At 45.8% G+C, this 41591-nt stretch carries 39 protein-coding genes (1 of these 39 only partly in view); 8 read left to right on the forward strand and 31 right to left on the reverse strand.

Going from position 1 to position 41591, the window contains the following annotated elements; all coding sequences use genetic code 11:
* The 5 genes from G588_RS23335 to G588_RS0105160 all read right to left on the reverse strand — a co-directional run.
* Positions 1–862, reverse strand: the 5' portion of a protein-coding gene (locus G588_RS23335; RefSeq protein ID WP_330361404.1) for an NTP transferase domain-containing protein. 59 nt of this gene lie to the left of the window's left edge; only the first 862 of its 921 coding nucleotides appear in the window; it begins with the start codon at positions 860–862; its stop codon lies beyond the left edge, outside the window.
* A gap of 36 nt (positions 863–898) precedes the next feature.
* Complete coding sequence (locus G588_RS19260) at positions 899–2023, reverse strand: glycosyltransferase (protein ID WP_022777687.1); 1125 nt, start codon at positions 2021–2023, stop codon at positions 899–901.
* Between the two features lie 25 nt (positions 2024–2048).
* Positions 2049–2786, reverse strand: a complete 738-nt coding sequence (locus tag G588_RS21300) for a glycosyltransferase family 2 protein (protein ID WP_022777688.1) — start codon at positions 2784–2786, stop codon at positions 2049–2051.
* A 36-nt stretch (positions 2787–2822) separates the two neighbouring features.
* The gene (locus tag G588_RS19270) at positions 2823–4208 is read right to left on the reverse strand and encodes a sugar transferase (RefSeq protein WP_022777689.1); all 1386 of its coding nucleotides are present in this window, start codon (positions 4206–4208) and stop codon (positions 2823–2825) included.
* Between the two features lie 68 nt (positions 4209–4276).
* Positions 4277–5734 (reverse strand): hypothetical protein, encoded by a 1458-nt coding sequence (locus tag G588_RS0105160; RefSeq protein WP_022777690.1) that lies wholly within the window; start codon positions 5732–5734, stop codon positions 4277–4279.
* A gap of 107 nt (positions 5735–5841) precedes the next feature.
* Between G588_RS0105160 and G588_RS0105165 the strand changes: the two genes are divergently transcribed.
* Entirely contained in the window at positions 5842–7020 is a 1179-nt protein-coding gene (locus G588_RS0105165) for a hypothetical protein (protein ID WP_022777691.1), read from the forward strand.
* A gap of 78 nt (positions 7021–7098) precedes the next feature.
* Here G588_RS0105165 and G588_RS0105170 read toward each other — a convergent pair whose 3' ends face one another.
* The 5 genes from G588_RS0105170 to G588_RS0105190 all read right to left on the reverse strand — a co-directional run bounded on the left by G588_RS0105170 (position 7099) and on the right by G588_RS0105190 (position 12243).
* Entirely contained in the window at positions 7099–7257 is a 159-nt protein-coding gene (locus G588_RS0105170) for a rubredoxin (protein ID WP_022777692.1), read from the reverse strand.
* A gap of 199 nt (positions 7258–7456) precedes the next feature.
* On the reverse strand, positions 7457–8467 hold the full coding sequence (pseB, locus tag G588_RS0105175; protein WP_022777693.1) for a UDP-N-acetylglucosamine 4,6-dehydratase (inverting): 1011 nt from the start codon (positions 8465–8467) through the stop codon (positions 7457–7459).
* Positions 8468–8471: 4 nt separating this feature from the next.
* On the reverse strand, positions 8472–9677 hold the full coding sequence (pseC, locus tag G588_RS0105180; RefSeq protein ID WP_026668586.1) for a UDP-4-amino-4,6-dideoxy-N-acetyl-beta-L-altrosamine transaminase: 1206 nt from the start codon (positions 9675–9677) through the stop codon (positions 8472–8474).
* 10 nt (positions 9678–9687) lie between these two features.
* Positions 9688–10815, reverse strand: a complete 1128-nt coding sequence (locus G588_RS0105185; RefSeq protein ID WP_026668587.1) for a glycosyltransferase family 4 protein — start codon at positions 10813–10815, stop codon at positions 9688–9690.
* A gap of 129 nt (positions 10816–10944) precedes the next feature.
* Positions 10945–12243, reverse strand: coding sequence for a hypothetical protein (locus tag G588_RS0105190; protein ID WP_022777696.1), 1299 nt, complete (start codon positions 12241–12243; stop codon positions 10945–10947).
* A 136-nt stretch (positions 12244–12379) separates the two neighbouring features.
* Here G588_RS0105190 and G588_RS0105195 point away from each other — a divergent pair, with 136 nt between their 5' ends.
* A complete protein-coding gene (locus tag G588_RS0105195) occupies positions 12380–13393 on the forward strand; it encodes a glycosyltransferase 61 family protein (RefSeq protein ID WP_022777697.1) in 1014 nt (337 codons plus the stop codon).
* Positions 13394–13470: 77 nt separating this feature from the next.
* Here G588_RS0105195 and G588_RS19275 read toward each other — a convergent pair whose 3' ends face one another.
* Positions 13471–13668 carry a DUF6465 family protein gene (locus G588_RS19275; protein ID WP_022777698.1) on the reverse strand — a complete coding sequence of 66 codons (198 nt, stop codon included), beginning with the start codon at positions 13666–13668 and terminating at the stop codon, positions 13471–13473.
* 243 nt (positions 13669–13911) lie between these two features.
* Between G588_RS19275 and G588_RS22400 the strand changes: the two genes are divergently transcribed.
* Positions 13912–14082, forward strand: a complete 171-nt coding sequence (locus G588_RS22400) for a hypothetical protein (RefSeq protein WP_022777699.1) — start codon at positions 13912–13914, stop codon at positions 14080–14082.
* Positions 14083–14085: 3 nt separating this feature from the next.
* On the opposite strand, the gene G588_RS0105210 is transcribed toward G588_RS22400, so the two are convergent.
* Together G588_RS0105210 and G588_RS0105215 are read right to left on the reverse strand one after the other, a co-directional pair.
* Positions 14086–14265: a hypothetical protein gene (locus G588_RS0105210; RefSeq protein ID WP_022777700.1), complete on the reverse strand. Its 180-nt coding sequence runs from the start codon at positions 14263–14265 to the stop codon at positions 14086–14088.
* Between the two features lie 127 nt (positions 14266–14392).
* Positions 14393–17578 carry a glycosyl hydrolase 53 family protein gene (locus G588_RS0105215; protein WP_022777701.1) on the reverse strand — a complete coding sequence of 1062 codons (3186 nt, stop codon included), beginning with the start codon at positions 17576–17578 and terminating at the stop codon, positions 14393–14395.
* A gap of 266 nt (positions 17579–17844) precedes the next feature.
* Here G588_RS0105215 and G588_RS0105220 point away from each other — a divergent pair, with 266 nt between their 5' ends.
* Positions 17845–19104: a sensor histidine kinase gene (locus G588_RS0105220; protein WP_022777702.1), complete on the forward strand. Its 1260-nt coding sequence runs from the start codon at positions 17845–17847 to the stop codon at positions 19102–19104.
* A 32-nt stretch (positions 19105–19136) separates the two neighbouring features.
* On the opposite strand, the gene G588_RS0105225 is transcribed toward G588_RS0105220, so the two are convergent.
* The 10 genes from G588_RS0105225 to G588_RS0105275 all read right to left on the reverse strand — a co-directional run bounded on the left by G588_RS0105225 (position 19137) and on the right by G588_RS0105275 (position 29363).
* Positions 19137–19841: a lysophospholipid acyltransferase family protein gene (locus G588_RS0105225; protein ID WP_242830340.1), complete on the reverse strand. Its 705-nt coding sequence runs from the start codon at positions 19839–19841 to the stop codon at positions 19137–19139.
* Positions 19842–19939: 98 nt separating this feature from the next.
* The gene (locus G588_RS19280; protein WP_022777704.1) at positions 19940–20974 is read right to left on the reverse strand and encodes a 5'-3' exonuclease; all 1035 of its coding nucleotides are present in this window, start codon (positions 20972–20974) and stop codon (positions 19940–19942) included.
* Positions 20975–21266: 292 nt separating this feature from the next.
* On the reverse strand, positions 21267–21989 hold the full coding sequence (locus G588_RS0105235) for a hypothetical protein (protein WP_022777705.1): 723 nt from the start codon (positions 21987–21989) through the stop codon (positions 21267–21269).
* Between the two features lie 19 nt (positions 21990–22008).
* A complete protein-coding gene (locus G588_RS0105240) occupies positions 22009–23298 on the reverse strand; it encodes a DUF4474 domain-containing protein (RefSeq protein WP_022777706.1) in 1290 nt (429 codons plus the stop codon).
* A 574-nt stretch (positions 23299–23872) separates the two neighbouring features.
* Entirely contained in the window at positions 23873–24511 is a 639-nt protein-coding gene (locus tag G588_RS0105250; protein WP_022777708.1) for a cytidylate kinase-like family protein, read from the reverse strand.
* A 21-nt stretch (positions 24512–24532) separates the two neighbouring features.
* Positions 24533–25246, reverse strand: coding sequence for an ABC transporter ATP-binding protein (locus G588_RS0105255; RefSeq protein ID WP_022777709.1), 714 nt, complete (start codon positions 25244–25246; stop codon positions 24533–24535).
* 36 nt (positions 25247–25282) lie between these two features.
* Complete coding sequence (locus tag G588_RS0105260) at positions 25283–26041, reverse strand: ABC transporter ATP-binding protein (RefSeq protein ID WP_022777710.1); 759 nt, start codon at positions 26039–26041, stop codon at positions 25283–25285.
* Positions 26041–27096, reverse strand: a complete 1056-nt coding sequence (locus tag G588_RS0105265) for a branched-chain amino acid ABC transporter permease (RefSeq protein WP_022777711.1) — start codon at positions 27094–27096, stop codon at positions 26041–26043. Before G588_RS0105265 ends, G588_RS0105260 begins: the two co-directional genes overlap by 1 nt.
* 42 nt (positions 27097–27138) lie before the next feature.
* Complete coding sequence (locus tag G588_RS0105270; RefSeq protein ID WP_022777712.1) at positions 27139–28023, reverse strand: branched-chain amino acid ABC transporter permease; 885 nt, start codon at positions 28021–28023, stop codon at positions 27139–27141.
* 155 nt (positions 28024–28178) lie between these two features.
* Positions 28179–29363 carry an ABC transporter substrate-binding protein gene (locus tag G588_RS0105275; RefSeq protein WP_035787905.1) on the reverse strand — a complete coding sequence of 395 codons (1185 nt, stop codon included), beginning with the start codon at positions 29361–29363 and terminating at the stop codon, positions 28179–28181.
* A 176-nt stretch (positions 29364–29539) separates the two neighbouring features.
* Here G588_RS0105275 and G588_RS0105280 point away from each other — a divergent pair, with 176 nt between their 5' ends.
* Entirely contained in the window at positions 29540–30043 is a 504-nt protein-coding gene (locus G588_RS0105280) for a hypothetical protein (RefSeq protein WP_022777714.1), read from the forward strand.
* Between the two features lie 130 nt (positions 30044–30173).
* Here G588_RS0105280 and G588_RS0105285 read toward each other — a convergent pair whose 3' ends face one another.
* Positions 30174–30530 carry a hypothetical protein gene (locus G588_RS0105285; protein ID WP_022777715.1) on the reverse strand — a complete coding sequence of 119 codons (357 nt, stop codon included), beginning with the start codon at positions 30528–30530 and terminating at the stop codon, positions 30174–30176.
* 200 nt (positions 30531–30730) lie between these two features.
* On the opposite strand from G588_RS0105285, the gene G588_RS0105290 reads away from it, so the two are divergent.
* Complete coding sequence (locus G588_RS0105290; RefSeq protein ID WP_022777716.1) at positions 30731–30997, forward strand: hypothetical protein; 267 nt, start codon at positions 30731–30733, stop codon at positions 30995–30997.
* A 106-nt stretch (positions 30998–31103) separates the two neighbouring features.
* Here the strand turns inward: G588_RS0105290 and G588_RS0105295 are convergent, their stop codons facing one another.
* The 7 genes from G588_RS0105295 to G588_RS0105325 all read right to left on the reverse strand — a co-directional run bounded on the left by G588_RS0105295 (position 31104) and on the right by G588_RS0105325 (position 39683).
* Positions 31104–32393, reverse strand: coding sequence for a chloride channel protein (locus G588_RS0105295; protein ID WP_081644267.1), 1290 nt, complete (start codon positions 32391–32393; stop codon positions 31104–31106).
* Between the two features lie 28 nt (positions 32394–32421).
* On the reverse strand, positions 32422–33432 hold the full coding sequence (locus tag G588_RS0105300; RefSeq protein ID WP_022777718.1) for a substrate-binding domain-containing protein: 1011 nt from the start codon (positions 33430–33432) through the stop codon (positions 32422–32424).
* A 13-nt stretch (positions 33433–33445) separates the two neighbouring features.
* Positions 33446–35443: a methyl-accepting chemotaxis protein gene (locus tag G588_RS0105305; protein WP_022777719.1), complete on the reverse strand. Its 1998-nt coding sequence runs from the start codon at positions 35441–35443 to the stop codon at positions 33446–33448.
* A 164-nt stretch (positions 35444–35607) separates the two neighbouring features.
* Positions 35608–37257: a spermidine synthase gene (locus G588_RS0105310; RefSeq protein ID WP_022777720.1), complete on the reverse strand. Its 1650-nt coding sequence runs from the start codon at positions 37255–37257 to the stop codon at positions 35608–35610.
* Positions 37258–37288: 31 nt separating this feature from the next.
* Positions 37289–38482: an FAD:protein FMN transferase gene (locus G588_RS0105315; protein ID WP_022777721.1), complete on the reverse strand. Its 1194-nt coding sequence runs from the start codon at positions 38480–38482 to the stop codon at positions 37289–37291.
* 43 nt (positions 38483–38525) lie between these two features.
* Entirely contained in the window at positions 38526–38702 is a 177-nt protein-coding gene (locus tag G588_RS21995) for an FMN-binding protein (RefSeq protein WP_022777722.1), read from the reverse strand.
* A 51-nt stretch (positions 38703–38753) separates the two neighbouring features.
* Positions 38754–39683 carry a MetQ/NlpA family ABC transporter substrate-binding protein gene (locus tag G588_RS0105325; RefSeq protein WP_022777723.1) on the reverse strand — a complete coding sequence of 310 codons (930 nt, stop codon included), beginning with the start codon at positions 39681–39683 and terminating at the stop codon, positions 38754–38756.
* A gap of 157 nt (positions 39684–39840) precedes the next feature.
* Between G588_RS0105325 and G588_RS0105330 the strand changes: the two genes are divergently transcribed.
* Both G588_RS0105330 and G588_RS0105335 read left to right on the forward strand, forming a co-directional pair.
* Positions 39841–40809, forward strand: coding sequence for a methionine ABC transporter ATP-binding protein (locus G588_RS0105330; protein ID WP_022777724.1), 969 nt, complete (start codon positions 39841–39843; stop codon positions 40807–40809).
* Position 40810: 1 nt separating this feature from the next.
* Positions 40811–41473 carry a methionine ABC transporter permease gene (locus G588_RS0105335; protein WP_022777725.1) on the forward strand — a complete coding sequence of 221 codons (663 nt, stop codon included), beginning with the start codon at positions 40811–40813 and terminating at the stop codon, positions 41471–41473.
* Positions 41474–41591: the final 118 nt, after the last annotated feature.

The following is a 41591-nucleotide window of genomic DNA, read 5'->3' on the forward strand; positions in this document are numbered from 1 at the left end:
AAGGAACAAGAGGCATTCTCTTGTAGGAGGCTACAGCTTCATCGGACAGAACACCTATAATAAGCTTACCGAGCTTCTGAGCCTTTTTGATAATTGCTATATGTCCGCCGTGGATAATATCAGTAGAGAAGCACATATATACCACTCTTGACTCAATTTCCTTAAGCTTGGAACTTACAACAGCGAGATCTTCAGGATTATCGATCTCAGCGCAAAGCATATTCTTCATATCGGCGGGCTTAATAACGCATTTATCTGTCACTTCGTTAAGAGCATTCTCCGCATAGACATTAGTATTGCCGCTCTCACAGAATTCGCAGATCTTATCAAGCCAGATCTTCCAGTCTTCCTTCTTGAGCTTATAGAGAGCCTGCGCTTCCATAGCTTCATTAAAGAATTCTATTCCAACCTTCTCTACCTTGCCGTTTCTAACTACAGCCTTAAAATCCTTCTCAGGAAGCTCAAGAGTAGAGGATACTGCCATGGAACTGTCCTTTGCAGCGATTATTCTGTCCAGAACCTCGTTTTCAAAAACAAGGTCACCGTGCATAAGGATGATGTCATCATCAAGATGCTCCCTTGCACAGTAGATACTGTAAATATAATTGGTACTGTCATATTTGGGATTCTTCACAAAAGTAAAATGAATCGGAAGATCAAGACTCTGACAGTAGTTGACTAAAACCGCATCGAAAAGACCTGTAGTCATTACTACCTCTTCAATGCCTGCTGCGCAGAGCTGTGTCAGCTGTCTTGACAATATTGTCTCTTTTGAGGAAATCTCGGTCATACACTTAGGATGCTCTGAAGTCAGAACGCCCATACGTGATCCCATTCCTGAATTAAGAATTAATGCTTTCATATAAATATAAAACCTTTCTTTCCAAAACTACGCTTTTTAGTATATCACATCTGTTATTATCTTGCTCACAGCCTGTATATCCTGCGGTACTACAACGCTGTCCTGTCTGTGAATCGTCTCGGCGCAGCCGCCTGTATCATAAGTTATTACCGGTGTTCCGCAGGCCTCCGCCTCAAGATTGACGGTTGGCAGATTGTCCTCATGGGTAAGATTGACAAATGCATCTGCGGCGGAATATATTTCTGCCAGCTTAGTGGCACTGCTTGTTCTGGGAAGTGCCAGTATGTTGATGCCTCGCTTATGAAGGTCATCTATCTGTGCTTCATTAAGTCCCACAAGAACTATCTTGTATCTGCCCGGTGCCTTGGCATCAAGGATTCTTGACAGCTCTATATAATCATCAAGACCTTTCCTTCTCTCCCAGATGCTGGCAACTCCAAGAAGCATCTTTTTGTCCGCAAGATCATGGTCCTTTCTGAAGGAACTGTCTGTAGGCTTGAACACCTCAGTATTTATCCTGTTGTAGATTACTTCGACCGGGTACTCTGCCAAAAAACTCTTTTCAACTTCAGCTTTAAGCCATGCTGAAGGTGTGATTATCTGCAGGTTCTTAACACCTGTAAATGCAGCCTTTTTCCTAAGATAATTATCCTTGCTGTTGTCGCGATTACTCTTTGGGTACTGCGCTAGTGAAGGACATTCACTGCAGCAGGTCATCCATTTATCGCATTTTTCGTAGGTGTAATAGGCGCAGTGCCCTGTAAATGCCCAGCAGTCATGGAGGGTCCACTTGACCTTCATATCAGGTCTGGACTTGATCCATGCAAAGAGCATTTCATAGTTTATATAATAACCGTGAATATTGTGGAGCCACAAAATATCGGGATCGTATTCCTCGGCCCATTTCAGGAACTTAGCCGTTGCATGTCTCGATCCCAGTCCGTGTTTGTCCGTAAGGCGGGTGTAGATACCGTGCATGTAAGTATCAGCCTTACTGCCGATAAGCACTGCGTATTTTTCAGTTCCCGCCGGAATCTCCGGTTTTCTTCCGTATGCTATTTTAACCTCAAAGCCCTTCTCGTCGTACTCCCTGGCAATATCAAGGACGATTTTGCCCGTAGAGCCATACCCCAGAACGGCATTAATCAACAAAACTTTCATTACTTAACTGACCTGTGTTCTAATCTCATTTGAGTAATAAATACTTGGCGATCTCCTGACCGAAGCATTCAAAATAATAGAGTCTGCTATAGCCATTCTCCTTGTAAACCTGATACTTGGTCTTAATTCGCTCAAGTGTGTTCTTAAAAGATTTCTTGGAACTCCAGCCGCCGATGTAGAAATCAGCAAGAACCTGCGGGATTATCGTGACCTTCTTGCCCATCTTAAGAGCCTTCAAGTACCATCCGTAGTCTGAGTGAACATTCTCTATGCCATAGAGTCCCACATCCTTGTAGCAGCTGCGGGATGCATACATAGCGGGGTGATTGAAATGGCGGGAGGTCTGATACCGACCATCCTTAGCATGTTTCTCAATTATCTGTGATTCGCCGTTATGAATGCGGATGGCGCCCATATAAATATCAGCGCTGCCGTCTGCTACAGCCTTCTCTACAATCTCAAGGGCATTGTTATCATAGGCATCGTCGCTGTTAAGAATACCGATGTAGTCTCCCGTAGCAATGGATACACCTTTGTTCATGCCATCATAGGGGCCTCTGTCCTTCTCTGAGATAACCTTAAGAACATAACCCTTAGCTTCATACTGTTGCCTGTAGGATTCCACAATCTCAAGAGTCTTGTCGGAGGATTTGCCATCAACGATGATATGCTCCAGGACACCGACACTCTGTCTTAGTACTGATTCAATTGTCCGACTTACAGTCTTTTCACTGTTGTAAGTCACTGTAACTATAGATATCATTACCGGATCATCAATTCCTTTACTATAATGAGATGCTCACGCATCGTGCATCTCTTCCTGTTTTTCCTCTGAGAATCCCTCTGTGCTGTCCTTCTGAACAAGAATCTTGACTGTCTCAAATAATATCTGAAGATCCAACAGAATTGAATAATTGGTTATGTAATACAGATCCATCTTAAGCTTATTCAAGGGGCTGGTATTGTATTTACCAAAAACCTGTGCAGGGCCCGTAAGACCGCCCTTTACCTTAAGGCGAAGCTCAAACTCAGGAACATCCTCGGTGTACTTCTTCACATGCTCGATACGCTCGGGTCTTGGTCCAACGATGGACATATCACCACGGATAATATTGATAAGCTGTGGAAGCTCGTCTATTCTGGTTGGTCTGATAATATGGCCCACCTTGGTGATACGATCATCCTTCTCTCCTGCAGGGTGTGGTCTTCCATCCTTCTCCGCATCAACGATCATGGAGCGGAATTTCAGAATGCTGAATTCCTTGCCGCCAATGGTAGTCCTCTCCTGTCTGAAGAAAACAGGGCCGCCATCCTCCAGTTTAATGGCAAGCGCGGTTATCAGAAGGATCGGGCTGGTCAGAATTATTCCAATGAGAGATAACAGCACATCAAAAAATCTCTTAATTGCCAGCTGCCAGGGTGAAATACCGCTGTTTCTGCACAAATAAAGAGGTGTATCGAAGAGGTTGATCTCCTCTGAATGTTTTTCGATAATATCGGAAATCTTCGGGGTAAAGTAGACTCGCTTATCCCTGCTGAAGCACTCTTTTAATATGTCGTTCTTAACTTCTGATGGAATATCATTGATAAGGACCGCATCGTAACCTGACATCTTGTCATATATAGGCTGCAGATTCCCGCCCAATTTATCTATATTGATAGACTCGCCGATGCTGTACTTATCCGGTCTTCCATCCATGAAATGGAGCTTGCCTCCGGTGCGGTCACAGAATACTTCAAGAATCCTGTGGGGAGGGAAAATTTTCCTGTAAATATCAACCAATAATAAAGTAGCAAAACAAAGAACCACCGACTGAATCAAAAATATCAGTGCATATCGCCACAAAAAAGCCGGAAAAAATCTGAACTGGCCGGTTATAGCGCAGGATACAAGGGTTTCAAGTGCATTGGTACAAAAAAGAGTCAACACCTGCGAAGCAAGCAGGTTAGCCTTTCTGTCCACACCAATCCTGAACGCCTTAAGAGCCTTACCCAGTATAAGGTACAAGATGAAATATATTCCTGCTGACATTAAAAGGTTGGCATAACCCAAAAGATGTCCCGTCTGGTTATTCTCTTTGGCAAATTCATACCACCACATCATAAATACGCCTGTTGCAAAAATAGCAAAGACCAATGTGCATGCTGCCCTGTATATATATTTCCCCTTCTTCTGTGAACTCATCTACCGGTTCTCCATTCCGCATTAAAATCTCAAAGGTCATTTTAACACATGCATCCCCTTATGGAAAGTTAAGGGGTAAGAAGCTCAGAATTCAGCTTCTCATCTATAATCTCTGTGACTGAAACCTCTCTGTCAATCACTCCTTGTACATAAAGGGTATGACTTATGGTATTCCCGATTCCTTCCTGGTAAGTAAAATCATCCGGATTAACCACCTTTGGAATCGGTAATGTTATCGCATATTCCCCATTTCTGTCGGCTTCTATGATATGTCCCGTCAAATACGAGGATCCCTTATAGCAACTGTCATAATCTGCGTTCCTGTCACTGCTTATTCTGTATTTTCCATCAGGCAAAATACATGCCACCACCATGATCACAAGTATAGACACGGGCGCAGCTTTCTCCCAAACCTGTCCCGAACCTTTTACTCCGGCTATCATCTGCCCAAGGGACATACTGCAGATAAGGATCAGGAAGAACCAAGTCCCCCAGGATGCCTCTATTCGGCTGAAATAATGGATAAGTGCCGTCAACAAAAGGAGATACACCGTAATGAGCACAAGAGATACAGCAGATACAATGATTTCACTGCTCATCTTCTTTCTTTTGACCACAGCAATCGCAAGATAAACTATCGAAACAGTGATCACGATCAAGTATGGAACAGATATTGCCTTTATCATGGCGATGAGCTGGCTGATGGAAACAGTTATATCAAAGGGCTCTCCAAAGGAGCCTGCTCTGCCACCGCTTTTCTCAAAAAGCAGTACCAGCAGCCATAAAAGAATTATAGCGATATACAAAAAGTTCTTTTTAATAATAGAAAGAATACTTTCTTTACCGACACTCTGTAGCATGCTATATAGCATCATGGCCCCGCAATATACTACAGTTATTGCCGAATGAAATAAGTTGGAAAAAACGGCGAAGTACAATGCTGCCAGAAATACAATTTTGACAGGAGGAGAAAGCTCTTTGAAAGCTTTGGCAAAATCCTCAAATCTCATCATGTACAGAACGATGCAGCCGTTTAATATTCCCGACATCACATAGAAATAAACGCAGCACAGATCCGCTGCATGAAACATAAAACTGCTGGAGGGTCTGTTTCTGAAGACCAGAAAGAATGAAGCAAGAAAAACTCCCTCCGAAATCAGTCCCCTCCAAAATGGCATTGATATCCTTTTTAATACCATCTGAAGGAACAGATAGCACATCACAGTAATGAATGCTGATAATATTAGAGCAGATGAGAGAGTTACTGCCCTTACATAATCACCGGTCACGGGATACAGCAGTGCCCCCAGCCGGCCTCCGAGGGGCATGATATTCGTGCAAAAAATCCTGGTAGGATTCCAGCTCTTCCATTTGGGCAAAAGATTACCGAAGTCTCCCAAGAACACCCAATCATCCACATCATATGCTATTAGCGGTGATACCCTTGTAAAAAAAACTACAAGAAAGCCATATATCAATATATGAAGAACAATTCCCAACAATTCTCTTTTCTTAATATTTTCCACATTTCCTCCTCTATCGTTTCCATCCCCGGTCACTTAATATAGCTTCATTGTACACCAATTATGGTGTATACTGAAATTTATTGAAATTAGTTTTGGGGAGAATAACCATGCAAACAATTGATAAAAAACTCTATGACTTTTGCTGCAAGCACGCTTTTCATATAGTAATGCTGCTTCTCTTGGCAGTATCCGTGATGATAAGATGGACCTTGGCGCCCAACACCTTTTTGTCCGGTGACTACAACACCTTCTATAAGCCCTGGATCGAACAGTATAGAACTGATGGAATTGTCTCCTGTCTGAGGCAGGGAATAGGTGATTACTACGTACCCTTCAACCTGTTGTACGCTCTGTTTTCACTTCTGCCGGTTGAACCCTGGGTACCCCTTAGCATATTCTTCTGTGCAATGGAATATATCAGCGTGTACTATATCTATAAGCTGCTGCGTCTGATAGGCGCCAAAATAGGTATGGATCAATCCGAGAATTATGGTAAGTTCGCACTGTTTGTAGCTATAGCAACTTTGTATCTCCCCCATGTGATACTTAATTCATCCCTTTGGAAACAGTGTGATTCAATCTATACAATGTTTACATTTGCAAGCCTGTATTATCTTCTGAAGGAAAAGCATACGCTTGCCTTTGTACTTTTGTCTGTGGGCTTTTGCTTCAAGCTTCAGATGATATTTGTGCTTCCGTTCTTTATTATAACCTATGTGTGCTTCCACAAGTTCACATTTTTCCAGTTCTTCCAAATTCCGGCCTGGTACATTGCCTTCGGCGTTCCCGCCATTGCCTGCGGAAGACGCTGGCAGGACGTCTATAAGACCTATCTGGGACAGATGGGCCAGGAAGATGCCATGACGATCAATACTCCCGGTTTCTACCTGCTTGGACTTAACGACTACTACGGGCTCTACAGAGCTGCGATTTTGACAACTATAGCCATTTTCGTCATCATAGCCTACTATTCCTTTATGCAGAAGGACAAACTTGACCTCAAAAGAGTATTCCAGCTGACAGGACTGTGTATCTGGACCTGCTATATGTTCCTTCCCGCGATGCATGAGAGATATGATTACACCGCCATCATCTTTGTTTTCGTATATGTCCTCATGTTCCGCAGAAAGTATTTGTGGGTTCCTATCTCCATGATGATATGCTCCATCTGTACCTATTCAAATGCACTGATATACGGAAGTCCCATCCCGTTATGGATCTGCGCCATCGCATATTTCGCAGCCTACATAGGTTATTGCTACGACTATTTCAAAGGACTGAGATAAACACCGAAATAATTAACATTAAAAAGGCTATGCACCTCGTTCAAAAAGTGCATAGCCTTTTACTTTACAATCATCTCATCAAGCTTCTACAGCAAACTCTTCCTTGCCTACACCGCAAAGGGGACAAACAAAATCTGCAGGAAGATCGTCCCACTTGGTTCCCGGAGCAATTCCGTTATCCGGATCGCCGGCAGCTTCATCATAAATATATCCACAGGTGCCACATACATACTTCATAAGCAAACCCTCCATTCTGCAAATTGAATGATTTATCGGAAACATATGAATATTATACCACATAAAACTAAAATTGGGGTCTGACCCCAATTCACAGTTTAGACACAATTTATATTTTCGCAACCACTGATAAATACTGGCCTCACGCTATGTGCAAAAAAAAATTGGGGTCAGACCCCAATTTTTTCATCGTCCGCTATCAGTGCTCTACAGCCTCTGAGAGACGTGCGCGGATTTCCTCTACGCTCATCCATTCTGTATTGTTGCCGGAGCTGTAGTAGAAGCCCTCAGGAACTCTCTTTCCACCGGGAGCAATCTCAATCTCATGGGAGAAAGACATCTGAGGATAAACGATGAAGTGCTTCTCATACTCATAGGTGTTGGGAGCATCTTCCTTGGTAACCATAACTTCATCAAGCTTCTCGCCGGGTCTGATGCCGATTTCCTTGGTGGCAATTCCGGGATACATAGCCTCTGCAAGATCTGTGATCTTGAAGGAAGGGATCTTACTGATGAAGGTCTCGCCGCCCTTAGCCTCTGAAAGAGCCTTGAGAACAAGCTCAACACCTTCGGGAAGGCTGATCCAGAATCTTGTCATTCTGAAGTCGGTAATAGGAAGCTCCTTCTCTCCTCTCTCTGCAAGAGTCTTGAAAAGAGGAATGATAGAACCTCTGGAACCGGCTACATTTCCGTATCTTACGATTGAGAAGTTGATATCCTTGCTGCCTGCATAAGCATTAGCTGCGATAAAGAGCTTGTCGGAAACCATCTTGGTTGCGCCGTAAAGGTTAACGGGATCAACGGCCTTATCTGTAGAAAGAGCTACAACTCTCTTAACGCCGGTCTTAAGGGCTGCATTGATAACATTCTGAGCACCGTTGATGTTGGTCTTGATAGCCTCATCAGGGTTGTACTCACAGGCAGGAACCTGCTTCAGAGCTGCTGCATGCACAATATAATCAACATTCTCGCAGGCTCTCTCAAGTCTTGCGCCGTCTCTTACATCGCCGATGAAAAATCTCATCTTATCTGCGTGCTCTTTGTAAACCTTCTCATTAGCCATTGTGAACTGCTTGAACTCATCGCGGGAGTAAATGATGATCTTCTTAGGGTTGTAGTGCTCAAGCACATACTCGGTGAAGCAATGTCCGAAAGAACCTGTTCCGCCGGTTACAAGTATGGTCTTGTTATCTAAAATTGATTTTTCCATTTATTTAAATCTCCTTTTTGTACCAATTTACGATCTTCTTGACTGCCGCTATAACATCATCAACATCAGCGTCTGTAAGAAGAGGATAAAGAGGAATACTGATGATTCCCTCGTATACCTTCTCAGCTACAGGGCACAGGCCCTTCTCATATCCCATTCTCTTGTAGAAGGGGAAGTAATAAACCGGTATGTAATGAACCTGACACTGAACGTTCTCGGCGCTCATGGCATCGAAGAACTCTCTTCTGGTGCAGGATAATCTGTCAAAGTTAAGTCTTATGATATACAGATGCCTTGTGGTGTCGGACTCAGGGATTTCCTGCTGAACTATGATCTCAGGAACGTCCTTGAAGGCTTCGTTGTACTTATTAACTATTTCGCTCCTTCTCTTGGAGAACTCCTGGAGCCTGTTCAGCTGACTTATCAAAAGAGCTGCCTGAAAATCCGTCATACGGTAGTTAAATCCAAGGGTCTGCATCTCATAGCTCCAGGGTCCCTCGCATTCGCCCTCGAACTCCTCGGGATTCTTGGTGATTCCGTGCTGGGAAGCAAGATGAAGCTTCTTAAAGAGCTCAGGATCGTTGGTGGTAATGGCTCCGCCCTCTCCTGATGTAACAGTCTTAACGGGATGGAAGCTAAAGCAGGTCATATCTGCCAGGGAGCCTTCAGGAACACCCTTGTATTTGGTTCCGATGGCGTGGGCACCGTCTATGATAAAGATCAGTCCGTGCTTTTTGCAGATGGCGCTGATCCTGTCGTGATCAACGGCCTGTCCGGTGAAGTCCACCGCCACAACAGCCTTGGTCCTGTCTGTGATATGGGCCTCGATGCTATCGGGATCGATATTGTAGGTCTCGGGATCGATGTCTGCAAAAACAGGCTTCGCTCCCACATATACTGCGCAATTGGCTGATGCCGCGAAGGTCATGGGTGTGGTGATAACCTCATCTCCGGGGCCTACGCCTGCTGCTATCATGGCGCAGTGCAGAGCTGCTGTTCCGTTGGCTACTGCAACGGCGTACTTCGCCTCAGTCACTTCACAGAGCTTTTTCTCAAGGGCTGTAACCTGGGGGCCGCAGGTGATAAGGTCACCCACAAGGGCCTGTGTAACAGCCTTGACATCATTGTCGTCAATCCACTGGCGGCCATAATAGATCTTTTCTTTTCTGACGGGGGTTCCGCCGTTAATTGCCAGTTTTTCTTTTTCCATATGATAATCCTCAATTACTGAATTTTTTCTTATAGGTGCCGCGGTATACATCAAGTGTATCCTCAACAACCTTGTCCCATTTATACTTTTCACATACGAAGGGGGCTGCGTCTTGTCTGTACCTTACGACCATGTCCGGGTCTGACAAAAGAATCTGCAGCTTATCCCTAAGGTCCTTGTAATCGCCCTTCTTAAAGGCCATGGCCTTATCCTCTACCACATCGATACACTCGGGTATGTCGGATACAAGACAGCACTGACCGTAGCTCATGGCTTCCAAAAGAGTAAGAGGCATTCCCTCAAGGTCCGAAGGAAGAACGTAAGTATAACAGTTACTTAGTAGTTCTGACAATATCCTTCCCTGAACAAAGCCTGTAAACACGATTCTGTCATCGCCTGCTGCAAGTTTCTTGAGACCTTCTTCGAATTCCTTCATGTCACTGCTGCCACCGGCTATAACCAGTTTCTTGTCGGTGTCTACTTCTTTGAAGGCCCTTATCAGGTACTCTAACCCCTTCTCGGGAACAAGTCTTCCCAGGAAAAGAATGTATCCGTCCTTGGATAAACCAAACTTCTTAGAGATCAGCTCCGGCTGCGTGGCAACAGGTCTGTTGACACCGTTGGGAATAAGAATCGTATCCCTTCCGTAGGTCTCCTTGAAATAATCCTGTACACTCTTGGACAGAACTATGATCTCATCCGCATATTTTACGGCACATTTTTCGCCCTTCATAATATACTTGCTGGCAAAGGCGCCCCATTTCTGCCTTCTGTGATCAAGGCCGTGGATGGTGGCTATACACCTTTTTCTGAAGAGCTTGGGTATCCACATGGTGGCGCAGGGACCCTCAGCGTGGAAATGTACCACATCATACCTTCCAAGTGCAGCCAAAAGCGCACCAAAAAAGGACGCTGTTGCGGCAGCGTATCCCTTCCTGTTAATGGTTGGAACACTCTTAAGTCTAACCCCCTTGTAGGAATGCCCTACAATGGCATCATACTCTTCGCCGGCCACATGATGTCCCGATCTGTTAAGACAGGTAACATTATGTCCCTTCCTGGCCATTCTTACCGACAGCTCCTCCACTACAACCTCAACGCCGCCCTCTCTTGAAGGCACACGTTTCTGGCCCAGCATGGCGATATTAAGTTTGGTATCTTCAACGGCTATGCCTTGATTTTTCACAACTTTGCTCCATGCACATAAAACTCGACACTACATTATATCACACTATGCAAGTTAACGATATAAAAGAATGGAAAGGGCTTAATCCCTCAGTCCCAGCAGCATAAACGGCAGTATTGCTGAGGCCATGTTTCTGAATGCGAACACCGCATGATCATAGGAATGCTCCAGTGTAACCGCGCACCATAAAAAAGGCACGATCATAATGCAAACATACGCCGGAATTGTTTTTTTACCTCTTCCCTTGTTCTTTATTCCATAGACAATAAGAGCTGCGATCACAGCAAGGATCAAAATGATAACAGGCCAGTTAGCCAGAACCATGATATTTTTGAGAATTACCATAGGATAGGGATAGCCCTCTCCCGACAGGCCGCTTCTGTAGCCCACTTCCTTCATGGCATCCTTAAGAGGATACTCGTTTGCACCTGTAATAGCAGAAACAACCGTTGCCAGCACCCACTTGGACAACCAGAATGCGCCGTAGCCAAAGGCCCAGAAGAATCCGCTTCTTATAAGGAAAACAGGACCTTGCCAGAACTTACTGCTGTTATCTCCTTCTGCACCGCAGATTTCAGTATGATGGAGCCAGAGATAAACACTAAGTGGCAGGATCAATGATGCCAATGGATATGTAAGAAAATCGAAATATGCCACCGCTATCCCTATTGCAAGGAAGAAAAACGGCGCTCCCTTTTCCGGTGTTATCTTATCTCCCCACAGCATAAGGATCATGATCGCCACAAGGATTATATTCATAACCGCCGCCAGTTGGAAATTGATTGCGCAGCTGATAGGATTAAGCAGCATAAATGACGCCATAAGAGACAGTGCAAGCTTCATGTTGCCGGACTTTTTCACTGCCAGCATAAGTATCAGAGCCATTAATATAAACTCCAAACCGGCATTCATCATTCTGACGATATTCAAACTAAAGATACACAGAAGGGGCTTAAGAATCACAAGATAGCCATGCCAGTATCTGGTATAGCAGAAAGGAAAACTATCTATCTCTTCACTTCTGAAGTTATCGCTAAGTTCATAGACTATGTCATGGATAACGCCAACATAATCATTATGCGGAACCAGCGCTGCATTCTTGAAAGGATTCTTTTCATCACCTTCCCCCGGATATACGGCATTTGGAAGGATATAGGTGGCATCCGTGTAATCATCGGTTGCGGTAAACTGATATCCCCTTGCCCACTCGGGAAAAGTCTGGAATGTCTCATACTGCTCTATGCAGTTCTTGATATTTGTTCTGATATTGCCTGTGGGAAGCATGTAGACAAGGATCAGGAGGAGATACCCCGCTACGATGCATATGCCCAGTATCAGCAGAGATTTTAAAAGTATTTTCAGATCACGCAGTATAAACATCCAATTTGCCTTCCTTGTTTTTTCTCATATTCTTTTAAATAATAACATAACAGTGAATTATGTGACATAACATGATTTGTCCTTTGAAAACCTTTTGGCTATAATAATCATAATCGCCATGAATCGGAGAATAATAATGGAATTAAGTACAAACAACGACATTAGAATACGCGAATATCAGAACGCCTATATACTTCCTGATGAGCAGTGCCTCTTCGCCTTTGACGCAGACGGTCACTTCATAGAAAATACCAGCAAACGAAAAGTGGGCAAAGAGGAATATGCTATTTGCGACGACCTTACAGGCTCTGAGGAATGTGACTATGTAGACGAGGAAGTCTTTTATCTTGGCTTTATCAGAAGCCACTGGGGCCACTTCATGGTGGACGGCACAGTTCGCATGTGGGGGCTATTGGAAAATATCTCCAAGGGCAAAAAGATACTGGCTAACATCGAAGGCCGGCAATCCTTTTTCGAAGAGTGGTTTGGCCTGTTCGGGATAGATGCCAAAAAAGATATTATCAAGCCGCAGAAACTAACGAGATACAAAAAAATCTATATCCCCGATGTTTCTTACTACCCGGGTCATTACATATCAGACAGTTTTATTGCACCTTTCAGACATGTGGCAGATGTGATAAAAGAGGATTTGGAAACCTATGACAAGATCTATCTGTCCAGATCCCGCATCTCGAGAGGGAGCAAACAATTAGGTGAAGCCTCCGTGGAAAAAGTATTTGCTGCTACCGGTTTCAAGGTATTATACCCGGAAGAAATTCCCTTCCGTCACCAGATCTGGTACTACAGCCACTGCAAAACCCTGGTGACCACAACAGGAACCATAGCACACAACATCCTGTTCGCAGCTCCGGGTACTGAGCTGATAATCCTGGACAGATATCCGCTGGAGCCTTCTCACCAGAGCGTCATCAACCGCGCAGCCAGGGCAAGGGTACAAAATATCCCTGCTTATGCCAAGGGCTCCAACCACGAGAATAACCTTATGTGCTTTACTCCCGAGCTTAAGGAGTACTGTCGCAGGGAAGGAATAAAAATCAAGGATGATGCAGGCTCTCATATCCGCATTGCCCTGACCACATTATTTTTCCGAATTCCAAAAGCCTACAAACTATACTGGCTTTTCCACTGAAAATTCATTGTAATCGAATATAAATGAAAAAAGCGGACAGGAAGGTTCCTGTCCGCTTCTGCATGTTTGAAAAAAAATCAAAGCTCTACGCTGCCGGTTGCGTCACCATTAACAACATAGTATGCCTTGCTCTCCTCAGGCTTAACATAGATGTCAAGGCTCTTAATGTCCTTGCCGCCGTATGCCTTCTTAGCCATGGATACAATCTGGTCCTCAGTGTAAGCCTTGTCTCCGAACTGAAGCTCAATTTTAGCACTAACCTTGCTTGCTGCCATGATTTTTTCCTCCCCTTCTAAGAATGTTATATACACATATTAGGAATATTATAACTCATTTTTCGAAAAAGTGTGAATGATTATTTCAAAATAGGCATATTTTACATAGTTTACCACTTTTCACACCATTTTTTGTAAATTATAATGAAGACAAATGAAAGACAGATAATATCTTGATTTTTCTAATATTGATGCTCATTTTGACCACGTTAATGTCCTTTGTTATCACAAGGAGGTGACTCTATGGCAAACAAGCAATCAAACATTTCCAATGCAACCGCTACTTTCCTCAAGAATCTCCAGGCAATACGTTTACAGGAATTTAAGCCCAGCCTTCGCACACTTTCAAGCGTTGACTGCGGACTTGATCTGTCTTCCTGCGCTTTTGCGGGACTTCGCACCTGGAGTAAATAACGCTTATCCCTTGCCGCCAAAAAAGCAGACCACTGCAATGGCGAGAAGCACAAAGGAAAAGACCTTCATCCACTTGTAGGTTTCCGGTTCCTGCTCCGCATTTTTATGAAGCTCGGCATATGTGAATAGCACTACGGCGAAGATAAAAATCACAGCGGCATAAATGATCAGAAGTTTATTCATCCCACACTCTCCAAGATTAAGTATATACATAAACATTATACCAATCATCGTTCTTCAAAACAAATGCAGCATCCTTCTCATTCGAGGGGTGCTGCATTTGCTATTGGGCTTAGTCACTTTATCTCAATTAGTTAAGGATCACACCGTCAGCATCGGTATTATATGTCTTGCCCCATTTCTTGAAGGTTCCGATGGCCATAGTTCCGTCGGAGAGGAAATAGTATTTGTTGCCGTCTATGGTAATGAATGTTAATCTCTGCATGCTGCCGTTTGGTTTGAAATAGTAGTATTTGCCATCGATATTTACCTTGCCGGTCTGCATGATTCCATCCTGATCAAAATAATAGGTTATTCCCCATCTCATCATGAAGCCGTGAACTTCTTTGCCTTCTTTGTCGAAGAAGCGCTTGCCTTCAGGGAATTCGACGAAGGCACTCTTAGTCATGCCTCCTTTTGCATTAAAGTAATAATATACTCCGTCTACCATCACATAGCCGGTGGCCTTGGTTCCGTCGTTCTTAACAAAGTAGGTGCTGCCCCACTTGTTCTTCCAGTTGCCTGTAACTCCGGCCTCTTCGCCTTCTATTATGGGTTCGATCGGAATGCCGTCGCCGTCTCTGTAGAGATAGAAGTCATCCCAGGCGCCCCAGGCTCCTGCCTGTGCCTGTACGCTTACGCCGACGGTAAGCTCGGTGCCGTCGTTGTAAACAAGAATCTCTTTTACCTCAGGATTCTCCCAGTTCTGCCAGCTTGTCACTCCGGTCTCTGTTTCCTGACGAACTCCTCCTTTTTCTGCAAAAAGAACGAACCTGGCATCGCTTCCTGCATCGCCGCCCTCGATATGTGTGCCGAGGTAATATATACCTGCATCAAGGGTTACCTTCTGAGTGACCGTATAGTTAATGGGCTTGTTATCCCAGAACTTGAGACAGTAGCTGCCTGTGCGAACATTGCTGGAATCAGCCTGCCTTCCGACGCAGGAATTCGCATCGGTAATCTGCCACATGGACATGTCTGAATCTTCAAAGCCCGGATTCTTAAGCTGGTTAACGGGAAGTATTGTCAGTGTGCAGGACACCAGGATAGTTTTGTCATCAAGGGTCACTACGCCTTCAATCGTATAGGTTCCAACTCCCATATACAGAGCATATTTGATGTCGCTTCCGTTCCAGGATGCCTCTACCTCTTTGGTGCTACCGTTGGAATATACGAGCGTTACAGTCGGAAGGTCTACGCTCTCTCCAAGCTCTATTGTCACATCACTTGTCTTTACTGAAGTTACGGTAACAGGTGCTGTGGTTCCTGTTCTCACATAATTGAAGATCCTTGCGGTTGCAAGCGGATGTCCGTTAAAGTCAAACCATCCCTCGTTATCTACCGCAGATCCGCCGTACCAGGTGCCTGCGTCCTTGTCATAATCTCCTGCATAAGAGCTGGCCCAGCCGCTTCCGTAGGTCTCCCAGATCTCCTTGTTCTGTGTGAGGACCTCTGCCGCATTATCTGCGCTCTTGTCATATACCTGAACAGGAATCCAGGCGGGTTCCCAATAGAATACACCTATACCGTTCTTTGCGTCAGCAACTGCATTTATTACGCTGCGAACTGAATTGGCCTGGCCCTGAACCGATACGTCAAAGCCGTAGACATCTCCGCTTTTGCCCTGATACTCAGTATTGCCGTGGCCATCGCCGTCCTCCCAGGTGTGGATATAGGATGTCTCAGCAACCATGACCTTCTTGCCATAGGTCTTCGCCACATCGCTCAGAACACCGGTAAGATTCTCCAGAGTTCCGTGCCAGTACGGATAATAAGATGATGCAAAAACGTCATAATCAACACCGTAGCTATCAAGATTCTTAGCGTAGGAAGCATATCTTCCACTCTTTTCCGGATTGGTGAAATGAACTGCTACGAGAATCTCTTTTCCTGAAGCTGCCGCCACTTTTCTTACAGCACTGCTGCCTGCGGAAAAGATCTTAGCCATGCCATCCCAGCTCTTTTCCCCAGCGACACCGTTGTTGGTCTCGTTGCCGATCTGAACCATTCCAACATCAACGCCTGTCGCAATGAGGCTCTCCAGACTGTTTACGGTAAATTCCTCTATAGCTGCAGCCTTCTCATCAAGGCTCATGTTCTTCATGGCCTTGGGTGCTGTCTGCTTGCCGGGATCAGCCCAGAAATCCGAGTAGTGGAAGTCGATGAGAACCTTCATGCCTGCTGCTGTTGCAAGGCTTCCGATCTTTTTGGCCACCTCGATATCGCAGTTTCCGCCGCCGTAGTAGTTACCATTGCCATCGGTAGGATCGTTCCAGACACGGATCCTCACATAGTTGACGCCGCAGCCTGCAAGGAAATCAAAAAAGCCCTGATCATCCAGCTCATTGCCGTCAAAATCATAGTATTTTACACCGCTGTTCTTCTCAGCCACATAGGAGCTGACGTCCACACCGGAGATAAAGTCATCTCCAAGGCCCTTTACTCTTTCCACATAAATATCTGCATCCACCGGGGTAACCTCTTCTTCTCCGGGGCCCGGCTCATCGCCGCCTTCGGTCTTTCTTACAAGCTTCACATTATTAAGATAGCCCCAGCCATCCTTCTTGACATTGAAGGTCACAGTTACCGCAGCTGTAAGTTCTTCTTCAAGGGTAAAAGAGGTCTCTTCCGTAAGCCAGTTATTATAGCCCGTAAGACTCTGGCCCTCGGAAGAATACTCTCCGAATGCGACTGCAAAGATAGCCCCTTCTCCCATAGCCTCTGAGGATAATGTATAGGTTCCTGCGCTAAGACTTATTTCCTGTGAAAAAGTAAGAACGCCGTCGCCGTTTCCGAACCAGAAGTTAACGCCGCTGTCGGAGCCGTCTGAAGGCTTGTTCATCCAGGAATCCGATGAATAGCTGTAGCTCTTGATGGAAGCCCCTGTAGCATCCCAGTCGCTTACCGCTACGCTCCAGCCTGCCAGGTCGCCCCAGATATCCTCTTCCATGTCGGGGTTATTAATCTCAATGCTGCCTGACTCCTCTAATAGCTCCACCGATTCTTCCGTAAGTTCAGGCTCATCCTCTGCGCTCTCAGCAACATCTTCTGTAAGGATCAGCTGCTCATATTCATTGTCTGCACTCTTGTCTGTGCTGCCCGCGGCCTCTTCGATATTCTTGACATCTGCATCGTCCTCGAATACCGCATCTTCGCCGGCTTCTTCCAAAAGAATCTCTTCCTCCGCAGCCTTAGCCGTAACCGGCATCAACTGGCTGACTGCCATTGCCGCAGCCATGATCACAGACAACGTTTTCCCCCAGGATATTTTCTTCATACCGTTTTCCTCCCCTAATATTTTGGTGTTTGCGCAACAAATGTTGCGCATTTCGATAATCCATTAACTATTTTAAGACCGTCATACAGCCTTTTTCAATTAACGCTTTACCACAATTTCAGCCGTATTCTTTTGGTGAAAATACCTAGAAAGCCCATGGATACTGATGCGCAACAAGCGCAATTTTTTCTGATTATCTTGTTTAAAATGCCAAAAATTATTATGATATAAGTATCTAAGTTCAAATAACCCGGGGGAGGCCACCAGTGAATCTGAAATTAACGTCTGCTTTTTCTTTTTACAAATGGAAGCATCGCTACAGCATAAAAGAACTCATTGAATTCGAGAACGATCCCAATGTGGTGGAACAGCGAAAGCGCACCATATCCATACTTTTTATCGCCTTTATAATCTACAGCATATCGGCCACCATTCCGGCTCTTATGGCCTCCTACGGTCACGCGGTTGTGACCAATATCTTCGTTCAGCTCTTTTTGCTGACCAATCTCATACTGGTAAGGACCACCCGCAAGCACACAAACATCGCTATATTTACCTCCTTTGGCCTGTGTCTTATTCTGTTCCTTAGCTTTATCACCGAGACGGACTGGACCATCGGAATGGATGCCTACTGGCTCTTTGTCCTGATCCTCCCCTTTGTCACCAACTATCTGGCGGGAGTCATCTACGGCGGCATCAGTGCTCTGTCAGGCTTCGTCCTCAGCGTCACACTCTTTTACACGGATCTTGTCAATTATCTGCAGCCCTACGGCCGCAACATGGTTCAGTGGTTCCCCATAATATATCTTGTTGCCATGTTCACCGCTGCGGTTATCGAATATGAGCTCACCGCCTATCAGATTGACAAAAAGCTATCCGACGAGAAGCTCGCCTACTTCCAGAACGAGCGCACCAGAAGGCTCAAGGAGCAGCTCTCCATCTACCAGAACAATGAGCAGGTAATCCGCAGGTACAAGCACGACCTCCGCCATTACAACCGTGTTCTGGCTTCCCTCATCCAGGAAAAAGAGTACGACAAAGCAGCCGAATACCTCAGGGAATTCGACTCCATGCTGGAACAGGTTACAGTTGTGTCTTTCTGTGAGAATAGTATTGTGAACGAGCTGCTGACCATCTATGCCTCAAGATGCCAGAAGCTCGGCTTTAAGATGAGGGTCAAGGCCATGGTACCCGAGCGCTTCCCCATGGAGGAGACTGACCTTACTTCCCTTGTGGCCAACGCACTTGAGAACGCCGTGGAGGCCCAGGAGCGAGTTGACGCAGATAAACGTCAGATTAAGATTGAAATCGTATATAATGGCAAAAAATTAAAGCTCATGACCCAGAATCCCGTTGCTGTGGCCACAAGCTTTGGTAATGACGGACTTCCCATCAGCACCAGGGATATCCCCAGCGGTATAGGAAGTCATCAAATTAAGAGCATTGCCGAAAAATACAGCGGAGCTGCCAGCTTCACCCAGGAGGGAAACAATTTCATCCTTAAGGCTGTGATGACCTGTCTGTGATGTCCTGTCTGTGATCCCTCCGGAGCTTAACTTTACTGCTCCGCCTTCTCCATATGCTCTTTGATCTTATCCTTGATCCTGCCCTCTACCAGTTTGGCAATCTCTCTGGTCTTCATGTCCTTGTACTGCTCATAGTAGATGGGTTCCAGATAGTATACATAGGTCTGAACCGGTCCGAAATGATCGCTGTTGTACACCTTGTAGGAATCCACAAGAGCCACCGGAACGATGGGCACGTGGGACATCAGCGCCAGCTTGAAACTTCCGGGCTTGAAATCCTCCACGATGTTGCGGTTGTTCTCCTTGTAACCGCCCTCGGGGAAAATAATGTACCTGCGCCCTTCCTTGAGTTCCTCCGCGATCTCCGTAAATACTGTGAGTGCCTGCCTTGGGTCATCCAAAGGTATTGTCTTACCCTGAACAAGTCCCAGGATCTCATTGACCAGTATCAGATGCGATCTCTTCTCGTCCATTACAAAGGTAATTGGATTCTTATGAGTATTGGCGATTCCGCATACGTCGTATTTGCCCTGATGATTGGGAACAAGAAGATATCCGCCCTCCTTGGGAAGATTCTCCTCGCCGTAACCTACCGTTGTGGTTCCCGCAGATTTATTCATCTTGATGATCATCTCGTTGGCAAGGGCGTATCTCTCTTCCTCGGAGTGGGAGTTAACATCCCTGAGCCACCATCTGGACTTAACAACGTAATAAACTATTCTATGAAGATTTATCAAAATAGTGTGATAAAAATTGCGCATCAATGTTTTATGTTTCCCTTTTTCAATGTAATGCATCCGAAGATTATAGCATATTTATTCATGGGCCCGCAATGTCAAAGTTTTTCCAAAAGTGATTTAAACCCGTACTCTTCAAAGGCCTCTTTTGCCTTATCTTTGTCAAAAGCGATCCTGAAATCATCAAGGCTCTGGGAAAAGGCATAATCCCTGCGGATCATAGCCAGTTCCTTGGACATAACTGCCATATCACGGTACTCGCAGAGGGCCTTCATGGGGCTTCTGCTGATGCCAAGGGCCTCCTTCCAATAGCCTCCAAGGGCTTTCAGGGCCTTGTCACCGTCGCACCCATCGATTGCTTCATAGATTCCCTCAACGGTTCCGTACTCCTTAAGAAGCGGGATTGCAGCGCTGCTGACGCCCTTAACACCGGGGATATTGTCGCTGGTATCACCCTGGATGCCCTTGAGATCCGGAATCTGCTCCGGACGAACTCCGTACTCAGCAAGGCACAGAGGCGGTGTCACCTCGAAGGCCTTATCCGGGAGCCTTACCAGCTTGTTGTTCCAGCCGTAGTCGCCGCCATATTTATTCAACAGCTCATCTGCGGTCTCCTGCTTGGTCTGAAGGAGCCATACTCTGGTGTAGTCGCTGACAAGCTGCAGATAGTCATGATCCTTGGTAATGATAAAAGAGGGAATCTCCTTCTCATACCTGGAAACAACGCTTCCGACGATATCATCCGCCTCGAAGTTGTCGTCAAACATAACCTGGAAGCCTATGTCCGACAGCATCTTCTCCATATTTACGAACTGTTCCTTAAGGGGCTTCGGGGTCTCCCCGCGGTTCCCCTTGTACTCAGCATATTTCTGCCTTCTGAAGGTATCTCTCGTCTTATCAAAGGCGATCATCATATGTGTAGGCTGCTGATCAGCCATGATCTTCAGTATTGTGCGCATCATGCCGTACATGGCGTTGGTGTACTGACCTTTTGCATTGTGCATTATCTGGGGATAGAGTTTTTCTTTTTTCTCGGGATCCTTTTCGAACAAAAGAGCCTTGGGGAGATTCCCATAGTAATTGGTTACCAGCATGGAGCTGCCATCTATCAAAATGAATTTTTCCTTGGACATTTTCTTCACTCTCCGAATAATTACTTACCCTACAATGATACCATGTATTTGCATCGCCATAAAAGTCCTTCTTTTTTTCGCAGAAAAAGACCCGGTGCATTGGCAAGATGCACCGGGATTTGGTAGGAGATTTCTTATGACTTGTATATGTCATGAGGCAAAACGCATTGGCAGTGCGTTTTAACCGGTTAGCTTTTGCTAACAAAGCTATATTAGCATACGCTAACATATAATGCAACATCTTTTTTCAAAAAAAATGAAGCCGAGCTGTGTCGGCTTCATCTGATGCAGGTTAACCTCTGGGTTTCCTTAGTCTTGTGTCATGGATAGTTTCAAGTATTTCCTCATCCGACCACTCCCCGGAAGATTTATGTCCGTGATCGGAATCGCTTAAGGTAAAGACGATATCCTCCCCCTGATACACTCTGAAATACCAGTCAAAGTGCCTTGTGTAGCACAGATCCATCCAAGGTCTTATCCCGGCCATGATCTCTTCGTCCGTGACATCTTCCGGAACGTCCATTTCATAATATACTGTTACAAGGCCATTACTCAGGTATTTAGGTATATCAAGTTCTCCTTCGAATATATCTGCTGACGGCTTTCTTTTAGCCTCTGCCCTGCCTTGTACACCATATTCGTCCATCTGCGCCTGAAGATATTCATTTATCTGAGTTTTGTATTTATTGGAGGAATAATTATCGTAGAAGGTGTTGGGCTCAACTATTTCATATCTGCACATATCCTCCTTGTTCCCTTTGGGATATGCAGATCCGGCAAGCTCTATCGGCATATCATCATGCCCGTTCTTGTGGCCGTACACATCATTTTCGGTATCCAGTTCAAACTCTATACCATATTTTTCCTGCAAAGCATATAGGGCAAAATCATGCATTTCATCGAGAGTATGTGCCTCCGCTTCGCTAAACATAACTCTTCCCTTTATTTCATTGCCGCAAGCTGAAACAGACAAGCTTGCAACAAGAAGACCAATCATGGTCATAAGTTTTTTCATAATATCTACTCCTATCCAATCAATAATTGAAACGGATGATGCAATCTCCGTCCATTACAGGCTTACCTTCCAGATTATTGCTCTTAAGAAGCGCCTCATAATACGCCTTGGCAAATTCAGGCCCCTGCTTGGTACAATCCACCACATAGCTGACTCTGATGGAGTTCTTGTCGACATTCGCATCCGTACGAATGTTGAGACTCCAGTAGTCATCACCATCGCCGTAGTTACCTGTATAGTTCTCAAAAGAGCGCCACTCATCACTGGCCGCATCGTAGTATTCGGTAGTCTGCCTTATAACCGGCTGATACTGCTGCTCCACAGAATCATACAATATGTATTCACTGCTTGGATCATTTGGAATATAGGGAGTTGCCAGAGCCTCCCCTTGTGGTCTGCTGTACAATCCCAGCTCACTTCCAACGGATAAACCACCGCCGTATATTCCCTTCCACAGCTGTGAGCGGAATTCCTGACCGTCGTAGGTAAACGTAACTATATCCGTATCAAGATCCATTCCAAGAGCAGGCCCCCATTTGTCTATGGCATCGCAAAAGCCCCACTGCTGCTGGATGCAGCCCTCTGCCGTATAATAGGAATCCGTGTCCGGATTGTACCTGAAGCCCAGAAGACCAAGTATCGGAGTCTGGCCAAGCATCTCAATTACGCCCGCCTCAAGTACCCGGTTAAAGAAATCCGAATCCACAGCACCTTCAACATCCGGAATACCAAAGAACAGCTCGGACCATTTCACTGTTTTGTTACCAATTTTACCCGCAACATCAAGAGCAGGGCCGAGCCACCTAAGAAGCGCCTCCTTCTCTGCCTTGGTCAGCGAACACTTATCAGGATCAAGGAAGGATGCCCTGATAAAAAGATCAACCAGCAGTGCAAAATACTCATCAATCGATATGTCCTTGCCCCGCAGCTTATCAAGAAGTTCCTGCACTTCCTGCGCATAAGTATAATCAGGCTCTATCACCTGTTCCCCATCAATAGTCTTCACCGGAGCCCCATCCGCATGAGGTCCCTTCATACTCTCGATAATATCCTGCTCATGCTGCAGATACTCATTAACAATATCAACAAGTCCCTGATAAAACCTCTCCAGATTCGCAGCTTCCTGTTCAAGCTCCTGTGAAATAGCTTCCAGGGCCTGCCTGACCCGTGAATATGCCTCGTCAGAAAAAGCCATATCACCGATCACTTCCAGTATCTGCGCCCTCTCATTTCCAAGCGACACAGAAGCACTCTGCAAAAGCGCAGCATGCCCCTTCGTGGCCCCCGGATTAATCGAAAACCCGCTCATATACTTTCTCTCCTCTAACAAAACTTCTCTCTCTCAGTAATTTTTGTTATCATATCACAATCCCATCCCCAAATGTTGATTTTCTGACGAATGACACCTGAAATCGGACGAACGACATCCCCCTTCCTCCCCATGATTGCTGACGCGGTATGGTCTGGATAAGTGCGCAGTTCTTGTACGACGACTATCCCGCCCTTCCCTATGATTGCGGACGCGGTATGGTGTGGATAAGTGCGCAGTTCTTGTACAACGGCTATCCCGCCCCTCCCTATGATTGCAGACGCGGTATGGTCTGGATAAGTGCGTTTCGCATTAGCACCGTAGTTTCGAATCTTGCATAGAACAGGCAGAAAAAGCCGGGAACGGAAGAGGACTTGCAATAATAAAAATTTCATCTTATAGCGCTGAGGTGAATTTATGAGCGCCGCAGACAGACAGCCCTGTGAGTGCTCTGAACAGGTGTGAAATGAGCAGGGCTGGCTGGATGGGGTGCCATAAATTCCCGATGGGCTATGATGAAATTTTTATTGTTGTAAGTCCTCTTTCGTTCCCGGCTTTTTCTGCCGTCCTTACATTAGTCGAATACGTCCTCTCCGAAACGCACACGGGCGTGTGCTTTGATGGCTTCCACGCACTTCTCGAACCCCAACTTACTACTATCCAGACACAAATCATAATTCATCGCATCCGTCCACAAATGCCCCGTATGGTGCCTGTAATACCTCGCCCTATACGTATCCTCCTTCTCGCAGAACCTCTCCAGCTCCTTCCCCTTGAAGGGCTGCACCTTGCCCGCCTGCTCCATAAGGAAATCATGTGGCGCATGTACAAACACCGACAGCACATTATCATAATCCTTTAATACGAAATCCGCTGCTCTTCCGATAATGACGCACGCTTCCGTCTTAGCAATTCTCTTAATGGTATTGGCCTGAAGTGCAAAGAGATTGTCCGGCGAAGTAAAATCCGGATCTGAAGGTCCCAGCACCTTGCCATCATAAACATTAATATGGCTCAGCAAAAAGCCTTTTTTCCTGATCTTCTCATCATTATCAAGAAAAAGGCCCTCATTGATACCGCTGTCCTCGGAAACCAGCTTGGTAAGCTCCTTGTCATAGTAGTGAATGCCCAGCTCATTGGCCAGCATCTCTCCTACGGTTCTTCCGCCGCTTCCGTACTGTCTTGCAATTGTGATTACAATATTCTTCTTCATGATCCTTCGCCCCTCATAATCTTACTCACCAAGATATGCCTTCTTGATGGACTCATCGTTCATCAGCTCTTTGGCATCGCCCTCTTTTACTATGCTGCCTGTCTCAAGTACATAGGCCCTGTTGGCAATGGACAGCGCCTTCTTGGCATTCTGTTCAACCAAAAGAACCGTCACTCCGTCCTTGTTAACATCCTCGATGATATTGAAGATCTCATTTACAAAAATCGGTGAAAGCCCCATGGAAGGCTCGTCCATCAGGATAATATCGGGATGAGACATCAGCGCCCTTCCCATGGCCAGCATCTGCTGCTCACCGCCGGAGAGCGTTCCTGCCAGCTGATTCTTTCTCTCCTCAAGCCTTGGGAATCTCTTGTATACCTTCTGAAGTGTTTCCTCAAGCTCCGCTTTGTCACTTCTTGTAAAAGCTCCCATCTTCAGGTTCTGCAGAACCGTCATCTGGGCAAAAACTCTTCTTCCCTCAGGAACCTGTGCCATGCCCAGGCTCACTATCTTGTGGCCCGCAAGCTTGGTCAATTCTTTCCCCTTATAGGTTATTGTGCCCTTGTCGGCCTGAATAAGTCCCGACAAAGTGTGGAGCGTAGTTGTCTTGCCTGCACCGTTAGCGCCGATAAGGGCCACTACCTCGCCCCTGTCAACATGAAAAGATATTCCCTTCAAAGCCTGAATAACGCCGTAGTATACGCTCAGGTCCTTAATTTCCAGTAATGTTTCCATATATCTTATGCTCCCTCAAAAATACTGCCTGATTGTTTATTCACCAAGGTAGGCCTTGATAACCTCAGGGTTATTAAGAACCTCTTTGGTCTCTCCCTGACACAGTACCCTTCCGAAGTTAAGTACCGTAAGCTTCTCGCAGATTCCGGACACCAGCTTCATATCGTGCTCGATAAGAAGGATTGTCATGTCGAATTCATTGCGAACAAGTGCTATTGTATCCATCAGTTCCTTGGTCTCATTAGGGTTCATGCCCGCTGCGGGCTCATCTAACAACAGAAGCTTGGGGCCTGTAGCCATAGCTCTTGCTATCTCAAGCTTTCTCTGCTTACCGTAGGGAAGATTGGCTGCCAGAGTATCCCTCTCCTTATCAAGGTCGAAGACCTTAAGGAGTTTCTCTGCCTCCTCATCCATCTGCTTCTCAACTTTCCTGTATTTACCAAGGTGAAGGATTCCTTCAAGGGCGCTGTACTTGTACTTCTCAGCAAGGCCAACCTTGACGTTATCAATAACAGGCATATTCTTAAACAATCTGATGTTCTGGAAAGTTCTTGCTATTCCTGCGTGATTGATCTCAGCTGTATTTTTTCTGGTGATATCCTCTCCATCCAGAGAGATGACACCTTCGTTTGGTTTGTACACTCCTGTGAGGAGATTGAAAACAGTTGTTTTTCCTGCGCCGTTTGGTCCGATAAGTCCGTAGAGCTCGCCTTTTTCAATAGTGATATTAAAATCGTCCACGGCTCTGAGGCCTCCAAAGGAGATGCACAGTTTGTTTACATCAAGAAGTGCCATTATGCTACCTCCTTTCTGCCGGGAAGCTTAACCTTGCCAAAGGTCTTCTTTCTCCACTCAATAACCTTAGGTGACCAGTTCACGATCATCATTATGATAAGGACTATCGAATAGATCAGCATTCTGTAGGTGCTAAGGCCCCTAAGGAGTTCTGGAAGCAGATACAGGATACATGCTGCGATAACACTTCCTCTGATATTGCCGATACCTCCGAGAACCACATATACCAGGATCATAATGGAGGCATTGTAGCCAAAGTACTGGGATGAAGCCGTAAGGGTTGTTATGTTATGTGAGAAAAGAACTCCTGCGGCTCCCGCAATAGCAGCCGATATGGTAAATGCCATCATCTTGTAGCCTGTGACATTGATACCCGTTGACTCCGCTGCGATATAATTGTCTCTGATGGCCATGATCGCACGGCCGTCTCTTGAATTCACCAGGTTCTGAACCACAAACAGTGATATCAGAAGAACCACGATTCCTACGGTGAAGTTGGCGTCATGGGGTGTTCCCGTGATTCCCATGGCTCCGTTTACAAGTATATTTCCATCGGCCTCCATTCCCAGCTCCATGGAATTCTTCATGGAAAAATGAAGTCCGTTTTTGTCGATTCCAATGTAGAAAGCATTTATAACGTTCTTAATGATTTCTCCGAAAGCAAGTGTTACGATTGCAAGATAGTCGCCCTTAAGCCTTAGTACCGGTATACCGATGAGGAACCCAAAGAGTGCAGCAAAACCGATTCCTATAAGGAATGCCAGAAAGAATCTTGGCGCCGTTGGCAGGATATCTGCTGTTATCTTGGAAAAGAAGGCACTGGTGAAAGCGCCTATGCACATGAAGCCGCAGTGTCCGATACTGAGCTCTCCCAGAATACCTACGCAGAGATTAAGAGCAACCGCTATTACTGCGTAGTAGGTCATGGGCACCAGAAGTCCCTTCATGTGACTGGAAAGATTGCCTGTCATGGCCAGCACCTGGAAGATAATGTAGGCGGCTATGACAATTGCATATGTAATTAAATTGGATTTACTTTTTTTATCTAATTTCATGTTATCCGATCTCCTCAAGTTTTTCTCAGAACCTTGTATAGCTTATACCTTTTCCTGAATCTTCTTACCAAGGATTCCGGTAGGTCTTACCAGCAGCACAACCACCAGAATGCCGAACACAATGGCATCGGACAGCTGTGATGAAATATAGGTCTTACTGAGGATCTCGACAATTCCGAGAACCAGTCCTCCAATCATGGCACCGGGGATGGAACCGATTCCTCCAAGAACCGCGGCAACGAAGGCCTTGATACCCGGCATAGCACCGGTATAGGGTGAAAGCGAAGGATAAGCGGAGCAAAGAAGCGCTCCGGCCACTGCCGCCAGTGCTGAACCTATGGCGAAGGTCAACATTATGGTCCTGTTGACATTGATACCCATAAGCGTCGCAGCGCCTCTGTCCTCGGCAACTGCCAGCATGGCCTGTCCCTGTTTGGTCTTATTAATGAAAAACTGAAGAACAATAAGAATCAGAATACTTACAACAATTGTCACTATGGTTACGCCCTGGATCCTCAGCTGTCCATCTGCAAAGGTAAGTCCCTCCCACTTGATCACTGAAGTGAAGGACTTGATATCCGCTCCGAAGATCAGAAGTGCCAGGTTCTCAAGAAGGTAGCTGACACCGATGGCTGTGATCAGAACCGCCAGTGGCGATGCTGCCCCGCGAAGAGGTCTGTAGGCCACAAACTCAGTTGTGATACCAAGAAGCGTACAGAGGATTATGGCAACGATTATTCCCACTATGGAATTGCCGCTGAGGGCTCCGCTGACGGAAAAGATAATGTAACAACCCACCATGATAAAATCACCATGGGCGAAATTCAGCATTTTTGCTATTCCATAGACCATGGTATAGCCAAGGGCGATGATGGCATATATACTTCCCAGGCTAAGTCCGTTGATGAAATAAGTTAAGAAGCTCATAAATACCTCCGCGAACAAGACTTTTTTATTAATTCATAGAAAAATTAAAAGATAAATTAATGATACAACACGAGGGATACCTTTTACAGCATCCCTCGCCGATTTACATAAATATTTTTGCCAAATTGCGAAATTAACAAATCATTTCAGAGTCTTTACTGAGCTGATACGTAAGCGCCGTCCTTGATGATAACAGCCTTAGGCTCCTTGTTAGGCTCACCATTAGCTGCCCAGGTCATCTTGGCTGATGTAAGGCCTGATGCCTCGATCTCTGTCATGGCGCCCTTAACAGCCTCGCAGATATCGGAAACGCTCATATCCGGAGTCACGCCCTTAGCTTCCATAGCCTGTTTGATGATGAACACTGCATCGTAAGCATCTGCTGCGAACTGGTTCGGGATCTCACCGTATTTCTCCTGATAGTTCTTAACGAAGTTAACTGTAAGATCATCTGTAGCATCAGCAGCGAAAGGAGTAAGAAGCATTACGCCTTCTGCAAGGGAAACATCGAAGTTCTCAACTGTAAGGATTCCGTCAAGACCGTCTACACCAAAGAATGTGGGAGCATAGCCCATTGTGCTGGCCTGTGTAAGGATAAGTGCTGCTTCCTTGTAGTAGATGGGAAGGAATACCAGATCAGCGCCTGCGTCCTTGGCCTTCTGAAGCTGTACGGAGAAGTCTGTGTTGTTGTCTGCTGTGAAAGCCTCAGCTGATACAACCTCGAAGTTCTTGCCTTCGGACTCCTGAACGAATTTCTGATAGATACCGCTGGAATATACATCTGAGCTGTCATAGATGATACCAACCTTGGTTGCAAGATTGTGATCGCTGATATACTGAGCGGAAGCAATACCCTGGTTAGGATCTGAGAAGCATACACGGAAAGCGTTGTCATATTTTACGCAGTCCTCAGCTGATCCTGAAGGAGTGAGCTGGAACATATTGTCTGCCTTGGTGTACTCTGAAACAGCGATGGAACAAGCACTGGTGGTTGATCCTACAAGAACCTGCATGCCCCAGTCCTTAAGCGTATTGTAAGCATTGACTGACTTCTCGGCGTTGAGCTCGTCGTCCTGCTTCTTGTACTCTACCTGATAACCATTGATACCGCCGTTTGCATTGATCTCTGCAACAGCAAGCTCTGCTGCATTACAAACCGCATTACCGTAAGCAGCCGCGCCGCCTGTAAGAGGTCCGATGGCACCGATCTTGAATACCTTATCACCTGAAGCACTTCCCGCATCACCTGTGCCTGCTGTATCCGCAGCTGTGTCGCCGCAGCCTGCAAGCATTGAAAGAGCGATAACCGCAGCTGACATAACACTAACAACTTTGTTCATCTTTTTCATAATACTGTCCCTCCTGTATATTTGTATACAATTTCACTATTTACTTAATACGTTAATGTACTAAAGAAAAAAAGTCAAGCATTTGCCATGTTTTTTATTTATTTGCATTTGTACATTATGTCTAGTACAATTTTATATAGAGAGTATGTTTAAGAGGGGGAAAACATATGCTTCACATTTCTATCCTTGGTATTGCATTCTCGCTAATATTTTATATAGTGTTCGGGCTTGCCGTTAAGTTCATGGCACTTAGTCCCGGCGCTCGTAATAGGGCGAGGCTTACCATAGTAATCACCTCAATTTCAGTCTTAACAGTATCCGGTGTGTTTGCTGCAGTTTATAACTTTGGCAAGGGCAATATTTTTTATGGAATATCAACAAGCGTACTTGCTGCTTTCGGTTTAGTCATCCTTATCGCGATTCTGGTAGAGCTTCATAATATAAACACAAGAATTAAGATGCGTAATTTCATGATCCTCTTCGATATCGTGGACAGATATATCAGCGAAGGCAAGACTCAGGAAGAGATCCTTAACTATCTCATCAATATCCGCAAGCTTAGGAAGAAGGAAGCCAAAGACTTCCTTAAGTTCATCACAGATCCCACCAATCATCAGTTCCTTGCTGATGTGAACGCAGAGATACAGGCTGCGCACCTTCTGGGAAAATAAGAATTTAATTGAATAAAAAGCACAACAAAGGACGGATGCCGTATATGACACCCGCCCTTTTTTTATTTGGATCCTACCATATTAACCCCTGCGCGCCTTATCGGGGTTCTTTTTTTGCCCGCAGAGCTTCTTATGCAAAGAAGTCTACAGAATTGCCGCTCATGCCATATGAAACTGCGGCCTGATCCTGGGAATAACCAACGGTCATGCCCTGGAATTTGGAAGCCACGTCGTTATACATACGATTGGCCTCCTGACTTTTTCTTACGGTCTCCGCCGAAAGCTTAAGAGGATTACTGTCTTCCTCCGGCTTTACAATCTCCTGAGCGTTGGGATAGCGCACAGGCGGAACGTTCATAACCGCGTTCTGCATTCCGACCTCAAGGAAATCCTCGGAAACCTTCGATTCATTTTTCAGAGGATAGTTCATTGGCTGAACAAGGCTCATGCCGTATGGACTTCCTACTGCACCTATAGATATACCCATATTTTTATCTCCTTAGGTACCTTAATAGTACTTTTTTGCCCTTGGACATGCAATTATAGCGGCGGAAATTAATTATGAATTTTTGCCACGGATTTATTAAATTTTGTTAAATTATATGATATTATCTTGTATGAGGGGTATCTAATTAGACCTTCGGAAAATCTATTCAATTTATGTTACAGAGAAAGGAGCGACTGATCATGGAACACAATCAGCTGCAGTATTCTCCGTTCAAACCTAATTTGAAGACAGCCGAAGTATTTGCGTGGGGTGATCCGGAGTACAATCTGTTTGACCAGCTCAACGACAGGTATGCGAAATCGCATCCTGAGTACAACATGCTATCGAATTATGAGAAGATGGTCATCAGGCAGCAAATTCATCATGAAGCCATTGGGCTTACACCGCTCAATCTGATCCTGGATCTGATTGACGACCCGCAGTTTGATGAGTTTAGAGCGATTTAACGACAGTAAAGGTGCCTGTCCCCATCAACAAATTGTGAACTTCTACAACTATCGGAAGGCTATGTTGTTCACAGTTTGTTAATGGGGACAGGCACCTTTTTGACAATCATTTTGTCGCTCTATTCACATACTTATTATGGAACTTCGAATACATTATCTTCTGGCTACTATACAGACTGGAATACCCGGAGAACGTATAGCTCAGGGCAATGGCCAGCAGATAGTACGGCATTCCCTTGAATCCGAATAGCTCAAAACAGATAAACAGCGAAGATATCGGACAGTTGGTAACGCCGCAGAACAGCGCTCCCATTCCGATGGCTGCGCAAAGGGCAGGGTCGAAGCCCAGGAGCTGTGAGTACAGGCACCCGGAGGTGGCTCCTATATACAGCGCAGGCACGATCTCGCCGCCCTTATAGCCGGCTCCCAGAGTCAGAGCCGTGAATATCATCTTAAGAAGGAATGCCCAGTAGGGAGCATTTCCCTCAATCGCCATTTCTATCACGTTCATTCCCGCACCATTGTAATATCGTGTTCCGGAAATAAAGGTAAGCGCCACAACAATGATACCACCGACGAACACTCTTATATAGGGATTAGGGAAAAACTTCGTATAATTGCGTCCTGCAAATTTCAGAACCCAGCAGAAGGTAACGCTGACCACTGCGCACAGGATAGCAAGTAGAGCTGTAAATACTGCCTGATACGGAGTAAACTCAGGAACTACGTTAACTGCAAAAACTTCACCGACGCATCCCAGGTATTTGGCAATTCCCGCGGCCACCAGCGCAGAAATAACACACGGTACTAATGCTGAGTAATACATAACACCTACATTCTCAATTTCCATAGCCAGGAAGGCCGCGGTCATAGGTGTTCCGAAAAGGGCTGCAAAGGCTGCGCTCATGCCGCACATGGTGATGATCTTGACATTGCCTTCCTTTAATCTAAAAAGTTTTCCAAGATTGTAACCGATGCTGCCGCCCATCTGAAGAGCCGCGCTCTCACGTCCCGTGGAACCGCCAAAAAGATGAGTAATAGTGGTTGATATGAAAATAAGAGGTGCCTTGGTTATAGGAAGATGATCTCCCTCCTGAATGGACTTGATAACCAGGTTGGTTCCTTTATCCTCATAGTCCTTGCATAGTCTGTACAAAAAGACTATAAACAGACCTGCCAGGGGAAGTCCCAGAATTATAAGATCATGTGATGTTCTAAATTCCGTTGCAAAAGCAATTGATTTAAAGAAAGCCGCTCCTATGACTCCGACTGCAACACCCGTTATGCATCCCAGGACAACCCACCTAAAAAAGACACGGACTCTCCCAAGGAGGTCCATGTCCGGTATCTTTTGCCAAATATTATTCCTTTCTTTTTCGTCGCTGTTTGTTTTCATAAAGCTCATTATAGCACATCTTCGTTTTTTATCGGTACTTACTTACGTTTGAGGCATCAACAGCTTCAAAGGGCACGTATACATACTTGCCGTCTGAGGTTGAGCCCTCTACTGTACTTATGCTTCCGCCGTTCCCAAGAACCATTGCAGCTTCCACCGCTGCCTCAGCCTGTCCCTTTGCATTCTGAAAAGCAGTGAAGGCCATCTCTCCGGCTGCTATAGATGCGCAGGCATCAGCTGTGGCATCGACGCCGCATACAAGAATCTTGGTATAATCAAGGCCATACTCCTTAAGGCCCTCAATGGTTCCCAGAGCCATGGTATCGTTATTGCAGAAGATCACATCAACACTCTGGCCGGTCTTCATGAAGATTCTGAATTTCTCCAGTGCCTCTGTATCCGACCAGTTTGCAGTGTCCAGAAATACGTAGTTTGCCTTGCAGCCGTTCTTTTTCAAAGTATCCTTAACAGACTTTGTTCTTAAGACAGTCGCGGGGTGTCCCTTTTCTCCACCGAAGATAATAACATTCAGTGATTTGGGGTTGCCCAGCTTTTTAAGAACGAACTCAGCCTGATATTTCCCGGGTTCGTACTCATCGGAACCTACGTATATATATTTATCCTGAGTCAGATGGTCTATAGAAGGTTCACTATTAACATAGATAATCGGAAGGTCACCTGCGGAAACATTCATCTGTGGGGCAGTACTTGCATCAGCAGCTCTTAGAATAATAGCCGTATATCCCTTTGATTTTGCTGAGGCTACAAGATCTACCTGCTGTTGTATATCACTTCCCGTCTCAACCATATCAAGTGTTACGCCTTTGCTCTTCCCGGCGGAAACTACTGCATCCGACAGGGTTTTTCTGAAGGTATCCTCCACATCAGTCATTATGAAAAGAATCTTTCCGCCGCCGGATCCTGAACCGGAAGAAGCTCCGGATGAAGCTTTCGATCCGCAGCCGCTGAGGGCCCCGATCACCAAGGCTCCGGTTAAAACACATGCAAATATTCTATTAAACAATCTGTTCTTTGGCATATCTTTAACCTCCTCAAATCTTAAACTTCTGTACATAGGAAGTAAGGGTCTGACTGGTTCCGGCAAGCTCTAAGGAGTTATCAGCCACATTCTGGCTGTGACTTGTGATGTCATTGGCCATTTCCACCATGTTCTCTGAAGTAGCCAGGATCTCATCCGCACTGGCTGCCTGTTCCTCGGAAATGGCTGCCACATTGGTAGCTACATCGTCAACCTTCTGTACATCTTCGATCATTGCCTCGATAAGTTCATTGGAGGCCTGTATATTGGTATAAATCTTATCAAAGGTATCCACGGCTACACCTATAAGTTCACTGTTCTCTCTGATGCTCTCGGCACTGGCATTGGCCTGTCCCACTGCATTTCCGATAAGCTTATGTACCTCATCGATAAGATTTGAGATATTCTGCGCACTCTCTGCAGAAGTCTGGGCAAGCTTGCCGATCTGGGTTGCTACTACGGCAAATCCTTTTCCCGCTTCTCCTGCTCTTGCCGCCTCAATTGAAGCATTGAGGGAAAGAAGGTTGGTCTCTTCGGCGATCTCTCCGATCATGCCGACAATGTTTGTGATCTCCTCAGAAGCTGCGCCCACCTTGTTGATGGACTCCACCAGCTCGTTGTTGGCGTTTTCGATACCACTCATTGCAAAAGAGAGCTTCTCCATATCATCGCGGCCCTTCTGGGAGATCTCCACAGTCTCCTTCATGCTGTCATAGGCTTTGTCTGAGTTCTCTCTTGTATCAGCCACAACCGTAGCAAGTGTTGTTGCATTCTGAGCGATGTCATTAACCGCTGTAGCCAGCTGGTCTACGGTTTCGTTCAGCTGCTTCATGGCCTCAGCCTGGGACTGGGAAGCTTCGAACATTGACTTGGACACCATGTCGGAGTTATCGGATTCCTCTTTTAACTTCTCTGATTCCTGGCTGATACTGGAGATCATGTTCCTCATGGATGCAACGAACTCTGTAACCTTGCTTCCCATAAGGCCGATCTCGTCATTACTGCTGCTGTCAACACTGATGGTAAAATCACCCTCAGACATCGCCGTAATGTTTTCCGTGATATGCGCAAGAGGCGCCACAACTCTTCTAACCACGGTCAAGATGCCTATAACGGTGATTATTACCGCAACTACGCCGATAACAAACAAAAGATTTCCCATCTGCTGTATATCCGCCAGGATCACACTATCGGGAATATATGAAACAAGTACCCAGTCTGTTCCGGAAATATCCGCAAAGGCCACCATATTGTCAGCAATGGTCTGAGTTTTACTATTTCCCGAATTGATAGCCCTGGCAACCCCTGCCAGAAGAGGATCTGCGCTTGATTCCGAGAGGTTTGTTGAGATCAGGGCCGCATCGGGATGTGCCAGGATAGTGTAGTCATTGGTATCTACCAGAAAAGCATGGGCATCCTGCATTTTTACACCGGAATTAACGATGGTAGTGATCTCGTCAAGGGGCAGGTCTGCGCCCATAACCTTCAGATCATCCTGACCGTCGTTGATAATTCCCGTGGCACTGACAACCATCTCTCCTTTGTTATTGGTGTAGGCTGTACCAAAAGCCAGATCCACTCTCGTTATACCCTGCTTGTACCAGGTACTGCCCTGTACATCAGGTTCATAGAAAGAAGACTCTGAGGCGGTATATAGCTTGCCCTCATTGGTTCCGATATATATACCATCCGGTGAACTCGAATTGTACCCATAATAGGAATCAAGTATTATCCTAAGCTTGGAATAGGTCACCTCCTGAGTCTCAATAAAGTGTTTGACAGTTCCGAAAAACGTAAGGTTCTGATTCATCCAAGCTTCGATATTGTCAGCCTGATTGGATATGGAGGATTCCAGCGTTTCCTGAGCCATGGCGGACATTCTACTCTTGGACAGACTGGAGGCCACAGTAACCAGGATAAGTACCGTCGCCACAACCAAAGGCACAATAAGCAAAAGGAGCTTACTGCTTATGGATCTTACTTTTCTCTTCTTTTCGGTTTTCTCGCTCATAGTTATCACCTCTATGAAATACCTTATTCTTCACTGTAAGCGCCCCTTTTCTGTAACGGATTGCAACAAAAAAGAGTCACTTTTGCTCTCATTATAGCAAAAACGACTCAATAATATACTGATTTACGTTTCTTTTTACTCTCTTTTAAGATTACTTTAATTATTTATCCGATCAGTTCCAAAAGCCCATGAATGCCTTTATCTCTATAGATTTCCTTATAGTATGAGACCTCATCCTTTATTATCAGATCAATCTGTTTCATTCCGAGAAGCTCAACAGGTGCCTTGTCGTCTGTCATAAGATGTCCCTTGGACACATAGGCAAAGGCGGTGTCGCTGACCCTGTTCATCATGGCTGTGAGGACCTCATTGTCTTCCAGGGCGATATTCTCTTTTAACCTGCCAAGATACTCCCCTGAATCCGTGGCGAACAGCTCCTTGTTGGTAGAGCCTCTTACGTCAACCACTGATACATTATCAAAAACAGCTGCTATTGTATCTGCCAGATAGGTGTTAATGCTCTCATCATCCATCTCGTCGCTGTACATGTTCATGTTAACCACCATAACTCCTCCGGGAGCCAGGTGCTCTTTTACCATGGTAAAAAACTCTTCTGAAGACATCTGAAAGGGAATAGTGATATCCTGATAGGCATCCACCATTATCACATCGTAGAGTCCCTTGTCTGCGGCAAGGTAGGCGCGTCCGTCATAGGTTGTGACCTCAGTGGTGTCTGGAAGCTCAAAATACTTGTGGGCCAGGTCTGTGATCTTATCGTCGATCTCAACGCCCTTGATATTCACATTGTCAAAATTACGGGAGAGCTGGGTTGCGTAGGTTCCGGACCCCATGCCAAGGATGAGGATGTCTGTTTTTTCCCCCTGAAGCTCCTTCTCCTTGATGCCTGCCATGTAGGGAGCTGCCAGTGCGTAGTCATAATACATGCCTGTGAGGGCTCCGTCCTTCATCAGAATTGATTGAACACCGAATAGAACGTTGGTGGAAAGGATCACGGAGTTGGGCGTCTCCTTGACCTGAAGGTAGTTGTAAACGGATTCTCCTTCATAGGTAAGGTCCTTCTCCCAGAAGGCGAAGCTTGAGGAATGGCCGAAGACGCAGCAGATGATAAAAATAAGAACACCTGCTATTATACGTCCCCTGGTCTTTTTACTATCTGTATCGCCTGCTTTGGGGCTGAGAAAATATGCAATAACCAGTGCAATCAAAATTCCCGCGAAGATGAGAAAGGTAATGGCGGTTCCCACTGCCGGAATGGTGACAAAGGTTGGTACGAAGGTTCCGATGATGCTTCCCACTGTGTTGGAAGCGCCAAGTGTACCGATGATCCTGCCGTTGTCCTCAAGGGAGTCTGTTGTGTATTTTGCAAGGGAAGGGGTTACTGTTCCAAGAAGAAACAACGGGAAAACAAACACCACCATGCAAGCCGCAAAAGCAGCAATAACTAGGAAGTTACTGTTTACCGCAAAAATAAGAACAGCTGATATTCCAAGAATTATGTATTTACCCAGAACCGGGATCGCAGCGATCCAGATGGCTGCGATGAGGATCCTGATATATAGCTTGTCGGGATTGGGATCCTTGTCGGCCTTGCGCCCGCCGTAGATATTTCCAAGGGCCATGGCTATCATGATGGTTCCGATGATGATGGTCCATACTATCTGTGAGGAACTGAAATACGGCGCCAGAAGCCTGCTGGCACCAAGTTCCACCGCCATAACGGACATACCGGAGAAGAACTCCGTAAGATACAGGAACAATTTGTTGTTGAGAATCTTTCTTGTACTTTTTTCCATTGCCTACTCCCGAATTCGTTTATTTTTGAGACTATCTACCTATGACATGTAATTTAGCTGAACTATACTCCGAAGAAAGCTTGAAACTCCCCTCAATCCCCTCAGTCACATACACTTCGCCATCCTCTGTGATAAATATCGCATCGAAGTCATCACTCTCCCGCCAGATTTTCTCTGCTCCCTCAAGCCCTTTGACAAAAAGAGCTGTTGAAAGAGCATCGCAGGTAAGTCCATCCTTTCCCACGATGGTTACACTGGCAAGGCCGGAGTGAGCAGGCTTACCGGTCTTAGGGTCGATGATGTGCCAGTAGGTCTCACCGTCTTTTTCAAAATATCTCTCATAGCCGCCGGAGGTGATGATGGCGATGTCGCTGGCTTCAAGGATGCCGAAGATTCCTGACTTTGAATCAGGAAAGGGACTCTTAACTGCCACATTCCAGGGCTTACCGTTTGACTTGGTGCCAATGCATTCCACATTGCCACCAAGGTTGATCAGGCCGCTCTTTACGCCCTTTTCCTTGAAATAATCTGCCAACATTCCGCTGGTGTAGCCCTTGGCTACGCTACCAAGGTCCACCTGCATTCCAACAGGTATGGAAGCGATAAAAAGGCTGTCATCACCAAGGACCGCCACACTATCCCTGTCTATCTGATCATCATTTTTGACCTCTTCATCAAGGGCTTTGTCCCCGGAATGAGGCTCTCCGGACTCAAGGAGCTGTACCAGGCTGTAATCAACTTCCGCCACAAGGGCCTCCAGCTCAGTATCCGTGGGAACCCGGTACTCTCCTGTTGTAAAGCCCCAGGCCTTCAGAACGGGATATATAGTAATATCCAGTGCTCCGTCAGTTCTTTCGCACATATCAAGGGCTTTGCTCATGATATCTGCAGTGGTCTCCGATATCTGACAGGTGTTGTACTCATTCAGCGCATAGATATCGCTTTTTTCATCAGTAACCGACAAAAGAGCCTCCAGATTCCTTATCTTACTCTCTGCCTCAGTAAGAAGCTTCTCATCTCCCTCTATCTGCAGCTCCATGATGGTATCCATTGCAAAAATAGTGGAGGTCTGCATCTGTGGCCTGGTATGAACCGACATTACCTCAGGGATGGAGCTCTCCTTCCCGCAGCCACTCAAAAACGCCATGCTTAAGATAAGCACGGCGCATTTATTCATGATATTGATCCTTTGTTTTTTTACCTTGATCATATTTCTTTTTATCATATACAGCTCTTCCCGCAACAATCTTTACTTAATTATATCTGATTTATTCCCCGGAAGGTAGAGCTTTTGAAAGTGCATCTTTTACAGCATCCTTATACCCTTCTGAGGAATATGTGGCACCGGCTATAGCATCCACCTCAGAGCTCTGAGCTTCCAGTATTCTCTTTTCCATCACGGCTCCATCCTTATCCCTGGAAAAATAGTCATCGTCATCAAGCAAAAAGGGGCCAGTCCCCATCAACAGATAGGACCGGCCCCTAAATAGCGGTAATTACTGTGGATCAATGAAGGAAGTGATAACTGCTCCCTTGTAGGTCTCATCGATGTAGGCCTTAACCTTGTCGCTCTTAAGAGCATTTACAAGAGCCTGAATCTTCTCGGAATTCTGATTGCCATCCTTAACAACAAGGAAGTTGGTTCTCTTGATGCTGGTCTCATCATCGAACTCCTCGATATCAAGGGCAGGATACTTGGCAGGAAGCTCTGCCTCAAGAGCATAGTTGCCGTTGATGGCTGCTGCGTCAAGATCAGGAAGTGACAAAGGAAGGTTGGCTGCCTCAAGAGGTGTGATCACATATCCGTGAGGGTTAGCTGCTGTATCCTTGGAAAGTGTATCCTCTGTAACGCCTGCATCGGTTCCGAAACCGCCGTTGGATACAAGAAGTCCCTTCTGAACAAGAAGGTCAACTGCTCTTGCGCCGTTGTCGGGGTCGTTAGGGATACCGATTGATGCTCCGTCAGGAAGATCTGCAAGGGCTGTATATTTCTGTGAATAGATGCCCATGGGCTCGATGTGAACGCCTGCAACTGCTGCCAGGTGAAGACCTGCATCAGCGTTCTGCTGATTCATGTATCCAAGGGTCTGGAAATAGTTGGCATCAAGCTCTCCTGCTTCCAGTGAAGTATTGGGAAGTACATAATCCTGGAATACTACAACTTCCAGTTCCCATCCTTCCTCAGCAAGAACCTCTTTTACAACGTTATCAAGGATCTCTGCGTGAGGTACAGGTGTAGCACCAACGGTGATCTTCTTATCTCCGGAATCTGTCGCGGGAGCCTCTGCTGCAGGTGCCTCAGTAACAGGCGCCTCAGTAACAGGTGCCTCTGCCTGATCAGAGGTCTGTTCTACCTCTCCGCATCCTGTGAGTGCTCCGACTGCGAGAGCGCCGGCAAGTAACAAACTAAATACTTTCTTTTTCATAATTTTCTTTTCCTCCTCTTTTTTCTTAACTGTTTCTAATTATACTAAACAAATAGGAAAAGTGGAATTAAATAGGATAAAATCCTAGCGATAAGTTATGATTATGGCTATAATAAGATTTTGTAAAGATAAAACTACTAAATGTAAGGAAACAACTATGATTGAGTTAAAAGATGTTAGGAAATCCTTTAATAAGACTGATGTTCTTAAGGGCATTTCCATGGAAATTCAGGAGGGAGAGATCTTCGGTATCATCGGTCAGTCCGGTGCCGGCAAGTCCACTCTTCTTCGCTGTATCAATGGCCTTGAATCCTACGATGACGGACAGATAATCGTGGATGGTACCAAGGTAAGTGTCAGGGACAAGGCAAATCTTCGTCAGCTTCAGAAGCGCATGGGTATGATCTTCCAGAGTTTCAACCTGCTGGAGCGCCTTGACGTATATCACAACGTGGCTCTTCCCATGAAGTTCTGGGGAATCCCCACTAATACTCCTGAGGCTAAGGAAAAGATCATGAATCTTCTTAAGCTGGTAGGTCTCGAGGAAAAAGTACATTCCAAGCCCCGTGAGCTCTCCGGCGGTCAGAAACAGAGGGTTGCTATAGCAAGAGCACTGGTCCTGGATCCGGCCTTCCTATTATGCGACGAGGCAACAAGTGCCCTGGATCCTGAGATTACCAAGGGAATCCTTGCTCTTTTACAGAAGATCAATAAAGAGATGGGCATCACCATCATCGTGGTAACCCACCAGATGGAGGTTGTTAAACAGATCTGTCAGAGAGTGGCCTTCCTCAGCGGCGGCAAGGTTCTGGCGGTAGGTAAGCCCGAGCAGCTCTTCGTATGGCCCAAGGAGAGGGAGATCAGAGACTTCCTCAGGGAAGAAAGTGACAAGCTTCCCGCCACCGGAGTTAACTTAAAGCTCTTTTTCTTCGGAGATGGCAATCAGAGGCCCATCGTTACACAGATGGCACAGGAGCTCCACACGGACTTCAATATCTGCTGGGCTAAGCTGGAGGATTTCAGAGAAGACGTATATGGCAGCCTTGTTCTTAACATGAAGGAAGAGGACCTGGGAAGTGCCTGCAAGTTCCTTGACAGCATGGGCGTAACATGGGAGGTGATCTAATATGGCCGGCATTTTATCAGACGCAAGCATGTCTTCGATCATGCTGACAGCATTTAAACAGACCTTATACATGGTGTTCTGGTCTACACTTTTTTCTGTAATACTGGGATTTATTCCCGCAATCATACTGACACTTACAGCCCCGGACGGACTTAAGCCCAACAAGATCATTTACGAGATCTTAAGCTTTATCGTCAATGTATTCAGGAGCTTTCCTTTCATAATCCTTCTGGTCATCCTCATTCCTTTTACCAGAATGGTAGTGGGCAAAGCCATCGGAACAACAGCTACCATCGTACCTCTTACGGTATCTGCTATTCCCTTTATTGCAAGGGTATTTGAAAGTGCACTGAGGGAGACCAATCCCGGTGTAATTGAGGCAGCAAGGAGCTTTGGCGCATCCAATCTGCAGATTCTGTTGCGTGTTTATGTCAAGGAGTCCATCCCCAGAATGCTCAACGGCATTATTCTTCTGGTGATCTCTCTTATCGGATATTCCGCAATGGCAGGAACTGTTGGCGGAGGCGGTGTCGGTGATATCGCGATCCGTTACGGATATCAGCAGTACAAGACGGAGTACCTGATAGTTTGCTCTGTTATTCTGATCGCATTTGTTCAGGCTATCCAGATGCTGGGCAACTATATGTACAAGAAAATGAGTTAACAAGGTACGGGGACACGCCAAGGCATGTCCCGCGAAATTGAGAGGTACGGGGAAACGTCAAGACATGTCCCGCGAAATTGAGAGGTACGGGGAAACGTCAAGACATGTCCCGCGAAAT

This window comes from Butyrivibrio sp. AE3009, assembly GCF_000420845.1.
Lineage (GTDB): Bacteria > Bacillota > Clostridia > Lachnospirales > Lachnospiraceae > Butyrivibrio.

Coding starts and splice junctions, on each gene's coding strand:
- G588_RS19260 (WP_022777687.1), bottom strand. CDS start 2,023: ATGAAAGTTTTGTTGATTAATGCCGTTCTGGGGTATGGCTCTACGGGC.
- G588_RS21300 (WP_022777688.1), bottom strand. CDS start 2,786: ATGATATCTATAGTTACAGTGACTTACAACAGTGAAAAGACTGTAAGT.
- G588_RS19270 (WP_022777689.1), bottom strand. CDS start 4,208: ATGAGTTCACAGAAGAAGGGGAAATATATATACAGGGCAGCATGCACA.
- G588_RS0105165 (WP_022777691.1), top strand. CDS start 5,842: ATGCAAACAATTGATAAAAAACTCTATGACTTTTGCTGCAAGCACGCT.
- G588_RS0105170 (WP_022777692.1), bottom strand. CDS start 7,257: ATGAAGTATGTATGTGGCACCTGTGGATATATTTATGATGAAGCTGCC.
- pseB (WP_022777693.1), bottom strand. CDS start 8,467: ATGGAAAAATCAATTTTAGATAACAAGACCATACTTGTAACCGGCGGA.
- pseC (WP_026668586.1), bottom strand. CDS start 9,677: ATGGAAAAAGAAAAACTGGCAATTAACGGCGGAACCCCCGTCAGAAAA.
- G588_RS0105185 (WP_026668587.1), bottom strand. CDS start 10,815: ATGCTGGGCCAGAAACGTGTGCCTTCAAGAGAGGGCGGCGTTGAGGTT.
- G588_RS0105190 (WP_022777696.1), bottom strand. CDS start 12,243: ATGTTTATACTGCGTGATCTGAAAATACTTTTAAAATCTCTGCTGATA.
- G588_RS0105195 (WP_022777697.1), top strand. CDS start 12,380: ATGGAATTAAGTACAAACAACGACATTAGAATACGCGAATATCAGAAC.
- G588_RS19275 (WP_022777698.1), bottom strand. CDS start 13,668: ATGGCAGCAAGCAAGGTTAGTGCTAAAATTGAGCTTCAGTTCGGAGAC.
- G588_RS22400 (WP_022777699.1), top strand. CDS start 13,912: ATGGCAAACAAGCAATCAAACATTTCCAATGCAACCGCTACTTTCCTC.
- G588_RS0105210 (WP_022777700.1), bottom strand. CDS start 14,265: ATGAATAAACTTCTGATCATTTATGCCGCTGTGATTTTTATCTTCGCC.
- G588_RS0105215 (WP_022777701.1), bottom strand. CDS start 17,578: ATGAAGAAAATATCCTGGGGGAAAACGTTGTCTGTGATCATGGCTGCG.
- G588_RS19280 (WP_022777704.1), bottom strand. CDS start 20,974: ATGTCCAAGGAAAAATTCATTTTGATAGATGGCAGCTCCATGCTGGTA.
- G588_RS0105235 (WP_022777705.1), bottom strand. CDS start 21,989: ATGAAAAAACTTATGACCATGATTGGTCTTCTTGTTGCAAGCTTGTCT.
- G588_RS0105240 (WP_022777706.1), bottom strand. CDS start 23,298: ATGAGCGGGTTTTCGATTAATCCGGGGGCCACGAAGGGGCATGCTGCG.
- G588_RS0105250 (WP_022777708.1), bottom strand. CDS start 24,511: ATGAAGAAGAATATTGTAATCACAATTGCAAGACAGTACGGAAGCGGC.
- G588_RS0105255 (WP_022777709.1), bottom strand. CDS start 25,246: ATGGAAACATTACTGGAAATTAAGGACCTGAGCGTATACTACGGCGTT.
- G588_RS0105260 (WP_022777710.1), bottom strand. CDS start 26,041: ATGGCACTTCTTGATGTAAACAAACTGTGCATCTCCTTTGGAGGCCTC.
- G588_RS0105265 (WP_022777711.1), bottom strand. CDS start 27,096: ATGAAATTAGATAAAAAAAGTAAATCCAATTTAATTACATATGCAATT.
- G588_RS0105270 (WP_022777712.1), bottom strand. CDS start 28,023: ATGAGCTTCTTAACTTATTTCATCAACGGACTTAGCCTGGGAAGTATA.
- G588_RS0105275 (WP_035787905.1), bottom strand. CDS start 29,363: ATGAACAAAGTTGTTAGTGTTATGTCAGCTGCGGTTATCGCTCTTTCA.
- G588_RS0105280 (WP_022777714.1), top strand. CDS start 29,540: ATGCTTCACATTTCTATCCTTGGTATTGCATTCTCGCTAATATTTTAT.
- G588_RS0105285 (WP_022777715.1), bottom strand. CDS start 30,530: ATGGGTATATCTATAGGTGCAGTAGGAAGTCCATACGGCATGAGCCTT.
- G588_RS0105290 (WP_022777716.1), top strand. CDS start 30,731: ATGGAACACAATCAGCTGCAGTATTCTCCGTTCAAACCTAATTTGAAG.
- G588_RS0105295 (WP_081644267.1), bottom strand. CDS start 32,393: ATGAAAACAAACAGCGACGAAAAAGAAAGGAATAATATTTGGCAAAAG.
- G588_RS0105300 (WP_022777718.1), bottom strand. CDS start 33,432: ATGCCAAAGAACAGATTGTTTAATAGAATATTTGCATGTGTTTTAACC.
- G588_RS0105305 (WP_022777719.1), bottom strand. CDS start 35,443: ATGAGCGAGAAAACCGAAAAGAAGAGAAAAGTAAGATCCATAAGCAGT.
- G588_RS0105310 (WP_022777720.1), bottom strand. CDS start 37,257: ATGGAAAAAAGTACAAGAAAGATTCTCAACAACAAATTGTTCCTGTAT.
- G588_RS0105315 (WP_022777721.1), bottom strand. CDS start 38,482: ATGATAAAAAGAAATATGATCAAGGTAAAAAAACAAAGGATCAATATC.
- G588_RS0105325 (WP_022777723.1), bottom strand. CDS start 39,683: ATGAAAAAGAAAGTATTTAGTTTGTTACTTGCCGGCGCTCTCGCAGTC.
- G588_RS0105330 (WP_022777724.1), top strand. CDS start 39,841: ATGATTGAGTTAAAAGATGTTAGGAAATCCTTTAATAAGACTGATGTT.
- G588_RS0105335 (WP_022777725.1), top strand. CDS start 40,811: ATGGCCGGCATTTTATCAGACGCAAGCATGTCTTCGATCATGCTGACA.